This is a genomic window from Actinomadura sp. DC4, from assembly GCF_030406325.1.
GTDB lineage: Bacteria > Actinomycetota > Actinomycetes > Streptosporangiales > Streptosporangiaceae > Actinoallomurus.
The window spans coordinates 113,275-165,359 of record NZ_JAUEQY010000026.1; the positions used below are offsets into that span (position 1 = coordinate 113,275).

The 52,085-nt window shown below is 68.8% G+C and carries 51 protein-coding genes and 2 pseudogenes (1 of these 53 running past the window's edge); 24 read left to right on the top strand and 29 right to left on the bottom strand.

Going from position 1 to position 52,085, the window contains the following annotated elements:
* From QWU11_RS34620 to QWU11_RS34655, 8 genes are all read right to left on the bottom strand, one after another.
* Positions 1-423, bottom strand: partial view of an ABC transporter permease gene (locus QWU11_RS34620; RefSeq protein WP_290118718.1) — the 5' portion only. Its footprint begins 327 nt before the window's first position; 423 of the gene's 750 nt are visible here — the first part of the coding sequence; the start codon lies at positions 421-423; the stop codon falls past the left edge of the window.
* Positions 420-1,364 (bottom strand): ATP-binding cassette domain-containing protein, encoded by a 945-nt coding sequence (locus QWU11_RS34625; protein ID WP_290118719.1) that lies wholly within the window; start codon positions 1,362-1,364, stop codon positions 420-422. The genes QWU11_RS34620 and QWU11_RS34625 overlap by 4 nt, the downstream gene beginning before the upstream one ends.
* Before the next feature lie 86 nt (positions 1,365-1,450).
* On the bottom strand, positions 1,451-1,987 hold the full coding sequence (locus tag QWU11_RS34630) for a hypothetical protein (protein WP_290118720.1): 537 nt from the start codon (positions 1,985-1,987) through the stop codon (positions 1,451-1,453).
* A 90-nt stretch (positions 1,988-2,077) separates the two neighbouring features.
* Positions 2,078-2,719 (bottom strand): response regulator transcription factor, encoded by a 642-nt coding sequence (locus QWU11_RS34635; RefSeq protein WP_290118721.1) that lies wholly within the window; start codon positions 2,717-2,719, stop codon positions 2,078-2,080.
* Complete coding sequence (locus tag QWU11_RS34640) at positions 2,716-3,876, bottom strand: histidine kinase (RefSeq protein ID WP_290118722.1); 1,161 nt, start codon at positions 3,874-3,876, stop codon at positions 2,716-2,718. The genes QWU11_RS34635 and QWU11_RS34640 overlap by 4 nt, the downstream gene beginning before the upstream one ends.
* Positions 3,877-4,075: 199 nt before the next feature.
* Positions 4,076-4,492 carry a YeeE/YedE thiosulfate transporter family protein gene (locus QWU11_RS34645; RefSeq protein ID WP_290118723.1) on the bottom strand — a complete coding sequence of 139 codons (417 nt, stop codon included), beginning with the start codon at positions 4,490-4,492 and terminating at the stop codon, positions 4,076-4,078.
* The gene (locus tag QWU11_RS34650; RefSeq protein ID WP_290118724.1) at positions 4,492-5,220 is read right to left on the bottom strand and encodes a YeeE/YedE thiosulfate transporter family protein; all 729 of its coding nucleotides are present in this window, start codon (positions 5,218-5,220) and stop codon (positions 4,492-4,494) included. Before QWU11_RS34650 ends, QWU11_RS34645 begins: the two co-directional genes overlap by 1 nt.
* 797 nt (positions 5,221-6,017) lie before the next feature.
* The gene (locus QWU11_RS34655; protein WP_290118725.1) at positions 6,018-6,632 is read right to left on the bottom strand and encodes a TetR/AcrR family transcriptional regulator; all 615 of its coding nucleotides are present in this window, start codon (positions 6,630-6,632) and stop codon (positions 6,018-6,020) included.
* A gap of 116 nt (positions 6,633-6,748) precedes the next feature.
* Here QWU11_RS34655 and QWU11_RS34660 point away from each other — a divergent pair, with 116 nt between their 5' ends.
* Positions 6,749-7,498 (top strand): glucose 1-dehydrogenase, encoded by a 750-nt coding sequence (locus tag QWU11_RS34660; RefSeq protein WP_290118726.1) that lies wholly within the window; start codon positions 6,749-6,751, stop codon positions 7,496-7,498.
* A 23-nt stretch (positions 7,499-7,521) separates the two neighbouring features.
* Here the strand turns inward: QWU11_RS34660 and QWU11_RS34665 are convergent, their stop codons facing one another.
* The gene (locus QWU11_RS34665; RefSeq protein ID WP_290118727.1) at positions 7,522-8,274 is read right to left on the bottom strand and encodes an SDR family oxidoreductase; all 753 of its coding nucleotides are present in this window, start codon (positions 8,272-8,274) and stop codon (positions 7,522-7,524) included.
* Positions 8,275-8,415: 141 nt separating this feature from the next.
* On the opposite strand from QWU11_RS34665, the gene QWU11_RS34670 reads away from it, so the two are divergent.
* Positions 8,416-8,892: a MarR family winged helix-turn-helix transcriptional regulator gene (locus QWU11_RS34670; RefSeq protein WP_290118728.1), complete on the top strand. Its 477-nt coding sequence runs from the start codon at positions 8,416-8,418 to the stop codon at positions 8,890-8,892.
* A gap of 170 nt (positions 8,893-9,062) precedes the next feature.
* Here QWU11_RS34670 and QWU11_RS34675 read toward each other — a convergent pair.
* The 3 genes and pseudogenes from QWU11_RS34675 to QWU11_RS34685 all read right to left on the bottom strand — a co-directional run.
* Positions 9,063-9,257 (bottom strand): annotated as a pseudogene (locus QWU11_RS34675) (flavoprotein); the annotation flags it as partial.
* Positions 9,258-9,520: 263 nt separating this feature from the next.
* A complete protein-coding gene (locus QWU11_RS34680; RefSeq protein ID WP_290118729.1) occupies positions 9,521-10,489 on the bottom strand; it encodes a zinc-binding alcohol dehydrogenase family protein in 969 nt (322 codons plus the stop codon).
* Between the two features lie 12 nt (positions 10,490-10,501).
* Positions 10,502-11,434, bottom strand: a complete 933-nt coding sequence (locus QWU11_RS34685) for an alcohol dehydrogenase catalytic domain-containing protein (protein WP_290118730.1) — start codon at positions 11,432-11,434, stop codon at positions 10,502-10,504.
* Positions 11,435-11,520: 86 nt separating this feature from the next.
* Here QWU11_RS34685 and QWU11_RS34690 point away from each other — a divergent pair, with 86 nt between their 5' ends.
* Together QWU11_RS34690 and QWU11_RS34695 are read left to right on the top strand one after the other, a co-directional pair.
* Positions 11,521-12,234 (top strand): TetR/AcrR family transcriptional regulator, encoded by a 714-nt coding sequence (locus QWU11_RS34690; protein WP_290118731.1) that lies wholly within the window; start codon positions 11,521-11,523, stop codon positions 12,232-12,234.
* 152 nt (positions 12,235-12,386) lie between these two features.
* A complete protein-coding gene (locus tag QWU11_RS34695) occupies positions 12,387-12,764 on the top strand; it encodes a hypothetical protein (RefSeq protein WP_290118732.1) in 378 nt (125 codons plus the stop codon).
* A 60-nt stretch (positions 12,765-12,824) separates the two neighbouring features.
* Here QWU11_RS34695 and QWU11_RS34700 read toward each other — a convergent pair whose 3' ends face one another.
* Positions 12,825-16,442, bottom strand: coding sequence for an NACHT domain-containing protein (locus QWU11_RS34700; protein WP_290118733.1), 3,618 nt, complete (start codon positions 16,440-16,442; stop codon positions 12,825-12,827).
* A gap of 172 nt (positions 16,443-16,614) precedes the next feature.
* Here QWU11_RS34700 and QWU11_RS34705 point away from each other — a divergent pair, with 172 nt between their 5' ends.
* Positions 16,615-17,433: an AfsR/SARP family transcriptional regulator gene (locus QWU11_RS34705; RefSeq protein ID WP_290118734.1), complete on the top strand. Its 819-nt coding sequence runs from the start codon at positions 16,615-16,617 to the stop codon at positions 17,431-17,433.
* 209 nt (positions 17,434-17,642) lie between these two features.
* Here QWU11_RS34705 and QWU11_RS34710 read toward each other — a convergent pair whose 3' ends face one another.
* Positions 17,643-17,789: a hypothetical protein gene (locus QWU11_RS34710; protein WP_290118735.1), complete on the bottom strand. Its 147-nt coding sequence runs from the start codon at positions 17,787-17,789 to the stop codon at positions 17,643-17,645.
* Positions 17,790-18,358: 569 nt separating this feature from the next.
* Between QWU11_RS34710 and QWU11_RS34715 the strand changes: the two genes are divergently transcribed.
* Positions 18,359-19,357 carry a serine hydrolase domain-containing protein gene (locus QWU11_RS34715; RefSeq protein WP_290118736.1) on the top strand — a complete coding sequence of 333 codons (999 nt, stop codon included), beginning with the start codon at positions 18,359-18,361 and terminating at the stop codon, positions 19,355-19,357.
* A gap of 12 nt (positions 19,358-19,369) precedes the next feature.
* On the opposite strand, the gene QWU11_RS34720 is transcribed toward QWU11_RS34715, so the two are convergent.
* Positions 19,370-20,464, bottom strand: coding sequence for a hypothetical protein (locus QWU11_RS34720; RefSeq protein ID WP_290118737.1), 1,095 nt, complete (start codon positions 20,462-20,464; stop codon positions 19,370-19,372).
* Between the two features lie 361 nt (positions 20,465-20,825).
* On the opposite strand from QWU11_RS34720, the gene QWU11_RS34725 reads away from it, so the two are divergent.
* Entirely contained in the window at positions 20,826-21,020 is a 195-nt protein-coding gene (locus QWU11_RS34725; RefSeq protein WP_290118738.1) for a mersacidin/lichenicidin family type 2 lantibiotic, read from the top strand.
* Between the two features lie 26 nt (positions 21,021-21,046).
* Positions 21,047-24,262: a type 2 lanthipeptide synthetase LanM family protein gene (locus tag QWU11_RS34730; RefSeq protein ID WP_290118739.1), complete on the top strand. Its 3,216-nt coding sequence runs from the start codon at positions 21,047-21,049 to the stop codon at positions 24,260-24,262.
* A 129-nt stretch (positions 24,263-24,391) separates the two neighbouring features.
* On the opposite strand, the gene QWU11_RS34735 is transcribed toward QWU11_RS34730, so the two are convergent.
* The 3 genes from QWU11_RS34735 to QWU11_RS34745 are packed head-to-tail and all read right to left on the bottom strand — an operon-like array spanning position 24,392 to position 26,610.
* Complete coding sequence (locus QWU11_RS34735; RefSeq protein WP_290118740.1) at positions 24,392-24,685, bottom strand: DUF1330 domain-containing protein; 294 nt, start codon at positions 24,683-24,685, stop codon at positions 24,392-24,394.
* Between the two features lie 33 nt (positions 24,686-24,718).
* Positions 24,719-26,125 (bottom strand): MFS transporter, encoded by a 1,407-nt coding sequence (locus tag QWU11_RS34740; RefSeq protein WP_290118741.1) that lies wholly within the window; start codon positions 26,123-26,125, stop codon positions 24,719-24,721.
* 26 nt (positions 26,126-26,151) lie between these two features.
* Positions 26,152-26,610 (bottom strand): MarR family transcriptional regulator, encoded by a 459-nt coding sequence (locus QWU11_RS34745; RefSeq protein ID WP_290118742.1) that lies wholly within the window; start codon positions 26,608-26,610, stop codon positions 26,152-26,154.
* 33 nt (positions 26,611-26,643) lie between these two features.
* Here QWU11_RS34745 and QWU11_RS34750 point away from each other — a divergent pair, with 33 nt between their 5' ends.
* Positions 26,644-26,916 carry a hypothetical protein gene (locus QWU11_RS34750; RefSeq protein WP_290118743.1) on the top strand — a complete coding sequence of 91 codons (273 nt, stop codon included), beginning with the start codon at positions 26,644-26,646 and terminating at the stop codon, positions 26,914-26,916.
* A 106-nt stretch (positions 26,917-27,022) separates the two neighbouring features.
* Here QWU11_RS34750 and QWU11_RS34755 read toward each other — a convergent pair whose 3' ends face one another.
* Positions 27,023-27,706, bottom strand: coding sequence for a TetR family transcriptional regulator (locus QWU11_RS34755; protein WP_290118744.1), 684 nt, complete (start codon positions 27,704-27,706; stop codon positions 27,023-27,025).
* A gap of 133 nt (positions 27,707-27,839) precedes the next feature.
* Here QWU11_RS34755 and QWU11_RS34760 point away from each other — a divergent pair, with 133 nt between their 5' ends.
* Positions 27,840-28,676 carry an oxidoreductase gene (locus QWU11_RS34760; RefSeq protein WP_290118745.1) on the top strand — a complete coding sequence of 279 codons (837 nt, stop codon included), beginning with the start codon at positions 27,840-27,842 and terminating at the stop codon, positions 28,674-28,676.
* Between the two features lie 302 nt (positions 28,677-28,978).
* On the opposite strand, the gene QWU11_RS34765 is transcribed toward QWU11_RS34760, so the two are convergent.
* The 5 genes from QWU11_RS34765 to QWU11_RS34785 all read right to left on the bottom strand — a co-directional run bounded on the left by QWU11_RS34765 (position 28,979) and on the right by QWU11_RS34785 (position 35,203).
* Positions 28,979-29,914, bottom strand: coding sequence for an NADP-dependent oxidoreductase (locus tag QWU11_RS34765; protein WP_290118746.1), 936 nt, complete (start codon positions 29,912-29,914; stop codon positions 28,979-28,981).
* A 99-nt stretch (positions 29,915-30,013) separates the two neighbouring features.
* Complete coding sequence (locus tag QWU11_RS34770; protein ID WP_290118747.1) at positions 30,014-30,613, bottom strand: TetR family transcriptional regulator; 600 nt, start codon at positions 30,611-30,613, stop codon at positions 30,014-30,016.
* Positions 30,613-31,623: an aldo/keto reductase gene (locus QWU11_RS34775; protein ID WP_290118748.1), complete on the bottom strand. Its 1,011-nt coding sequence runs from the start codon at positions 31,621-31,623 to the stop codon at positions 30,613-30,615. Before QWU11_RS34775 ends, QWU11_RS34770 begins: the two co-directional genes overlap by 1 nt.
* A 980-nt stretch (positions 31,624-32,603) precedes the next feature.
* Positions 32,604-34,481, bottom strand: coding sequence for a hypothetical protein (locus QWU11_RS34780; protein WP_290118749.1), 1,878 nt, complete (start codon positions 34,479-34,481; stop codon positions 32,604-32,606).
* Positions 34,466-35,203, bottom strand: a complete 738-nt coding sequence (locus tag QWU11_RS34785) for an ABC transporter ATP-binding protein (RefSeq protein WP_290118769.1) — start codon at positions 35,201-35,203, stop codon at positions 34,466-34,468. The genes QWU11_RS34780 and QWU11_RS34785 overlap by 16 nt, the downstream gene beginning before the upstream one ends.
* Before the next feature lie 818 nt (positions 35,204-36,021).
* On the opposite strand from QWU11_RS34785, the gene QWU11_RS34790 reads away from it, so the two are divergent.
* From QWU11_RS34790 to QWU11_RS34800, 3 genes are all read left to right on the top strand, one after another.
* Positions 36,022-36,771 (top strand): hypothetical protein, encoded by a 750-nt coding sequence (locus QWU11_RS34790; protein ID WP_290118750.1) that lies wholly within the window; start codon positions 36,022-36,024, stop codon positions 36,769-36,771.
* A gap of 823 nt (positions 36,772-37,594) precedes the next feature.
* Positions 37,595-38,647 (top strand): hypothetical protein, encoded by a 1,053-nt coding sequence (locus QWU11_RS34795; protein ID WP_290118751.1) that lies wholly within the window; start codon positions 37,595-37,597, stop codon positions 38,645-38,647.
* Positions 38,648-38,898: 251 nt separating this feature from the next.
* Positions 38,899-39,801, top strand: coding sequence for a hypothetical protein (locus QWU11_RS34800; RefSeq protein ID WP_290118752.1), 903 nt, complete (start codon positions 38,899-38,901; stop codon positions 39,799-39,801).
* A 408-nt stretch (positions 39,802-40,209) separates the two neighbouring features.
* On the opposite strand, the gene QWU11_RS34805 is transcribed toward QWU11_RS34800, so the two are convergent.
* The 3 genes from QWU11_RS34805 to QWU11_RS34815 are packed head-to-tail and all read right to left on the bottom strand — an operon-like array spanning position 40,210 to position 40,909.
* Entirely contained in the window at positions 40,210-40,428 is a 219-nt protein-coding gene (locus QWU11_RS34805; RefSeq protein WP_290118753.1) for a hypothetical protein, read from the bottom strand.
* On the bottom strand, positions 40,425-40,580 hold the full coding sequence (locus QWU11_RS34810; RefSeq protein ID WP_290118754.1) for a hypothetical protein: 156 nt from the start codon (positions 40,578-40,580) through the stop codon (positions 40,425-40,427). The genes QWU11_RS34805 and QWU11_RS34810 overlap by 4 nt, the downstream gene beginning before the upstream one ends.
* A complete protein-coding gene (locus QWU11_RS34815) occupies positions 40,577-40,909 on the bottom strand; it encodes a hypothetical protein (RefSeq protein WP_290118755.1) in 333 nt (110 codons plus the stop codon). The genes QWU11_RS34810 and QWU11_RS34815 overlap by 4 nt, the downstream gene beginning before the upstream one ends.
* Before the next feature lie 139 nt (positions 40,910-41,048).
* Here QWU11_RS34815 and QWU11_RS34820 point away from each other — a divergent pair, with 139 nt between their 5' ends.
* On the top strand, positions 41,049-41,786 hold the full coding sequence (locus QWU11_RS34820; RefSeq protein WP_290118756.1) for an XRE family transcriptional regulator: 738 nt from the start codon (positions 41,049-41,051) through the stop codon (positions 41,784-41,786).
* A complete protein-coding gene (locus tag QWU11_RS34825; RefSeq protein ID WP_290118757.1) occupies positions 41,783-42,277 on the top strand; it encodes an NUDIX domain-containing protein in 495 nt (164 codons plus the stop codon). Before QWU11_RS34820 ends, QWU11_RS34825 begins: the two co-directional genes overlap by 4 nt.
* A gap of 15 nt (positions 42,278-42,292) precedes the next feature.
* Here QWU11_RS34825 and QWU11_RS34830 read toward each other — a convergent pair whose 3' ends face one another.
* Positions 42,293-42,814 (bottom strand): guanylate kinase, encoded by a 522-nt coding sequence (locus QWU11_RS34830; protein WP_290118758.1) that lies wholly within the window; start codon positions 42,812-42,814, stop codon positions 42,293-42,295.
* On the bottom strand, positions 42,811-43,662 hold the full coding sequence (locus QWU11_RS34835) for a GntR family transcriptional regulator (RefSeq protein WP_290118759.1): 852 nt from the start codon (positions 43,660-43,662) through the stop codon (positions 42,811-42,813). The genes QWU11_RS34830 and QWU11_RS34835 overlap by 4 nt, the downstream gene beginning before the upstream one ends.
* A gap of 228 nt (positions 43,663-43,890) precedes the next feature.
* On the opposite strand from QWU11_RS34835, the gene QWU11_RS34840 reads away from it, so the two are divergent.
* The 9 genes and pseudogenes from QWU11_RS34840 to QWU11_RS34880 all read left to right on the top strand — a co-directional run.
* Entirely contained in the window at positions 43,891-44,043 is a 153-nt protein-coding gene (locus QWU11_RS34840; protein ID WP_290118760.1) for a hypothetical protein, read from the top strand.
* A gap of 93 nt (positions 44,044-44,136) precedes the next feature.
* The gene (locus QWU11_RS34845) at positions 44,137-44,430 is read left to right on the top strand and encodes a WhiB family transcriptional regulator (RefSeq protein WP_290118761.1); all 294 of its coding nucleotides are present in this window, start codon (positions 44,137-44,139) and stop codon (positions 44,428-44,430) included.
* 39 nt (positions 44,431-44,469) lie between these two features.
* Entirely contained in the window at positions 44,470-44,667 is a 198-nt protein-coding gene (locus QWU11_RS34850) for a hypothetical protein (protein ID WP_290118762.1), read from the top strand.
* Complete coding sequence (locus QWU11_RS34855) at positions 44,664-46,007, top strand: DUF2637 domain-containing protein (protein WP_290118763.1); 1,344 nt, start codon at positions 44,664-44,666, stop codon at positions 46,005-46,007. The genes QWU11_RS34850 and QWU11_RS34855 overlap by 4 nt, the downstream gene beginning before the upstream one ends.
* On the top strand, positions 46,004-46,150 hold the full coding sequence (locus tag QWU11_RS34860) for a hypothetical protein (protein ID WP_290118764.1): 147 nt from the start codon (positions 46,004-46,006) through the stop codon (positions 46,148-46,150). The genes QWU11_RS34855 and QWU11_RS34860 overlap by 4 nt, the downstream gene beginning before the upstream one ends.
* Before the next feature lie 68 nt (positions 46,151-46,218).
* Positions 46,219-48,429 carry a cell division protein FtsK gene (locus QWU11_RS34865; RefSeq protein ID WP_290118765.1) on the top strand — a complete coding sequence of 737 codons (2,211 nt, stop codon included), beginning with the start codon at positions 46,219-46,221 and terminating at the stop codon, positions 48,427-48,429.
* A gap of 210 nt (positions 48,430-48,639) precedes the next feature.
* A complete protein-coding gene (locus QWU11_RS34870; RefSeq protein ID WP_290118766.1) occupies positions 48,640-50,622 on the top strand; it encodes a DUF3987 domain-containing protein in 1,983 nt (660 codons plus the stop codon).
* Between the two features lie 231 nt (positions 50,623-50,853).
* Positions 50,854-51,051 (top strand): helix-turn-helix domain-containing protein, encoded by a 198-nt coding sequence (locus QWU11_RS34875; RefSeq protein ID WP_290118767.1) that lies wholly within the window; start codon positions 50,854-50,856, stop codon positions 51,049-51,051.
* Positions 51,051-52,085, top strand: a pseudogene (locus tag QWU11_RS34880) (hypothetical protein); the annotation flags it as partial. The gene QWU11_RS34875 and the pseudogene QWU11_RS34880, both read left to right, overlap by 1 nt.

A 52,085-nucleotide genomic window follows, 5' to 3' on the forward strand; every position in this document is an offset into this window, starting at 1 on the left:
GCCGATCACGCCGAGCCAGTCGAGAAGACCCGCCGAGGGGCTGAATCCCAGCAGGAATGCCACGCCGATGAGCGCCGCGATGGCGATCAGATTGGTCAGCAGACTGGCGATGACGTGAGCGGTCAGCACCGCACCGCGGGAGACGTCCATGGCCTTGAAGCGGTTGATGATGCCCTTCGTCATGTCGGAGTTCACCGACGTCGCGGTGCCCCCCAGCCCGTAGCAGACGGCCAGCAGCATCAGCCCCGGCGTCGCGTAGTCGATGTAGTCGACACCGACGCTGAAAGCGTCGCCGAGCATGTAGACGAACATCAACATGATCACGATCGGCATCAGGACCGCGTTGAACACCGAGGTCGGATTCCGCGTGACGTGTTTGAAATTGCGGCGCAGCATGACCAGTGAATGGGGCTTGGCGCTCATTTCGCGGCCTCCGTCTCCGTGGAGCGGCCCGTCAGGGCGAGGAAGACATCGTCGAGATCCGGCGTGTGCACGGAGAACTCTTCGGCGTCGATCGAGTGCTCGTCGAGTTTGTTCAGCAGGACCCGCAACGACTTCACCTCACCGTCGCCGGGAATCCGCAGTGTCAGGTCCTGGTCGTCGCGCGTGGAGCCGGTCAGGAGCCGCGCCGCCGCGTCGAGCCCGGAGACGTCGGCGAACCGGAGCCGGACGTGACCGCCGGGAACCTGGCGTTTGAGCTCGCCCGGAGTGCCCTGAGCGACCAGGCGGCCCTGGTGGAGCACCGCGACCCGGTCGGCGAGGTGGTCGGCCTCGTCGAGATACTGGGTGGTGAGGAAAATGGTGACACCGTCCGCCACCAGTTCCCGGATGATCTCCCACATCGTCCGGCGGCTGCGCGGGTCCAGTCCGGTCGTGGGCTCGTCCAGGAATATGACCTGCGGGTCGCCGATGAGCGTCATCGCCAGATCCAGCTTCCGGCGCATTCCTCCGGAATAGGTGGACACCATTTTCTGCGCCGACTCCACCAGGTCGAACCGCTCCAGCAGCCGGGTGGTCCTCTTCCTGCTCTCTTCGGACCTCATGCGTTTGAGATCGGCCATCAACCGCAGGTTCTCCTGGCCGGTCAGCAGCTCGTCCACCGCGGCGAACTGACCGGTGACCCCGATCACTTCGCGCACCTTCTTGGTCTCGGTGGCGACGTCGTACCCGGCGACCTTCGCCGTCCCGCCGTCGGCCTTCATCAGCGTGGTCAGCACGTTGACGGTCGTCGTCTTACCCGCCCCGTTGGGGCCGAGCAGGGAGAAGATCGAGCCCGCTTTCACCTCGAGGTCGATGCCGTCGAGCACGACCTTGTCCCCGAATGCCTTCCGCAGCCCTGAGACCGCGATCGCTGAACTTGTCATGCGACCACCATCGGCGCCGCCTCTGACACGCCTCCGCCACGCACCTGTCACGGCCCATGGCACGCCGTCTTGTCAGGGCAGGTCGCTCATTCGACCGGCAGAGAGGCGTGGGCCGGCCGGGGGCCGGTCAGTACCGCCCGGGCCCTGACGTGGAGCAGGGCGGTACGGGTGAGCATCATGATCACCGCCATGAAGATGAGGGCGTCGGTGAGGGCGTCCGAGGAGACCGAATGGGTGGCCATCCATTCGCCCAGCTGCCGGCTGAAGACGTGCTCGCTGCCGTACGAGAAGCCGATGCGTGCGCCGACCACGGCGAGCCATGTCACCGCGTAGCCGATTCCGGCACGGGACTTGGCACAGCGGCGGCCCTTGGCCACGCCTTCGTGTACGGGCATGAAGAAGCTGACCAGCAGTCCCAGCAGAAGCCCGGCGGCCGTGCCGGCGACTTCCAGCGCCAGGCCGTACCCGCCGGTGGCGAGATGGCCGAGAAAGAACGGCACGATGGCGGCGGTGGTGACGACCGGGCGGAACACCCGGAATCGAGAGACCCTCCGCGTGCCCAGATCCGATTCCAGCACGACGAAGAGGACCGCCAGATTCAAAATCCATACGCTCATGTCCATGGCGGCAAGGTAGGAATTCGAACCCGTTCCCCACATCGGTCGGTCGACCCAGATCGGGTGGATCGAAACCCCACCCGATCTCCACCCGCCCTAAGGCCGTCTCCCGGCGAGGGTGAGGGCCAGCCGTACGGCATCGGCGCGCGAGTGCAGGTCGGCCTTGGCGAACAGATTGTTGATGTGGGTCTTCACAGTGGCCTCGGTGATGTAGAGACGCCGCGCGATCTCGTTGTTGCGCAGACCCTGGCCGATGAGGTCGAGGATCTCTCGTTCCCGTACGGTCAGCGGAACGGCCGTCTCCAGAGCGGGCGTGCGGGTGGCGAGGGTGAGGAGCCGCGCCTGCACATCGGGGTCGAGGACCGCCTGCCCGGCGTGCGCGCCGCGTACGGCTTGGACGATCTTCGCGCGGTCCGCGTCCTTGGTGAGGTAGCCGCGGGCGCCGGCGTGCAGCGCCGCGAGGATCGACTCGTCGTCCTCGAAGGTGGTCAGCACCACGACCGGCAGACCGGGCCGGGCGGCTCGAATCCGGCTCGTGGCCTCGACTCCGCCCATGACCGGCATGTGCAGATCCATCAGCACGACCTGCGGGTCGTGCTCTTCGACCGCGGTGACCGCCTCCTCGCCGTTGGCGGCGGTACCGACCACGGTGATGTCCGGGTCGAGGTCGAGCATGACCGCGAGCGCGTCCCGGATCGCGGCCTGGTCGTCGACGACCAGCAACCGGATCGGCGTCATCGCGGCAGCTCCAGTCGGACGATCCACCCCGAGGCCGGCGGTTCGGCGGGGCCGGCGTACAGAGCGCCCCCCAGCAGGCCGGCGCGCTCACGCATCCCGACCAGGCCCATCCCACCGCCCGAATGGTCCGGGGCGCCGGGCTCGGCCGTTCCGGTATCGGTGACGGTGAGCCGGACCTGCCGGTCGGTGTAGGCGAGCAGGAGGTTCACCTCGGCGCCGGGCGCGTGCCGGTGCGCGTTGGTGATCGCCTCCTGTGCCGTACGGATGACCGCCTGGGCCACCTCGACCCGTACCTCGTCCGGCTCACCCGCGACCTCGAACCCGGCCGCGCTCCCGTACGCGATCCCGGCGATGGTCTCGGAGAGCGGCAACGTGTCCTCGCGCAGCGCGTGGATCGCGCGGCGGGTCTCCCCGATCCCCGACACCGCCAGGGCCCGCGCTCGCCGTACGGCCTCGTTGGCGTCCTGGTCGCGGCCCTCGCCGTGCAGGGCGTCCGCCATGTCCAGTTGCACGGCGACGCTCGACAGGGCGTGGCCGAGTACGTCGTGGATCTCCCGGGCGATACGTCCCCGTTCCTCCAGCGTGGCCTCCCGAGCCTCGGACGCGGCCGCGCGCCGGCTCTGACGGGCGGCGAGGTCGGAGGCGGCCAGTGCGTCGGCCCTCTCCCGGCGGGCGAGGCCGATGTAGACGGGCAGGCCGACGACGACCGGAGTCCACCAGGACGAGTCGTACGGCACGTGCAGCACAGCGGTGGCGCCCCAGGTCGCGGCGGCCGTGACGGCCATCCCGGCGCCGACGATGGCGAACGCGGCCCGCCGGGAGGCCAGCTTCTCCCCGGCGGTGACGGAGGCGAGGAACACCAGTGCCATGGCCGCCGTGTCGTGCGCGAAGGGGAACAACATCGCGCCGCCGGCCATGAACACCGACACGAGCGTTATCTGCACGACGTCCGGCAGATGACGCCAGGGCACGTACGAACACGCGGCCCCCGCGGCGATGGTGACCACCGCCAGGCCCCAGGCGAACAGGTCCGGCGGGCGCTCGACGAACTGGATCAGGCTCACCACCAAGACGGCCCCGATGACGAGCGGCCGGATCAGCTCGTCGGCGAACCGCGCGTCGCCGGCGGGACGTGTGTCGTCAGGCTCGGCGTTCATCGCGAGACATCGTCCGCTGATCGCATGGATCGGAGCCGCCTCCTCTGCCGGTACTGGACCCCGCCGACCCTAGGAAACCAGAGCTTCGTCGTCGTGGGTCGGCCGCCCTATCCCGGGTGGACGTCCGGCTCCACCCGTTGCGCGCGAAAAGACCCCGGGGCCCGATGGCTCCGAGGTCTTTCTCCGGGTCGAGATCGCGTTACAGCCCGCAGGAGCCGCGGTCGAGGTGGAAGTACTTCGCGTTGGCCCAGCGACAGAGCCACATGCCGACGGCGACGCCGGCGATCGTGACCAATGCGGGGAGGTAGCCGGTGGCGACCTGGACGATCGGGATCGCCGGACATCCACCCGAGATCGCCCAGCCCGTACCGAACAGCACGGCGCCCGGGATGACGCCGGCGTGGATCCGGCCGCGCGTACGGCGGACACCGACGACCGCGAAGACCACCACGATGATCGCCACGGCGCCGGCGAAGGCGAAGAACATGCGCAGGTCCTGGAAGGTGAACATGCGGTTGAGCTGGGCGTAGTCGCCGAAGCCGATGTTGGCGACGACGAAGCCGAGGACCAGGCCGGCGATGACGTTGGCCATCAGGAACGCGCCACGGGTACGCATCAGATCACCTTCCACAGCAGGAACGACACGAGGACCGCCGTACCGAAGAACACAGCGGTCGCGACGATGCTGACCGGCTGCAGCCGCCCGCAGCCGCTGAGGCCGTGACCGGAGCTGCACCCTCCGGCGAGGCGGGTACCGAAGCCGACGAGGATGCCGCCGACGAACAGCACCGCGAACATGGTGGGCCGGTCGGCGGTGACGATCTGGCGGAAACCCTCGCCCATGTCCCCGCGGAGCTTGAACCGCCCGCTGGTGACGGCCGCCACCCAGCCACCGACGAAGACCGAGATCAGCAAGGCCGCCTGGGCGGCCACCGGTACCGAACGCCGATTCGCGATCGGGGCGCTTTCCGCCGCCGGTGGCGCGACGTCGTGTGCGGGGTCGTGTGCGGGCGCTTCGGGAAGGGTTCCGAAGTGTTCGGCGGTGGCGGCGGAAAGCGCGTCGACGAGGGCGCGCTCATCGGTGAACTCGGCTTCCATCTGCTCGATACGGCGTTCGGCGCGCCAGTGCAGGACGCGGTCCCATGCCGAGGACACCCCGAATGACTTGTCCGTGGTCAGGGTGTAGTTGACGGTGACGAGCGCGAGACCGATTGCCCCCGCCCACCAGGGCCAGTAGCTCATGCGGGACCTCTCATCCAATTGGCGAGCCGTGTCCACCAACGGCGCGTGGGTTCTTTCCGCCGGGACCGCGCGAACGGGTCGTCTCGGCGCTGCGCGGCCCATGAGCGGGGTTCGGGCGGCCGGGGCGGTGGTGCTTGTCGCGGAGGCGGCGGTGCCTGTCGCGGAGGTGGGGGTGCCTGCCCGAGCTGGCTCGAGCCGAACCGGTCGAGGTGGTGTGCCTGCTTCCCGTTGGGCAGGAGCGAGATCGGCACAGGCTTGCCCTCGAGTGCCATCTTGTACCGGGCGCAGTCAAGCCAATGGTCCTGGCTGTCGCAGTAATGGTTCCGCCAGCCACGCAAACTCGTATTCAGCAGCGGAAAGAGGGGACAACCGGCGATGTGTGAACAGGGCACGCCGCTCCGATCCGACAGACGTACGCCACCTGGTCGAGATAGATGGCCTGGGCACACTCTGGTCGTTGACCAATTCGGATAGTGATCTTAACTGACACGATCCGGCATGGTCATGGATTCGGAGACGGCCAAGCACTCTGCGTGTCTTCGGGCAACTCTTTTCGCATGTCAGTGGCCAGTTACATCATTTTGAGGACTGTCCACGGACCCGTACGATGCATTGCCGGTCGGTAATGTGGGTCGTCGGCGACGACGGTCTCGGCAGCCCGCCAGAGCCAGGCGGCGCGACCGGGCGCGATGTACGCGTGCAGATCGCCGATGACCGTGTCGGTGTGGAGGCTTCCGGCCGAGCGGTACGAGGCGAGGACGTCATCGACGGAGGCGCCGAGATAAAGGCAGATAGTCGCCTTTCATCGTCGACCGCGGTAACGACGAAGGCGTCAACATCAATGGACGAGAGCAGTTCGGCCCGGCCTTGATGAACCCGCCCAGGTGAAGCGCCGAAGATTAGGTCTCGACACCGGGGAAGGCGCGCAGTGCCAGGTCGACGACGCGAGCCAGATCTTCGCGCGTGGCTCCGGCGGCGGCATGTACGGCCAATCCTTCGGAGACGGTCGTGATGTAGCGGGCGAGGTTGTCCGGGTCGTTTCCAGGTGCCAGATCGCCTTCTTGGAGCGCTCGGCGGAAACGGTCACGCATCGCCTCTTCTCCCGCTTTGCGGGCGCGTGCCAGCGTCACGGAGACGTCGGCGTTGGCCGGGCCACAGGACAGGCCGCTCTGGATGGAGAAGCATCCGGCCGGCCGGCCGGGCGCGGTCACGGCCTTGATGTTCTCCCGCAGAAAGATCTCGGCGACCTGCCGCGCCGTCGGGGCGGCCAGCGCCTCACGTGCGTAGGCCATGTCGATCTCGGCGTACCGGGACAGCGCCCGGTCGAACAGGTCCCGCTTGTTGCCGAAGGCCTTGTACATGCTGGTCTTGTTGATGCCCATGGCCTCCGTGAGGTCACTGAGCGAGGCGCCCTCGTAGCCCTGGCGCCAGAACACCTCGACCGCGCGGTCCAGCGCCTGGTCGAGGTCGAAACCGCGCGGCCGGCCGATGACGGGCCGCTGAGTGGCGCTCATGCCCTCATGATAGCCACTCCGCAACCGCTCGGTACACAAGTCCTGCGCGGTGTGCTAGCTTCCATTGCGTACCGAACGGTACCTAAATTGTGCCAGGTAAATGGGGAGATAGACCAATGGATTCGCTCGAGAACAAGACCGCGATCGTGACCGGCGGCACCACCGGAATCGGACTGGCCGCCGCCCGGCGGCTGGCGGCGGAGGGCGCGTACGTCTTCGTCACCGGCCGACGCGAGGCGGAGCTGGACGCGGCGGTGGAGAAGATCGGCCCCAGCGCCGTCGGCGTGCGGAGCGACGTGTCGGACCTGGCGGACCTCGATCGCCTGTACGCGACGGTGGAGCGGCAGGGCCGCCGGGTGGACGTGCTGTTCGCCAACGCCGGCGGTGGCTCCTTCGCGTCGCTGGAGCAGGTGACCGAGGAGCATTACGACCAGACCTTCGACATCAACGTCAAGGGCACGCTGTTCACCGTGCAGAAGGCGCTGCCGCTGCTCAACGAGGGTGCGTCGGTCATCCTGACCTCCTCCACCGCCGCCAACAGCGGCGCCGAGGCGTTCGGCGTCTATGCCGCCACGAAGGCCGCCATCCGCTCTTTCGCCCGTACGTGGGCCAACGAGCTCAAGGGGCGCGGCATCCGGGTCAACGCGATCAGCCCCGGACCCATCGACACACCCGGCATCACCGGCCTGGCCCCCGACGAGGAACAGGCCGGACAGCTGAGGGACTTCCTCACCGGCCAGGTACCGCTCGGCCGGATGGGCCGGCCCGAGGAGGTCGCCGACGCCATCGCGTTCCTGGCCTCCGACCGGAGCAGCTTCATCACCGGCATCGACCTGTACGTCGACGGTGGCCTCAACCAGATCTGAGCGATCCGCCGGACGGGCGGGCCTCAGCCGGGCAGCGTGCTGACCTCGCCGCCGTCGGCGAAGAGGATCGCGCCGTTGACGTAGCTGCTCGTGGGGCCGGCGAGGAAGGCGACGATCTCGGCGATCTCGCGGGGCTCCCCCGCCCGGCCCCGGGCATTGACCCGGTCCAGTACGGCGAGCTTGTCGCCGAACATGGCGGAGGTGCCCTCGGTCCTCACCGGGCCGGGTGAGACGGTGTTGACCCGTACCCCGCTGCCGCCGAACTCGGTCGCCCAGTAGCGGGTGAGGATCTCGACGCCGGCCTTGGACGCTCCGTGGGCGGCACCGATCGGCGCGGGTGTCCTGGCGGCGCTGGACCCGATCGTGATGACCACACCGTGCCCTCGCTCGGCCATGGCCGGAACGAGCGCGCCGACCAGGAGGAACGGCGCTCGGGTGTTGACCGCGATGTGCCGATCGAACCCGGCGGCGTCGGTCTGCGCGGTCGGCGTGAAGTGGTAGACACCCGCGCCGTTCACCAAGATGTCCACCTCACCCGCCTCCGCGGCCAGCCGCAGTGTGTCCTCGGCGTCGGCCAGGTCCGCGGCGACGAACCGGGCGGATCCGCCGCCCTCCGCGATCTCCTTGACGACGGCGTCACCGCGGGCCTGGTCCCTGCCGTGCAGGACGACGCTCGCGCCCTGTTCGGCCAGGCGCTCCGCCACGGCACGGCCGATGCCCGAGGTCGCTCCGGTCACCAGGGCGATGCTGCCCCGCAAGGGCGTGCTGGCACTCATAGGGATCCCTCTTTCCTGTTCACGTGGGTGCGTACGCGGCCGGGTCGCCGGAGGACGCACACCTTCCGCCAGAACTATGCACGACAGATGTTCTGCTCGCAAGAACATCTGTCGTGCCGCATGGTGCGGTAGGTTGGCGGCGTGAGCGCTTCGACTTCAGCCGCCGGCCCCGGACTCGAAGGGGATCTGGGGTGGGCCATCCGCATGGTCTCCTCGGCCTTCCACCGAGTGGCCACCAGTTCCGTCGAGGACCTGCCGGGTGGGCCGAGGGGCTATCTGGTCCTGGTCGCCCTGGCGTCCGGCGAACCGCCGTCCCAGCTCGCCCTCGCCCAGCAGGTGAACCTCGATCGCACCGTCACGACGTACCTGCTCGACGATCTCGAGGCGCTTCAGCTGATCACCCGCCGGCCCGACCCCCGCGACCGGCGGGCACGCCAGGTCCTGATCACCGAAGAGGGCCGCGCCGAGCTCGAACGCACTCAGCGGCGCCTCACCCTCGCCGAGGAGCGCCTGCTGGCCGACCTCGACGAAGACGACACCCGCCGGCTACGCCTCCTGCTGACCCGCGTGGCCCAGACCGCCCAACGCGAGGCGCTGACCCCCGAGACCGACTGCTGAGTCTTCCGGCGACGGTGAGGTCCGCATCCGACTCGCGCTGATCCGGTCTTCGCGTCGAGCGCGGCCTGCCAGGGGATCGGCGTCGTGTTGCCGCCGGTGACCGGATCGAACGCCGGATAGCCGCCGGTCTCCCAGATGACCGTGACGCCCCAGGAGCGGAGGCGGGTGATGTTCTGCACGAACGCGGGGTGGGAGGTGTGCGCCCGGTTCGACGCCGGGATCGCCGCGATGGGCAAGCCGAGGCCGATGCCCTCCACGAGGATCCCGAGGGCGAGGGTGTCGCAGATCCCCGCGGCCCACTTGTTGATCGTGTTCACCGTCGCGGGCGCGACGATCACCGCCTCGGCCGGCGGCAGAACGTCCGGCTCATCCGGATGCTTGTACTCGCCGACGGATCTACGGAGGGCCGGCGATCCCCCGCCCCCGGCCCCGGATACCGACCGCCGCCGGTCGTCAGCCCGGCAGGCGGCGTGGTCGTGGTTCCACGAACTCCCAGCCCATCGCCCTGCCACCGGCCAGTAGTTCCTCGACCGGCGGGTTGCGGGTCTCGTGCGTCGGCATGCTCGGTACCGTCGCCGGTTCTCCCAGGTCCTCGAAGAACTTCTCGAACCCGGCCGTAAGACACGGCTCAGACCTCCTCGGTGACCAGCACGGTGCGTACGCCGGGCACCTCGGGGGCGGTCCACACGGACTCCACGTCGGCCAGCGGAAGCGCACGGGCGGTGACCGCGATCCCGCCGCGGTCGATCTCGTCCACCAGCGCGGGCAGCTCCTCCAGGTAGGCCCGGGCGGACACGGCGCCCTGGCCGTTGCCCTGCAGCCGGAAGTTCGCCGAGCGCAGGGCGACGGAGGGCAGCTCGACGGTGGGACCGGCCATCGCGCCGATCTGGATCCAGTTCAGCTCACGACCGCGGTCCGTACGGCCGAGCAGCAGCGCCATGATCGCGGAGCCGGCCGGCCTGCCCCACAGGTAGTCGATCACCAGGTCCACCTCGGAGGCCGCCTCGGCCAGGGAGGCGTAGGTGTCGTCGGTGAGCGCGACCGTGGCGTCCGCGCCGATCTCCGGCAGCAGGGCGAGGCGGCCCTGGTCGCGTCCGGCGCCGACCACTCGTCCGGCGCCGAGTCGCTTGGCGACCTGGATCGCCATCTGACCGGCATTGCCGGTGGCGCCCAGGATCAGCACCGAATGGCCGGTACGGATCGGCACCCGCCGGCGCAGCGCGACCCAGGACGACATGGCCGGATTCATCGCGGCGGCGATCTTGACCACGTCGACACCGTCCGGCAGCGGGACGCACCGGCGCGCGTCGACGACGGTGCGGGTGGCCATCGGGCCGGTCAGCTCGTCGTCGGCCACGAAGTAGACCAGGTGGCCGTCCGGGAGCCGGCCGACGCCGTCCACGCCGGGGACCATCGGCAGCTCGCCGGTGCTGGTGTAGTGCCGGCCGGAGGCTCCGGTACGGACCCGGGGGTGCAGTCCGGCGGCGAGTAGGTCGAGGACCACCTCGTCCTCGCCGGCGGGTGCGGGCAGATCGTAGGACTCGTAGCGGGGCGGGTGGTCGAACGAGCGGACAACGGCGGCGTTGATCTCCATCATCGCTTCCTCTGGTCAGGGGTGCAGGACGACCTTGATCGCGCCGGCGGACCGGTCGGCGGCCACGCGGAACGCCTCGGCCGCGTCCGCCAGCGGGAAGCGGTGCGTGATGACGGTCTCCGCGATCACGGGCTGGTCCGCCAGCATCGCGGCCACGTCGGCGAACTCTCGGCGGCCGTCGCAGTGGTCGTACGCGACGGCGTTGATGTAGCTGAGTTCCTTCACCAGGCTCGCCGGGCCGGGGAACGTGGCGGTCTCGAAGTACACGGCGACCACGACGACACGGCCGCCCGGCCGGGCCAGTTCGGCACATCGGGCCAGCGCGGCCGGGCCGCCGGCCGCGTCGATGACCACGTCGTACCGCCCGTGCGGGAGCCCGGCGCCCAGCTTCTCGGCGGCGCGCTTCTGGTGCTCGTGGCGTGCCTCGACGTCGGCCTCGAATCCCATCCGGCGGGCGGCCGCGACGGCCAGCAGGCCGACGGATCCGCCGCCCACGACGGCGACGCGTTCCCCGGCGACCAGCCGGGCCCGGCGTACCCCGTGCCAGGCCACCGAGCCCGGCTCGACCAGGCACGCGTCCTCCACCGGCAGCATGCCGGGGAGCGGGAGCAGGGTGAACTCCGGTACGACGATCTCCGTGGCCATCCCGCCGTCCCGGAAGATCCCCAGCACGCCGTGCCCCTCGGTGTCACAGCGCTGGACGTTGCCGCTCGCGCACTCCGCGCAGCTGCCGCAGTAGAGCGAGGGCTCGATCGCCCAGGCCCGGCCGTCCGGAGTGGTTCCGGCCGACTCGTGCCCGTACGTGAAGTCGCGCATCCCCAGGGCGGCTAACGACACGTCGGTGCCGCAGATCCCGGCAGAGGCGATGCGCAACCGCACGCCCGGCCCGGATGGCTCGTCGACCGTGACGGCGCGCATCCCGTATTCGGTGTTCCTGACCGCGAGCATTGCTGTCTCCTCGATGACGTACACTAAGCGATCGATGTTCACTTAGGCTAAGTGAACGCAGTTTGCTCCGCAAGAGAAGGGTTCGTATGGATGACGCCGCGCCGATCCGGGCCGGCTCAGCGGCCTGGTGGATCGCCCGGACCGAGAACGCCGACGACCGCCCGCGGCGCCGGCGGATGCTGTCACTCGTTCTGATCGCCGACACCGCGTTGTCCCTGCTGGACACCGAGGGCGCGGAGGCGCTGACCATGCGTCGTCTCGCCCAGCGGCTCCAGTGCAGTCAGGCCGCGCTGTACCGGCACGTCACCAGCCGGGACGAACTCCTGGTCGTCGCCATGGACCGGGCCGTGGTGCTGGGCCTGCCGTCACCGCCCGAGGGCCTGGACTGGCGGCGGACCGCGGAATGGCAGGCGCACGCGTTCCGCGATTTCCTGCTCGCGCATCCGGCACTGGTCGCGTTCATGCGCGGTACCGAACGACTGAGCCCGAGCTCGCTGGCCGGCCTGGAGTTCGCACTCGGCCAGTTCACGGGCATCGGCCTGAGCCTTCGCGAGGCGTACGCGACGGCGTCGGCGTTCGCCACGTTCGTGGTGGGCTCGGTGCAGTTCAACCTGGGCGTGGACACCGCGGACCCACAGGAGCAACGGATGCGCCAGAGGCTGTACGAGGGCCTGGACCCGCACCGGCACCCGATCATGGTCGCTCACGCCGAAGAACTGTCCCGCATGGGCAGCCGGGAGGAGTTCGAGTTCGGCCTGGCCGCACTGCTGGACGGCGTCGAGGCCCGGATAGCGCGCTGAGCCCGCCGGGATGAAGCGCGGCCGAAGCGGACGTGAAGCCGACGGGACCTTGACTTAGGGCGTCACCGGGAGTGCGTACACACTCCCCCCTTCGTCAGAAAGGAATCGCCGACATGCTCGGAACACGGACGGCCCCGGCGGGTAGAAAGTCATTGGCGCTGGCCATCGCCGCCGGCGCCGCCACGACGGTGGCGGCACTCACGGCGGTCGCCCCCGCGGCGCACGCCGCCACGCGGACGACCGCGAAGACCGTCGCCGCCGACAACTGCTGGAGCGCCAGCGGGCACTGGTGGTGCCACAACAGGGCCGGGGCGCCGGTCTGGTCGCGGGGAGACAACCCCGTCGTGGTCGGGTACATGAACACCACCACGAGCTGGTTCAACTGCCGCAAGGAAGGCGCGAAGAACAACAACGGTCCGCATCCGAACCGATGGGAGTGGACCGAGGCCGACAACGGCGCCTGGGGCTGGATGAAGGACTCGGACATCATCAGCGAGACCAACCCCCTGCCCGGCCTGCCCTGCCCCTGATGGCCCGGTCGACCTGATCGGATCGATGTCCCATGAGGCTCCGCCTCCGTCAGCGGGGCGTCATGGGCATATCCGCCGGAACTTCTCGCCCGGCATGTAGCGCTCCCACTCGGCACGCGAGAGGGAGCGGCCCACCTCGGCGCACACGGTGGCGACGGGATCCGCGGGGAGGCCGACGTTCCACAGCCGCGTGGTCCGGTCGTTGCCGACGGTGGCGATCGTGCGTCCGTCCGGGCTGTACGCCACTCCCTCGATCGAGCGGGTGTGGCCGGTCAGAGCGGGCCCGATCTGATGGTGGGTCCGCAGATCCCACAGGCGCAGGGTGCCGTCCGCGGAGCCGGTGGCGAGAGTCGTACCGGCCGGGCCGAACGCGATCGCGAAGACCCTGTCGGTGTGGCCGGTCAGGGCCCCTCCGATCTGCCGGTGACGCGCGACGTCCCACAGCCGTACGGTGCCGTTCCCGGCCGTGGTGGCCAGGGTGCGGCCATCCGGGCTGAACGCCAGATCGTCGAAACCGAAGCCGTCGGTGGCGGCGGGCAGCGGGGCTCCGATCCGGCGGCGGGACGCCACGTCGAAGAGCCGCACGGCGCGATCGTCGCCCGCCACGGCCACCGTGGAGCCGTCGGGGCTGAACGCCACCGCCGAGATGGAGTCACCGGGCACCGTGATGCGAGGCCCCGTCTCGCGGCGGCCCGCGACGTCCCAGAACCCGGTGGACGGACCATGCTGGAACGCGAGGAGCCCGCCGTCGGGGCTGAAGACCACTTTCCAGTCGTCCTTGTTCGAATAGACGGGAACACCGATCTGGCGCTGGGTGGCGGTGCTCCACAGCCGTACGGTGCCGTCGGTGCTCGCCGTGGTGAGCGTCCTCTCGTCGGGACTGAACCGCATCGCGTAGACATGGGACGCGGGACCGTCCGCGGATCGCAGATAACGGCCGACCTGACGCTGGGTCGCCGCGTCCCAGAGCCGCACGGCGAGATCCGCGTCGCTCGCGGCGGCGTCCACCCGGGGACCGGCGGCGGCCAGCGTTCTTCCCCCCGGGCCGAAGGCGACGTCCGAGAGGGCGGGCATCGTGGCGCCGACCTGCCGGTAGACCGCCGGGTCCCACAGCCACACCACGCCGTCCTCGCCGGCGCCCGCGAGAAGTCTCCCGTCAGGACTGTACGTCACCTGCTCGATCGGTTGCCGTTTGTCGGCGAGCGCGGAACCCACCGGCCGGCGATCGGCGGTGTCCCACAGCCGGGTGAAGCCGGTGGCTCCGGCGGTGACGATTCTCTTCCCGTCGGGGCTGAAGGCCACGTCGTGGAAACCGCGGAAGGCGCCCGTGCCGTCCGGATCCCGCAGGGCGCCGCCGACCTGGTCGTGGGTGGCGAGATTCCACAGCCGCGCGGTCCCGTCCGCACTCGTGGTGGCGAGAGTGGTCCCGTCCGGGCTGACGGAGAGGGCGCGGACATCGCCGGTGTGCCCGGTGAACGCGTCCCCGACCTGGCGGTGCGTCGCGGTGTCCCAGAGCCGCGCGGTGTCATCGGCGCCGGCGGTGACCAGGCGTTTCCCATCCGAGCTGAACGCCACCGCGTTGACCGCCCGGGTGCCATCAGACCGGGCGGGACGGCCGATGGTGTCCCCGCTCTGCCGGCGTGCGGCCACGTCCCATACCTGCGTGGTGCCCTCGTAGCCCGAGGTCGCGAGAGCCCGTCCGTCCGGGCTGAACGCCATCGCCTGCACCGACTCCGTGGTGGCGAGTGAGGGGCCCAGCGACCGGTGCGTGGACACGTCCCAGAACTCGACGGTCCGGAAGCAGGCCGTCGCCAGGACCTTCCCCGAGGGGCTTAAGGCCATGGCGAAGCCCGCGGCGCAGCCGAACTTCGCGGCGACGATCGGCGGGGCGAGTGGCCGGCGCGACGCGACGTCCCACAGCGACACGAGCCCGTCATCGCTCCCAGCCGCGATGACCGAGCCATCAGGGCTGAAGGCCAGCTGGGTGATGGGTCCGCCCGGTCCGGACAGAGTCCCCCGGCCCGGGCGGACGGCCACGTCGAGCAGGCGGAAACGGGCCTCCGGGGTGGGCGCGGTACGCCACGCCGCCACGGCCAGCAGCGCGGAGGTCTCCGGATCGCCGGCCGCCTCGCTCTGCGCCGCCAGCTGACGGGACACCGCCAGGCGCCGCTGGTGATCGGCATTACGCGCGGTGACGATCGCGGCGCCGGCCGCGACGAGGGCGAGAGCCGACAGCACCGCCAGGCCGGCCATGACCAGGCCCCGGCGGCGGCCTGCCCGCCGCGCCGCCTGCGCCGACGCGGCGACGAAGCCCTCCGCGGTGGGACCGGGCGGCGGAAAGCTGTCGGTGTCGCGGCTCCAGCGGGACCGGGAGTCCTGTACGCACAACAGCCGGGCTCCGCGGTAGAGGTAGGCCGGGTCGCGATGGTTCTCGGCCCACTGCGCGGCGTCCTCGACGAGCCGGTCGTACACCACCTGCGCGGTCAGGTCGGGTTCGAGCCACTGCCGGAGGGCCGGCCAGGTGGTCAGGAGCACGTCATGGGCGATCTCGGCGGTGTCCTCGTACAGGGTCAGCAGGCGCTGGGCGGCGAACGCGGAGAGCAGTGCCTCGACCCGGTCCCGCCGTTCCGGCGTGTGCGCGGACGCGGCGGCATGGATCTCGGCCAGCGTCGCCCTGCGCCGCGCCACCCGGCCGCCGACGGTGATCAGCGTCATCCGCCGGAAGATCCTCAGCGCGGTCTTGCGGTCCTCGGCCGGCATCCTGGCGAGGATCGCGTCGGCCGTACGGCGCACGGAGTCGCGGACCCGGCCCGACTCCTCGTATCCCCGGATGGTCAGCAGGCGTTTCTCGCGTCGCTGATAGGTGTTGAGCAGAGCCTGCGAGAGCAGGGGCAGGGTCCCGGCCGCGTAACGGTCCCCGCCGGACGGCTCGACGCGCAGTTCGCCCAGGATGGTCTCCACCAGACCGCACTCGATCTCCAGTCCCGCGGCGGCCGCAGGGCCGGTGATGGCCAGCCGGAGGTCCTCCTCCGCCATCGGCTCGACGATGACCTGCCCGTCCTGGATGGCCTCGGCGAACTGCGGGTAGGCCGCGCATCGGTCCCAGTAGTCCGCGCGCACACCGACGACGACTCCGGCTCCGTGCGGCCCGTCCGCCAGAGCGTGCAGGTTTCTCACGAACGCCTGGCGCTCTCCCTCGTCGGTGACCAGGGTGAACAGTTCCTCGAACTGATCCACGACCAGCAGGAGGCGCTCGGGGTGCGGCTCCTCGCGTAACCGCTCCAGGACCGTCTCGGCGCGCCCGCCGTACACCTCCGCCAGGACGTCGGCGAGCGTCGTCGACGGTGTCGACGTCGGCGTGAGGAGCCGGCGCGGCCAGTGCTCCGATCCGGCGACCGGCAACAGGCCCTTCGCCGTCGCCGGCATCAGCCCCGCCCGTAGCAACGACGACTTGCCCACGCCCGAGGCACCCGAGACCAGCAGGATGGATCCGTGCTCCTCGATCCGTGGCCCTAAGCGTCCGAGGAGGTCGCGGGTCGCCCGCGCGCGGCCGAAGAAGAACTCGGTGCTGTCGGCCTCGAACGGCGCCAGGCCCTGGTACGGGCACGTGCCGTCGTCGCCGGACGGCGGCGGCGCGGCACCCCTGTTCGCCGCCGGCCGGTCGTCCCCGTCGCCCATGACCCTCATTCTGGCCATTCGTTGCTACTTCGACCAATCGTCCGATCCCGTTCTGATTCGTCCGAACCGTTGCTGAACAGCCGGAACGTCCCTTCGATAGGCGTACGGATCTCGCCGGCGGAGGGGGTCCGGTGAAGACAGGGGACCGCCATCGACACCAGGCACGGGGTACATGAACAACGGAGAAATCACAGGGGCCGGCGGCAGCGAGCCGCGAACGCTGTCCGTCGGGCTACTCGGACCCTTCACCGTGGCGGTGAACGAACGCCCGGTCTCCCTCACGGCGGGCAGGTTGCGCGCCCTGCTGGCAGCGCTGGCGCTGTCGGCCGGCCGGGTCGTGTCGGTCGATCACCTGGCGGCAGGGGTGTGGGCGGATGAGGACTCACCCGCCAACGTCCGTAGAAGCGTGCAGACCTACATGGCCCGGCTGCGAAGCGCGCTCGGGGCCGGGGCGATCGGTTCGACGCCCGCCGGCTACGTCCTGCGTACCGATCCCGAACGCGTCGACGCCCTGCGGTTCGTCCGGCTGCTGAACGCCGCGTCCGCCGCGCCCGACGGCGTGGCGGGACGGCCGCGGCTGGTGGAGGCGCTGAAGCTGTGGCGCGGCACGCCGTTCGAGGGCGTGCCGTCCGGCCTGCTGGAGAAGTCGGAGGCCCCGTGGTTGCTCGAGCGGTACCTGACCGCGCTGGAGTGGCGGCTCGACCTGGACATCTCCGCGGGACGTCACGGCGACCTGGTGGTGGAACTGTGTGAGCTGACCGCTCGGTATCCGCTGCGCGAGTCACTCTGGGCGCGGCTGCTCGTCGTCCTCGACCGCTCCGGCCGCCGGGCCGACGCACTCGCGCGGTACGAGACCATGCGAACCCGGATCGCCACTGAGCTCGGTGTGGATCCCGATCCGACACTGCAGCGGATCCATATCGACCTGCTGACACGAAGGACACCGCTCGTTTCTCGACGCTGCCCGGTCTGCCCGGTCCAGGGAAGCTGATTACGGAGCGGTTCCCGAAGTCCGTGAGCAGTCGAAAGGCGTTCCGCGCCGCAGTTTGCCGAACTATTTGCATCCGCTAGAAAGGTCATCGATAACGCATGGGAATTCATATCGGAAGGCCCTGGTAAGTTTTCCCCGACACGCCAGAAGGCCGCCGGCAGGCGGAATCATCCAGGCGAAAGATCCGGATAAATGCGAGCTGATCTCGTTCATGCCTTCCGCAGATCGACCACGTACTCCTTCTTGGCGGTCGTCCTGGTGGCCGGCCTCCTGCCGTTCACGGCCACGGCGGTGCTCGCCTCCGAGGCGCCGCGCACCTCAAGGCTCAGGCGCGGGCGGTGGTGGCTCTGGCGCACAACGGGTCGGTCACTCTCGACACCGAGACCATCACCACGGCCATCTGCCAGCCCGTTCCCATGATGGGACCGCCGGGCCCTGTCGCCGGTCTCACGTTGATCGGCCTGGCCGCACCACGCCGCCGCCGGCGGCGAAACCGCCGACCCCCTGCACGCCAAAGCCGAATTCCACATAACCGTCACCTGTCATCACATCGGCCGACGCGGATCCAATCTTCTGCCTCGTTTTTCGGCAAGGTGGTTGTTCAATGATACTTCCCAAGAGCATGGCGATCGCTGTCGCCGGAGGTGTCACTTTCGCCTCATGCGCGGCTATTCCTGTTGGTTCCGCAGCGGGTACAGCCGAAAAAGTCACCTCAAATGGTGACTGCTGCCGGCACCGCAATGGTCGATCGAGCAGCCGCAACGTCAATCACGACCGTCACCGGAAACGAGTCGCGGCCAGAGTCCGCAACGGCAACTCCAACGCGGCCGACGCGCGGCAGCGCTGTGAAGACCCCGACCTCGGCGCCGTCACCGCCCCACTGCCCACCTCACCGGCACCGCCGGGTGATCCGACCGCTGCGGCGATGCAGGCGTACCTGGAGGGTCTGGCCGCGAACGGGTTCACCGGATCGGTGCTGGTGCTGCGGCGTGGACAGGTGCTGGCGCGCTTCGCCGCAGGTGAGGCCGACGAGGAGAACCACATTCCCGTCCGTACGGACACCGTCTTCCGGCTCGCCTCGGTCACCAAAGAGTTCACCGCGATGCTCCTGCTGAAGCTGCAAAGCTGTGGCGTGCACCTGGACGACCCGGTCTGCCCGTATCTCATCCCGAGATTCATCGACGCCTGCCCGGAGGCGTGGCTGCCCATCACGCTCCGCCAGACCGTCACCCACACCTCGGGCATCCCCGACATCCAGGGGCTGCCCGACTTCTACCGCCTGCTCTCGCAGCCGACGACGACCCGGGCGCTCATCCGGCGGTTCATCAACCTGCCGTTGGACTTCCCGCCCGGCACCAGCTGGAAGTACACCAACTCCGGTTTCATCCTGGCCGGCGCGATCATCGAGACGGTGACGCACAAGCCGTACGGTGCGGCACTGCGCGACGAGATCGCCGGCCCGCTGAACCTCCGGCACACCGGCTACAGCCGCGGAAACCCGCCCCCCGGGTACGCGAAGGGCTACTTCACACTCGGTTCACCCGCTCCGCCCACCAACGGCTCCCAGGCGTTCTCCGCGACCGGCATCTACTCCACCACCGACGACATCGCCCGCTGGGACCGATCGTTCGGCGCGTACCTGGTCGCACCGCCCGCCATCGTCAGGCAGGCGTTCACGCCACAGGCACCGTGCCCGCCCGCCGGCTGCCTCAACCTGCCGTCGAGCGCGTACGCCTTCGGCTGGATCCTCGACCGGCTCGACGGGCACCGGCTGATCTACCACCCCGGCCTTCTCCAGGGCTACGCCGCGAGCAACATGTACCTGCCCGACGAGGACATCGAGGCGGTCGTCCTCAGCAACGTGGAGGCCACCAACAGCAACGGCATCGCCCGCCACCTCGCCACGCTGGCCCTGGAGTCCTAGACAGGTACTCGGTCAGGGCCGGCCGTCGGCGTAGACGGTGAGGTCCGAGATGACGTACGTCGCGGGGTCCAGTTCGTCGAGGTCGTCGGCGACCCACGGATCCCGCGTGGTGATCGCGCGAAGGCCCGTGCCGTACGCGGCCGGGCCCACGGACTCGCGGCGCGGCCGGGCCGGAGCGGTGGGCCGGTAGAAGGCCTCCGGTGCCTCGCTCAGCCGTTCGGGCCGTGCGCCGCCGCCCGCGCCGAAGACCGCGAAGCGCCGGTCGCCGTCGGCCGCGTAGTGCGGGAGGGCGTGGTAGCCGCGGACGAGGAACCCGAGCCGGTCGGCGAGACTCTGCGCGAGCGCGGCGCACCCCCTCGGATCCTGGCCGTACGGGGCGAGGACGGCGCTCTCGCGGATCTCCGCCGGAAACGCCTCGTAGAGCGCCGCCAGCTCGGCCACCCCGGGGACGTCCTCCCCTGGAGCACCGACCAGCACGATCGGCCGGTGCGGCTCGGCCGGTACGCCGAACCCCAGATCCACCAGCGGCAGTGCCGCGGCACCCGCGACCCGTACCCAGAGTCCCGCCGGTATCGAGGTGACCGTCGTCCCGCGCGAGGGAGCGACGCCGGAGAGCGCCGCCTGCCAGACGGGCGCCGGATACCGGGGCCCGCTCCACTCAGGGTCGTGCCCCGGCCGGAAGCCGACCCATCCCGCACCCGGACCGGCCGAGAACAGCTCGCCGCCGCGCAGAGTGACCAGCTCTCCATCGGGCGCGATCACCTCCAGGCCGAGCCGGTCGGCGAGCCGCCCGGCGAGCGGGTCGGCCCTGGAGGCGTCCGGCCGTGCCATGCGAGGGGCGACCAGGCGAATCCCCCATCCCGCCGGCCCGCCACGGGCGTACGCGTCCGCGTGCACCAGGTCCTGAAGGTCGGCGACCAGCTCGTCGCTCAGCTCGTCCAGCTCGGCCGCGGCGGATCCCTCGACCACGACGATCGTCCGGTACGGCTCGGCGGCCAACGCCGCCGCGTGCCCGGGCTCTGCCGCCGCGGCGTCGGCCGCCCGGACCACGAGCACCGAGCCGGCTTGCACGGCCACGACCTCGCTGCGACGCGTACTCACCAGCATGCCGTCTCCTTCGGTCAGACCACCCTCATCTAGGTGAACGGCCTCCGTACGATCGAGGGTTCAACCCGGGCCGTCGCTGCAGGCGGCAGACATGCGGCACGGCCGGACGGTCAGCACGGCCGGGCTTAAGAAGGCGGCCGAATCCCGGGCCCGGTCGGCCTCATCCGGCCCCGTACACGATCGACGGCGGCACCCTCGCAGGGCATCGTCGCTGGTCAGAGCGGATAAGCGGTCAAACCACACAGATTCGGGCGGAAGGCGCCCCGTACGGCTTCGCCGTTGACCCCTCGTCAGGCCCATCGCAGAATGCGCAGGTCTGCGAGGTCACACGCTTCGGGACCCCGACCTCAGGAGGTTCGCAATGGAAACGGTACGAGCTTGGAAAGACCCGTACTACCGGCGCGGGATGGGCGGTACCGCGCTGATGGAGCATCCGGCGGGCACGGTTTCGATCGTCGAGCCCCTGCAGGCCGAGACCGAGGGCATCGAGGCGCGGTTCTCGACCACGATCCTGACGTGCACCTGCGGGCCCACGCTGGTGTGGTACTGCCCCTGATCGATCGCCGGCGGGGATGGGGGCGCGTGGACGACTGGTTTCCCTGGCAGCGGGCGACGACGCTGGCCGAGCGGCGTACGGATCGGCCGGTCGTGACCGACGAGGAGTTCGGCGGTCTCCGGTACGGCTTCTGGGCCGAACACCTCTGGGTACGCGACGCGGCGATCGCGGAGCGGCTGGGCGCGGCCGGCACGGACCTGGACGGCTTCCGGCGGCTTCTGGGCGAGCGTCCGGACTCCCTGAGCGAACGCCTGGCCGAGACCCCGCTCTGGGCGGAACGCCTCGTCGCCGATCTCGCGGCGAGCGCCCCGGCCGGCGACGAGGCCGGTGGCTTCGGCACCCTCGTCCGTCCGCTGGTGACCGCGGCCCGGACTCGGCTGGCCGGCCGGATCGACGCGATGACCGGCGTCCCGGCTCCGCTGCGGACCCTGCGCGACGTGCTCACCGCCGACGAGCCGCGACGGCGGCTGTCGGAGGCGACCGTACGCACGCTGGTCCTGGAGCTGAACGTCGCACGCGTCGAAGGCCGGCTCACCGGCGGGAGCCGTGAGGAACGGTTCGCCGACTTCTGCCGCGGGCTGGCCGATCCCGCCGTCGCCCGCGGGATCTGGCGTGAGTATCCGGTCCTGGCCCGCTACGTGACCACGGTCCTCGACCGGTGGGTCGATCGGAGCACCGAGCTGGCCGGGCGGCTCGCATGCGACTTCGAGGCGCTGTGCGCGGCCGGGCTGCTTCCCGCGCGGCCCGGGACGCTGACCGGGATCACGGCCGGCGCCGGCGACGTCCACCGGGGAGGGCGGAGCGTCGCGATCGTCTCCTTCGAACGCGCCAGGCTCGTGTACAAACCGCGCTCGCTCCGTGCGGACACCGCCTTCAGCGGCCTCCTGGACTGGTGGAACCGGCGCTCGCCGCGGCACCGGCTGCGGACCCTCGCGATTCTCGATCGCGGGACGTACGGCTGGGCGGAGTTCGCCGACGGGGCGGCCGGGCGCGACCCCGAGGCATTCTACTGGCGGACCGGCGCCCTGCTCGCCTTCCTCTACCTGCTCAGCGCCGTCGACCTGCACTTCGAGAACATCATCGCCAGCGGTGACCACCCCGTCCTGGTCGACCTGGAGGGGCTCTTCCAGAGCGACGTCCTGGAGGTCACGGCCGAGCCGCGCTGGGACGACCACGACCCGGCGGCGCGGCTCATCCGGCGCTCGGTCCTCGCGACCGGGCTGTTGCCGCTCGCGACGCTCGTTCGCGACGAACGGAGCCGTCGCCACCGCGTCGACGTCAGCGGCATCGGTGCGGAGCGGCACCAGATCTCCTGGGCGGAGGTGCTCACGCTCGACGAGCGGGGTACCGACGAGATGCGCATGGTCAAGGACCGGCCGATGATGACCCTGCGGCTGACCAACCAGCCGACCGTGGCCGGTACGCCGGTCGACCCGGCCGACCACCGGGACGCGGTCCTGTCCGGGTTCGCGGCGGCGTACCGGCTGATCGCGTGCCACCGGGACGACCGGGAGTTGCTCCGGGCATGCGAGGGGTTCCGGCACGCGCCACTGCGGGCCATCCTGCGGCCGACACAGCTGTACGCGGGGCTGCTCACCGACGCCCTGCACCCCGACTTCCTGCGCGACGGCCTGGACCGGCTCATCTGCCTCGACCGGCTGTGGAACGGCCTGCCCGACGCCCCAGGGCGGGCCCGGTTGATCGAGAGCGAGATCGCCCAGCTCACCGGCGGCGACATCCCGCTGTTCGAGTTCACCCCCGACGGCCGCGACCTGGTCGGCGGAGACGGCGACCGCGTCACCGGCGTGCTGACCGCCGCCCCGTACGACACCATGCGCGACCGGCTCGCGTCGCTGTCAGAGGAGGACCTGGGGCGGCAGATCCAGATCATCCATGGTGCCTACACCACGCTGCGGATGGACGGCGCGGCCTGGCCGTCCGTCGACGTACGGCTCGGCTCGGCGTCCGCGACGGCGTCCGAGCTGGTCCGGGCCGCGGAAACGATCGCCGGCACCGTGCTGGGCCAGGCGACGCGGGAGGGCGACGCGATCGGGTGGGTCGGCGCCGCACCGCAGGACGACCGGTTCTGGACGCTGCAGAGCGCGGGCGTCGACCTGTACGGCGGACGCCCCGGCATCGGCCTGTTCCTCGCGTACGCCGGCCTGCTGACCGGCGACGAGGAAGCGTGGTCGGCCGCGCGGCTGGTGGCCGACGGCGTGGCACGGGACCTGCGGGCGGTGCTGGAGGAGACGGCGGCGTCGGCACGCCGTACGCCGCTGCGCGCCGGCGCGACCGGCAACCTGATCGGCGGTTTCGGGATCATCGGCGGCTCGCTGTACTTCCTCGCCGCGCTCACGCGGCTGACCGGCGACCGCCGCTGGACCGGAGTCGTGGAGCGCGCGGCCGAGGCGATCGCCGAGTACGCCACGGTCGACCGGCACCTCGACCTGGTCGGCGGCGCGTCCGGCGGCATTCTGGCGCTGCTGGCGGCCGGCGACGTCATCGGCGAACGCCACGCCGCCGGGCTCGCGGCGCGTACGGCGTCGAGCCTGCTGAGCCGGGCGCGGCGGTCGGGCGACGGCACGGTCACCTGGCCGTCGCCGCTGGGCCGCGACGAGATGATGCTCACCGGCCTGTCACACGGCGCGTCCGGCCTGGCCTACGCCTTCGCCGAACTCTTCGCGCGGGTGCCGGACCCTCGTTACGCCGAGGCCGCCGGCCACGCCCTGGCCTACGAACGAAGCCGGTTCGACGCCGGGAACTGGGCGGACCTGCGTGAGGGTGTCGCCGATCCCGCGTACGGGCTCTTCTGGTGCAACGGCGCACCCGGCATCGGCCTGGTCAGGTCCGCCCTGTTGCGACGGCACGGCCGCCTGGACCTTCCCGGCGGCACGGCGGCGCTCGAACGCGAGGCGGAGATCGCCATGGCCACCACGGTGCGTTCGTGCTTCGCCGACACGATGACCGGCCGGCGCACCCACAGCCTGTGCCACGGCGACGTGGGCAACCTCCTCATCGTCCAGGACCACGCGCGGCGCGTCGGCGACGACGACCTGCTCGGCCGATGCTCCCGCGTCGCGCGGACCCTGCTCGACACGGCCGCCGCGAGCGGCTGGAGCTGCGGCGTGCCACTCGGCGTCCCCACGCCGGGACTCATGTGCGGGCTGTCCGGCATCGGCCTCGGTCTCCTGCGCGCCGCCTTCCCGAGCGAGGTGCCGGACGTCCTGCTCCTCCAGACGTGACGGGCACGGGAGCGTCGCCGCCATCACCGCCGATGCCGCTGGCCTGACGGAGTGCGCGACGGTGCGGCGCTCTGACGAGCCGGGGGTGATCCCGCAGTCGGCTGTTCGTCGCCGACGCAGCCTCGATCGTCAGTCGAGGCCTTCGATGATGCGGAAGTCGCGCTCGACGCCGTCGGCGAGTACGGCCAGCGCCTCCTGGTAGGCCGCACTCGCATGTGCGGCGACCGCCTGTTCGAAGCTGTCGAACTCGATCAGGACGGTGCGCTCGGCGATTCCGGCGTCGTGTGCGACGATCCGGCCGCCGCGGGCGAGCGGCCGCCCGCCTGCGGCCTTGACGGCTGGACCAGCCAGCTTGTTGTAAGCAGCCAGCTTCTCGGGGTCCGCAATGGTGCGGTAGGCGCTGACCCAATAACCCTTGGCCACGGAACCTCCAGTGTTGGGATGAGTGCATTTGACTTACGGGTTGGTCTCGGGTGAACGTCGGCGGGCGAGGGCGAGGGCGAGGCTGGCCATCGTAGTGATCGCCATCGCGGCGACGCCGACGAGCGCCGCGGTCGTGTAGGCGTCGTCGTTCGGGAAGAGGCGGCCCGTAACGGTGCCGGCGGCCAGGACCAGACCGCCTATGGCGCTGCCCAGGGAGTACCCGACGCTGCGGACGACGTAGTTGAAGCTCATGGCGCTCGACGTCTCGCTCTTGGGGGTGACGGCCAGGATGACGCCGGGCATGGCGGCCGAGAAGCTGCCGACGCCGAAGCCCAGCACGCCCATGGCCGCGAGCAGTTCGGCCAGGTTGGACCGGGCGGTGGCGAACAGGACGAACCCGCCGCCGACGATGACGGCGCTGCCGGCCAGGAGCAGGGGGCCGTCGATCCGCGTCCGGACCCGCGGCGTGAGCTTGCCGGCGACGAACCCCAGCACAGAGAACGGGATGAGGACCAGCCCCGCCACGAAGGTGGTCAGTCCGAAGCCGTAGCCGGCGCTGTGCGGCGTCTGCGCGTAGCGGGTGATGAGCGTGAGCAGGAGGTACATGCCGCTCCCGCCGACGAACATGGCGATGTTCGCCCCGGCGACCGCCGGGTGCCGTACCGCCCGGACGTCGACCAGGGGCGTCTTGGTTCGCAGTTCGGAAACGGTCCAGGCGCAGAGCAGGAGTACGGCGGCGACGGCAACGGTCACCGCCACGGCGAGGTGTCGGCTCCACAGGCTCCTCTCGCCGGCCAGGAACAGGACGAGGAGCAGTCCACCCGCCAGGACGAGCGCACCGGCCACGTTCACGTGAGCGGAGCGGCCTTCGGGAGCTGCGGGCATGGAGCGCCACGCGGTCACGAAGGCGATGGCGGTGACGAGCAGGCCGAGGCCGTAGGCGGCCCGCAGTCCGCCGAACTCGGCGAGCAGCGCGGCCAGCGGGTAGCCGACGCCGACTCCGATGATGGAGACCACCGAGATCAGGGCGATCGTGGCCGCGCTGCGCTCCTCGGGAAGATGGTCGCGGGCCACACCCATCATCAGCGCCGTGAGACCGAGTCCGACGCCTTGGGCCGCTCTGCCCACGAGCAGCCAGGCGAACGGCAGCGGCAGCACGGTGAGCGCGCTGCCGGCGACGACGATCGCCAGCGTGGCGAGAATCGTGGCCCGCCGGTGCGGACCGGCTCCGAGCCGGCCGAGGACGGGTGTGGCGACGGCGCCGCTGAGCAGGGCGATGGTCAGCGTCCACTGCGCGCTGTCGAGGGAGACGTGGAACGTGGTCGCCACGCTGGTGATGAGCGGCGTCCCGAGGCTGGCGACCGCCGCCACGACCAGGGCGATGAACATCAGGGCGGGGACCAGAAGACGTGCCTCGGAACGTGTCAGGGCAGTGCTCATGGGCTGGTCATGAGCCTGAGCCGCGGTCACCGGTCCGACTCCTGTCGGGCGTGACTTTCGAGCTCCGCCAGATGCAGCAGCGCCGGGAGGGCTGCCGCCAAGGCCTCGACCTCGTCACCGGCGAGTTCGTCGATCAACCGCGCGTACGCGTCGACGCCCGCCTGGCGTCGCGTCCGGACGTACGACGCGCCGGCCTCGGTCAGGCACACCAGCGTGACCCGCTTGTCGGAGGGATCACCCTTCCGCTCGACCAGCCCGGATTCCTCCATCACCCGGACCAGGACGGTCATCGCGGGCTGGGTGACGCCCTCGGCCGCCGCCAGATCGGTGATCCGTCGCGGGCCGGTCTTGTCGAGGGTGGCCAAGGCGGCGGCGGAGGTCAGGCTCATGTCGCGGGGAAGGCGTCTCACGGCCCTGGTGGCCAGACCGTAGAGGGCTGACCCGATGGCATCGGAAGCGCCGTGCGCGGCGTCTCGGCGACTCACGCCTGAAGCATAGCAGCTTTATATAAACTCTTTATGCATCGTCCCGGGCGCGTCACCGGCGGCGGGTCCTTCGGCAGCGCAGCCGCGGTCGTGAACGCGGTGTTCACCACCGGCCACGGCATCTCGAACTCGCGCGCGGCCTGCCACCACCGTCCGTCCGCAGTCGGCGACCGCTTCCCCGGCCGGGTACGCAACCGCGACCGCGATGGGATCGACGGCAGCGCCTCGGTGAACGTCCTGCGCCGGCACTGCTCGTTGACGCACTGCCATCGGCGCCAGGTCCAGGTCAGGCGGAGGCCGGCGTAACACTGAGTTTCTCCACCGCTTCACTCGAAGTCGGTGCCGTGAACAACGCCGCCATGACCCGCGGTGGGTGGCGACCGCCGGGCATGCCACAGGAGCGGAATGCCGGTCAGCTCGCGTCGGCGGCCTCCGCGATGAGACCCCTGAGAAAAGTGGCGGCCGCGGCCTCGAATGCCTCACCAAAGGCCGGGTGCATGAACGCCAGGCTCGAATCGGCCTGGAACGCGGCGAGCTGTGCGGGGGCGGGACGGCTGCGGGTCCACAGGGCGCCGACGAGGATGATGACCATGTGCGAGGCGCGGAGCGCCTGCTCATCGTCGAGTTCGGGGAGTAGGCCGCGGAGCCGCTCGGCGAGCCAGCGCATGCCGTCGCGTGAGGACCTTTTGTACCTGGTCGCGACGTCGACTGAGATGTTGTGCTCAAGAATCGCGTGTTGCACGCTCAGCAGTTCGCACAGCGTCGGGTGGGCGGCGAACGTTTTCGCTAGCCGCGCCGCGACCTGGCGCGCCCTGACCGGAGCCGACGCGGACGGGTCGACCCACCCGGGGAGCGTCGCGGCGATCTCGGCCCGGTAGCGGGCGGCCGCCTCGGAGAGCAGGTCGAGCAGCACCGCCTCGCGCGACTCGAAGTAGCGCGTCATGGCGGACTTGGCCAGCCCGACCCGTCGGCTGAGCTCGTTGAGGCTCAAGGCCGCCACCGGCATCTCGTCCAGCATGTCGGCCGCGGTCCGGAGGATGCTCTGCCGCCGCATCGCCCGCTGTTCGTCGCTCCGCGCACGCTGGAAGGTCGCCACCCCCTGAAGATAACCGACCGGCGGTCCATTGACTATGGACCGCCGGTACATTAACTTCAATGTACCGGCGGTCCACTATCCGCCGCGAAACAGCAGGGTGGGCCGTCTGCCCGGCTGAGGGAAGGGACACGTCATGAGTCAGAAGGTCGCCCTCGTCACCGGGGCCTCCTCAGGCATCGGGGAGAGCACCGCCCGCCGCCTCCACGACGCCGGCTTCGTCGTCTACGGCGCCGCTCGCCGCGTCGATCGGATGGCGGCACTGGCCGCCGCCGGCCTGCATACCGTCTCCCTCGACGTCACCGACGAGTCTTCGGCCGAAAAGGCCGTCGCGGAGATCCTCGCGGCGCACGGCCGGATCGACGTCCTGGTGAACAACGCCGGGTACGGCTCGTACGGAGCGCTTGAGGACGTCCCCATGGCCGAGGCCCGCTCCCAGATCGAGGTCAACCTCTTCGGTCTCGCACAGCTCACCCGGGCCGTGCTGCCGACCATGCGGGCCCAGCGCAGCGGCACCATCATCAACATCAGCTCCATGGGCGGCCGGCTCGCCACGCCACTGGGCGCCTGGTACCACGCCAGCAAGTTCGCGGTCGAGGGGCTCAGCGACGCCCTGCGCTTGGAGCTACGGCGCTTCGGCATCGACGTCGTCGTGATCGAGCCCGGCTTGATCCGCACCGAGTGGGGCGGCATCGCGGCCCGCAAGCTGCGTGCCACTTCAGGCGGGGGGTATTACGGCGACCAGGCCGAGGCCATCGCCGTGTCACTGGAGAACGGCTCCCGGCCGGACGCGCCCAGAACCTCATCCCCCGACGTTGTGGCCGGCGCCGTGACCCGCGCCGCGACGGCCCGCCGCCCCCGCACCCGGTACACCGTCGGCTTCGGCGCCCGGCCGCTCCTCCTCGTACGCAGGGTGCTCCCGGACAGGGCCTTCGACGCATTCATCAGGCGCAGTTCGGGCCTGCCCTCCTGAAAACACGTCACAAGGCCGTCCACGCCGCCACACCGGCGTGGGCACGGAGGAGACACTCGCCCTTCCGCCCCGGGCGAGCCTCACCCTGGCCGACGTCGATGACGCGGACCAATCACGGTACGGCTCGCTTCCCACTGAAGGTCCCGGCGTAGCGGACGGCCGCGTACATGAGCGACTGAGACCAACCTGAGGAGGCTGGACCATAGGGGCGCCCCTCCTGCTCCAGCCTCCCCCGCCTACCGAGGGGACATCGCACGCCCAATATCCCGGTAGGTATGTACACCCATCTCCTCGATGATCGGTCAGTCGAACTGCAGGACGAACCGCCCGCGAGTGCCGCGCTGTTCGAGCGAGCGGTGCGCGTCGGTGGCTCGGGAGGCGGGCAGTTCGCCGGCCACGCGTACGGTGAGCCGTCCTTCGCCGGCGAGTTCGGCGAGCCGGTCAAGCTCGGCCGCGGCCTCGACGTAGTCGCGGACGAAGATCGGGGCGACGCGGACCCGGTCGGTCCCGTCGTCCTGGTAGCCGCGGACGGTGACGACGGTGCCGCCGTCCCTGACGGCAGGGAGCGTGGCGGCCTCCAGCGCGGCGGCATCGAAGAGCCCGTCGACGCCGCCGGGGTGGTGGCGGCGGACCATCGCGACGAAGTCGTCACCCCGCGGCACGACCTCGTCGGCTCCGCAGTCGCGGACGAAGGTCTCGTCCTGCCAGGCGGCGTCGGCGACGACGACCAGCCTGGCCTGCTTGGCGAGCTGGACGAAGTACCCGCCGACGGTGCCGGCGGCGCCGGTGACGGCGACCGTCGCGCCGACCGGGAGCGCCAGCGTGTCGAGCGCGAGCTGGGCGGTGAGCCCGTTCATCGGGATGGTGGCGGCCTGGACGTCCGAGAGCCCGGCCGGGATCTTCGCGACCGAGCGTGCCGGCACGACGAGGTCGGCCCGGTAGCCGCCGTGCTCGCCCGAGGGCACCACGATGGCCATGACGGCGTCCCCGATCGCGAACGGGCGGTCGACGGCGGGGCCGACGTCGGTGATCACGCCGGCGACCTCCATGCCCGGCACCCGTACCCCGTCCGCCTCATGCTGTCGCGGACGAGAGCGGATCATTGCGTCGGTCGGATTCACCGTGGCGCTGCTGACCCGGATCCTGACCTGACCGGGACCGATCGGTTCAGCCGCCAGGTCGAGCTCGTCGAGAGCGTCCGGTCCGCCTGGCTGTGTCACCCCGATTGCTTGAACCATGGTTGTTCGTCACTCCTTATTCGTTGTCGCCTGGATGGTGATGGGCAGGGCCGACCGCGCCGCTGACATCAGTCGCGGCGTGTGCTCAACCCAGTTCGGCTACGGCGATGTGGGGGCGTGAAGACCCTCGAGCAGCAAGCTGCACACCTCGTCGAGCTCGGTGCCGATGCCGGGGTTCTGCCATTCGGCTGCGTGGGCGAGGTGGTGGAACTTGGCGGTGGCGTGGAAGACCACGCGGGCGGTGGCCTCCGCGTCGCCGGTGCGGAAGCTGCCATCGGCGGCGCCGTCGGCGAGGATGGCTGTCAGCTGGCCCAAGAGGTCGGCGACGTGGTCAGTGGCGACACCGCTGTGCGCGGCCGCGAGGATTCCGTAAGCGGCGAACAGCTCCGGGTCCTCGCGAACCTTGGCCTGCTTCACGGCCAGGACGGCGTGCAGCCAGGTACGCAGTCGCTGCACTGGCGGGACCGCGCTGTCGGCGGCGATGACGGCGAGAGTGTCGCGGTTACGGTCGAGCCAGCGTCGGGTCACGGCCTCGCGTAGCGCCTCCTTGGAGGCGAAGTGCTTGTAGACGGCGGCGTGGCTGACCCCGAGTGCCCGGGCGACGTCGACGACGGTTGCCTTGGCCGCTCCGTGGCGGCGCAGGACTTCCTCGGTGGCCGCCAGGATGGCGTTCGCGTCCAGCGGGGTTCGGGCAGGCATCAGCGCTTGCCGCCCGTTCGCTCGCTGTCCAGTAGCGCGAGCAGGGCGGGGGCATAGCGCTCTCCGGTGACCGCCCCTCGCGGGACGGCCTGCTCGATCGCGTCCAGGTCGTCCTCGGTCAGCTGCAGGCCGGCGGCGTCCACCGCCTCGGTGATGCGGTGCGGTCGGCCGGCCCCGACCAGCGCGACGATGTCCCGGTGCACGCGACCCTGCGCGAGCACCCACGCGATCGCAAGCTGTGCGACCGTGGCGCCGCGGGCGGTGGCGATCTCCCGCAGCCGCTTGACCAACGCGAGGTTGGTTTCGACGTTGTCGGCGGCGAAGCGGGGCAGATGCCCGCGATGCCGTGCGTCGTCGGCGGACGGTTGCCACGCCCCGGTCAGCATTCCCTGGGCGAGCACCCCGTAGGCGGTGACGCCGATGCCCAGCTCGCGACAGGTGGGCAGGATCTCCTCTTCGACGCCGCGACTGAACAGCGAGTACTCGATCTGGACGTCGGTGATCGGGTGCACGGCGTGGGCGCGGCGGATCGTCTCGGCGCCGACCTCGGACAGCCCGATGCCGCGCACGTAGCCCTTCTGCACCATCTCGGCGACGGCGCCGACGGTCTCCTCGATCGGGACAGCGGGGTCCAGCCGGGCCGGGCGGTAGATGTCCACGTAGTCGGTGCCCAGCCGCTGCAGTGAGTAGCCCAGGAAGTTCGGGATCGCGTCAGGCCGGCCGTTGATACCGCGCACGCTGCCGTCCACACCGAACAGCGCGCCGAACTTCACACTCACCACGGCGCGGTCGCGATCAACGGGTCGCAGCACCTGCCCGATGAGCGTCTCGTTGTGTCCCATCCCGTAGTGGTCGGCGGTGTCGACGAACGTGATCCCGGCGTCGAGCGCGCTGCGAAGCGTCGCGACGCTCAGCTGGTCGACGCTGTGTCCGTACGCGCCGGACATGCCCGCACAGCCGAGCCCGACCGCCCCAACGCAGACGTCGGCGCCGAGTGTTCTCTGCTCCATGCGATTACACTAGACAGGTCGGTAACAGGTGTCAAAATTTGTAACTTGCCACCTAAGACGCGACGCGGCGCGGAGGGCGCGGGCGGCCGGGTACAGCCCGGCGATCGCGTCCGGCGAGTACGTCGCGAGCCCTTGATGAGGTCGCCCAGACCCCGGCCGATCTCAGCGGCTGTCTCGCCCCGGCCGTGCTCGCCGTCACGACCGGCGGCAAGGTCTGGTCCAAGCCCCGCTGAGTACGCCTCACCACTCGCCCGGCGTGTCTACGGCCTCCGCCACGCCTGCGTCTCCACATGGTTCAACGGCGGCGTCCCACCCACGTCGCCGGATCTCGGTGCTGCTGAAGGTCTACGCCACACGAGGGCCAGCGCGAGACCGCCGAACGCCGCATCGAGGCAGCTCTCCGGGGGCCTGCGTCTTCGGCACTTATCCGCCACAACCACCCGCCACCGCCCGGTGACGGCCGCACACAGCCGGACATAACGCAACCAGCGCCCGACCTCATTCACGCGGGTCGGGCGCTATTTTCGCTAAGTTTGGGCAGTGGACAGGGGCGGGGTCGAACCGCCGACCTTCCGCTTTTCAGAAGTGACATCAGCGCTGTTAACGACGCCCAGGCCAAGGTCAGATGGTGCTCGATGGCGGCCGGAGGCGCCGACCGATCCGCTGAAGCACGAGCGGTCTGGCTCCGAGCTGGCGGACTTGCCCGATGCCCGGAACTCGTCGGGCGAGGCGGCGCTGGGCAGACGGCACACCGGTCCGACAACGGCGATCGGCTCGTTGTCGGTGCGGTTCTCAGACATCGGCGCCTCGGTCGGCGTACGGCAACCGTCACGGCGAAGGGCGGGATACCCCGAACACTATGAATGTCCTGACCACGGGCCGAATCCTAGGCAGTGTGGCAGCCCCTCACCGCCTCGCGCTGGGCAGCGAAAGAGCGGCCGGCATCGTCGTGATGACGGCGGCGCCCCTGCGCTGTCGCCTCAAACGGACTCGAGTTCGTGATCGTTGGCCGGTTCCTCCGGTGTCTCGGCGTCGCGGGCCCGGCCAGCCCGATTGTTGACCTTGATCATGATGGCCTGGGCGTAGAGGTAAATGCCGCCGATGATGCCGAGAACGGCGATCGGCACGCCCCAGACAGGTGGCACGTACATGGCCAGGAACCAGGACTTGACCTTGACGTCGGTCAGGATGAAGACCAGCGGGATCAGCCCCTGCGGGATGAACAAGATGGAGCCGAGACCCCAGCTGAGGCCCTCTATCGTGCTGCCCTTCTTGGTGTCCTCGCCGCCGGCCGTACGGGCCACGGTGGCTCGGCCGGTGCGCATGGTGTGCAGCAGGTCGGATCCGTGCGAGATGAGCCGCTTGATGGCCAGCGTGCCCAGCATGCGGGCGACGACGACGCCGGTCACCACGCTGACCGGCAGCCCCGCCCAGGTCAGCCACGGCATGTCGAAATGCGCGCCGAGGAACACCACGCCGAGCGCGGGGGCCGCGGGCAGCATGCCGACCCAGAACAGCACCTGGGACTGACCGGTGGTGTCGGCGCGCTCCAGCGGGTTGCTGGGCCGCTTGTGCGCGTCCGGACCGGGAACCATGCCGAACACCGACGAGTAGACGATCAGGCCGGCGCCGCCGCCCAACAGGGCCGGCACAGTCGCGGCGACCCAGGGCCACGTCCAGGTGTAGCCGCTCCACCAGGGGAAGGCGATGCTCAGGGCGATCGCGAGGGGTCCAAAGACGATCAGGTATGCCCACTGCCGGCCGCGGACGTCGGCGCGCTGGGTGCCGATGGTCAGCGTCTGCCAGAGCGCGGTGCCGTCCTGGCTGTACAGGTTGCAGGCGGAGGTGATCGCGAACAGGGCGAGCGCCGGGCCGGCCCAGGGCAGCAGGAGCTTGGCGTCGAATATCAGCGGCAGCAGCACAGTGCCCACCGCCCAGACGATCGGCACCGTGGCGGTGGTGGTCCGCAGCGGATCACGCCACCAGGTGCGCAGCTCCTTGCGGACGACCGCGCCGGTGGTGCCGGCGAGCAGCCTCCCGCTGCCCGGCGCGCGGCCGGCGCTGCCACGGATGGTGACCCGGGTCCGGCGCGGCGTGCCGAGCTCGACCGACCAGGCGAGCAGCAGCAGCCCGCACAGCAGGGCCAGGCCGATCGGCGCGGCGACCGCCGGCAGCCAGTTCCCACCGGCGGCGGCGTCCACGGCCACCACGCCCCAGCTCGACGGGATCGCCCGCAGCGTGGTGGTCGTCGCATGCGAGAACCCGGTGGTGAGGATGTCGGAATACATGATCGCCACGACGACCATCCAGCCGGACTGGGTCAGCACGAGCATCGCCGCGAACAGCACGCCGGTGATCGCCGCGCCGGCCCGCGACGCGGTGACCACTCCGAAGAGCGCGTACGCCACCCGGGACAACAGCACCACGAACACCAGTTGCAGCGCCGCCACCGGCACCGCCACCAGCGCCGGAACGAGGCCCTGCCGGGCCCCGTAGGTGATCAGGGCGAGGAAGCCCAGCGCGGTGACCGCGGTGGTGATGCCCACGAACGCCGCGCCCAGCAGGCCCACCGCGAGCTTGCGTCGGGGCACCGGCAGCAGCATGAAGTGGTCGGCCCGCAGCACCGCCGAGCCGCCCCACAGCGGGCCGATCAGCCAGCCGAGCGTCCACATCAGGAACACGCCCGCCAGCAGGTCGCCCAGGACGTCCTCGTCGGGGATATCGATCAGGGTGAGCCAGATGGTGGCCGCCGCGAACAACAACCCGAGGATGGCGCCGACCAGCATCCACGCGGCCCGGCCTCCGGTCATCGAACTCTTGATGATCGTCAGCTTCATCCGGATCAGGACGCCAGCCACGACAGCCCCTTCCGGGTGTGATCATCGCCGCCGACCAGACGCACGAAGGTCTGCTCCAACGTGGTGTCGCCGCGCACCTCGTCGAGCGGGCCGGCCGCGACGACCTGCCCGCGGGCCATGATGGCCACGGTGTCGCACAGCTGCTCGACCAGCGGCATCACGTGGCTGGACAGCACCACCGAGCCGCCGCCGGCCACGAACCCCTTCAGGATCGCCTTGAGTGCCGCTGCGGACACCGGGTCGACCGCCTCGAACGGCTCGTCCAGCACCAGCAGCCGCGGCCCGTGCAGCAGCGCCGTCGCCAGTCCGATCTTCTTACGCATGCCGGTCGAGTAGTCCACCACCAGCGTCCGCTCGGCCGAGCCGAGCTCCATCACATCGAGCAGTTCCTGGACGCGGCCAGCCAGCACGCCGGGGTCGATGCCGCGCAACTGTCCGATGTACGTCAACAGCTCCCGCCCGGTCAGCCGCTCAGGCATCGACAGCCCGTCGGGCAGCACACCCATCAGCGTCTTCGCCTCGACCGGATCGGACCAGACGTCCACCCCGAACACCCGCGACTCACCGGCGTCCGGGCGCAGCAGGCCGACCGCCATGGACAAGGAGGTCGTCTTGCCCGCTCCGTTCGGGCCGACCAGCCCGAAGAAGGAACCTTGCGGCACCACGAGATCGACATGGTTGACCGCCACGTTGGTGCCGAATTCCTTGTGGAGTCCGACAATTCGCAGCGCCGCCGTGCCGCTCTCTGGGCTTTCCGTTCCGTTAGTGGTCGCTGGCAACCGATTCCTCTCGAAGTAACTAGGTGTCACTAGGTGGCGACGGGCCCAGTTTGCCCGACTTGCCCCACGCACGGAAGCGCGTAAATTCAGGCGTAGATCGACTGCTCTCACTTCGCGGCGAGCGGGAAGTGCAGCAGCCCAAAGATTATGAAGGAGTCGCGACGCCAGCGCTTCATCTGGCGGCTGCCGCCGGCTGAGGCCCGGCTAGTAATTAGTCCAGCCAGCCAGGCGCCCCGGTCGGACCGGTGACGTTATCTCCGTGGTTCGGCGGCTGGGGCGCCGGCGGATGAGGCGAGACAAGGTCAACCGCGGCGCCGTCACCGTTGCCGTCAAAAACGCCCCGGGCCTGATGGCTCCGGGGCGTCTTGGCTGTTCAGAGGCGGTGGGCAGGGGCGGGGCCGAACCGCCGACCTACCGCTTTTCAGAAGTGACATCACCCCTGCTGACGGTGCCCGGGCCCAGGTCAGACGGTGGTCGACGTGCGTCCACGGTCGTCGGTGGTGGCTACCGTTGCTGTCATCGTTGCTATCAGCCGGGCCGCCGTTGCGGAAGCTGTCGACGTGCGCTGATCCAGCGTGCCGGACTTGGCAACGTGGCATATGTCTTCCGTATGGACCCGGCTTTGCCTCGGCTCGCTGCGGGCCAGAGCCGCGGTGGTTGCATACCGCCGCACTCCCCCGGTTCACCCCGACAGGGCCCATGAACCCTCTGAACGACGGCCCGGCGCTGGCCGCTTGACACCGGTCCGACATGCTATGGACGTGAACGCACCTACGGGAGCTCGGTGGAGTAACGAGCTGACGGCGTCGCTCATTCAGGCTGATCGGCCCGGCGAAGTGTTCCAGACCGCGGCGCTGTGCATGGCTGAAGAGTTCGCATCCGACGGGTTCCGATGGATCAAGTCCCGCAAAAGCCTGGAGCGGCGGGATGACGCGGGGCGATGGGAGCGAATGAGCCTGGAGCCCAGCTATCGCAATAGGGCCGGACAACTCATCGAGTTCGCCATCGGTCAGCTGCGCGTCGATGACGCCCTGCTGGAAGAGTGGCGCTTCACCAACCATCCCCGGACCGTCGTCCGCGCGGACAGTGCGCTCGGCATCGTCTGCTACACCAGCTGTTACGACCTCGCGCGGGTCGGCTTCAACAACAAAGTGATCTTGACCAGGCCAGAGCGTCGCCTCGCTTGTCTGGGCGCTCTGTGTGACCAGATCAGAGAGATCGTCTTGCCCTGGTTCGCCAGCACCAGAAATCCGAAGCAGTTGACACACGCCGTCCCTGAGGCGCTGCTGGGGCCGTTCGCGTACGCGACCGACCTGATTGAGTTCCTGGTCGTCCACAACGAACCTGAGCAGGCCCGACTGCTCATCGACCGAGTCGTGGCCCTCGAGCCGAAACAACGAGCAGCCTTCGACGAGGGACGCCGACTCGCCCAGGACGGGATCCGCAGCCGGCCCAACTGGCACACACCGGAGGCTCTCGGCTGGACCAGCGCCACACTCGGCCTCGCCTAAGCGCTCAGCCATCAAACCAACCCGGGCAGCCGGAAATTAAGCCCAGGTCAGCCAACAGGATCGCTACCCGTCCTCGCACAGCTGCCTCGTGTTGATCCGGATCGCAGCGAGACCGCAACACAAAGAATTTCGCCCCCTGAGCCATAAGGCGGTCACGAACGTCCACAAGCGAGCAGGCCGCCCGCCTGGCCCTTTGCGTCGCGCTGATCGTGGACGCGAAGGCGGACGGTCGTTCGCTGCGGCGTTTGCTGTCATAAAGCAGCCCCGAGACGCGACGTCTCGGGGCTGTTCTTGCAGGTCAGAGAGGTGGGCAGGGGCGGGGTCGAACCGCCGACCTTCCGCTTTTCAGTGAGAGTATCCATTGCCACGGCTTGCCGTGCCTGACCTGGCCTTATATGTCAGGGTTCGTCACAGAGCAAAGCGACTTTGGCACGTATTTGGCACATGGACAGTCAAACCCAGCACAACGGCCCCCGGCGTGATCGAACCCCGCAACCCACATGCTGGAGCTAGTTCCTTGGATTTCCGTGACCAGCGCAACAGCTTGGTCGCTTACTTCCTGCCCCATATTGCCCCGTTCGGTATCTTACTCTGTACAACCGCTTCGTCCATCGCTACTTGACACTGCAAAGACTGGCAAAACATGACATTTTGGACGGCTCATGACTCTTTGCGAAATCCCCGGGCTGCATGAACAACAGGCAACCGTCGCGGCTAGCAGTGCGTCCAACAAGGCAGAATCAAAGCGGACCGATCGTCAGCAGAAGAACGAGGGAGTGATCAGCGAGGGCGAGGATTCTCGAACGGCGTTTATCAATGATTGATGTGCCATCGAATCAAGAATAAGGCAGGAAATGCACTAGTGGACATAATTGAGGTCAAAGTCGGTCTTCTGGGAGATCCGTTTCCCGAGCTCTTCGAAATATGCAGCGGACCCGAGACTGATGTGTCTGGGACTCCCACGGTCACCGTCGAGGCGCGCTCATCTGAAACGCTCGCCGAGATCATCGACCGCGCACTTCCTTCTCTTGGATTAACGCTTAATGAGCAAGCTCGCGATTTCTTTATGAAGCGAGACGGAGCGCTACCCTCTATGGCCGGCCTCTGCGAATTCATCGCGATAGGGCAATATGGCGACGCGCCACCTTTGCGGCTTGGGAGAATGCTAGTTACAGACCAAAACGGCTTAATCGAGTCACATGCATATTTCTCCGATGTGACGTTCGAGCAGCTGGTCGATGCGGTAGATTTGGGGCTTATTCGAGGAGACCCGAAGAGTCTGTACCTACTCCCCGGGCCTCCCGGTGGTGGCGGACTTGAGGCTTGGGAGACATTCCTCAGTACCCTGAACACGATTTGCACCGCTTATTCACTGCCTGGCGCTATCCAGGCAACCAATGTTCTGGTCGCAAAAGCGTATCAACGAGTTACCCGAGGCCGTCAGATCGCAGAGGCAGAGGCCGTTGGGCTAAGTGCACGACAAGTCACTCCCGACGATATTCGCGTCCTGCTGGGATGCAATCAATGGACCACTGCGCAAGTGATGAGGTTTCTCGGAGTCACCGAAAATCATGCTGTTGGCTTTCTCGAATTGTTCGGATACCGGCAAGAAGCAAATGGGCGTTGGCAACGAGGCGGCACTCCCGAAGCGGATATGGCGGTAGCTGACACTAGGCTTGCCCTTTGCAATCAAGCGGAGTTTCTTGATCCGGATCTACTACCGAATACAGAAGATGAGCTGCAAGACGCCATCAAATCTTATATCGATAAAGTTATTCGAGAACGCATCGACTATCTTATAGAGCACAATGAGGCGCCAGCGGCGCCTGCAATCGACGAAGTGCTGTCCGCTAACCCGTGGGAGCCTCCTCAATAGCGCAGCGCCAGGGTTAGAGGTCAATGTCCGCTTGACGGCACCTTCCGCGCGAGTGCGGTTCAAGACTTGCGCGTGAGTGAGGCCTAGCCGCCTGGTGTGCGACGGGCTGGCACCTGCTCGCCTCGGAGCAGAGCGTGGGCGAGCGCAAAGTTGGCACTGTCACGCAGGATTTTGGCCGATTAGCGCTAACACGTCGGTGGCTAGCGTGGATAGGCTGAACCTCAACGTCATTGTGCTGCAGGGAGGTCAATGTGATCATCGGACTTGGTGGCCACACAGAGGGCGCGAGCCAAGATCCTTTCTTTCTACTTACAGCAGGACCGCTGGATGTACCGATCATCTCCGGTTCCCTCAGCAAGGATCGGCGTGAGGACATACAGATTTGGGGGGCTCTTTATGCTCTTGGACTCAATGGGATCGTTCGGCATCCACTTAATGTGGATTATGGGGACGACCCGCCAGATCGATGGTTGAGCAGCGGGGACCGCAAGTGGGGTACGGAGCTTACTGAATTAACGGTTCAAAATTTGCGGAGTCAACTCGCATCGATACGTGCTTTTGGAAGAAAGCTACACGATCGCATTCTAGCCAAATCTGACGAGTTTCCGCATCTACGGGGCCGGCTTGTGTTGCTTTTCGCGGACCCTCGCGCTTCGCTTCCGAAGACGACAACCTCCATGCTGGATGATCTGGAGAGAACACTCTCGATAGACAAGGGATACGTAGGCCAGGGACTTGAGTCCAGTTCGGAGCTTCCCAAGGAACTTGGCGAATCTGGATTCTATGGCAACTATGGACCATTCCATATTGTTGCCAATAATAATTCCGGCAGCGATCAAATCCTGATTTCTGCTTCTACACAGGGCAAGGTCTTCTTGTCCGAGGCCATCGAAGCTCTCGGTGTTCGTATTGCGGCTAAGGATAAGGCAGGAAATGAGATCTTAGTAATCACATGCGGCCTGCCCGACGGTCGCGGTTATACATGTCCTGCCGATAGCGGAATATTCCAACTGCTTCAGGAGGCAGCACAGCAAGGTATCGATATTCTACCAAAGAAGCCGATGCACATACGAGGTATCCTGATTCACCAATGGGGGACTCCCGGTTTCATTGTCTGGGGCGATGAAGAGTTGCCGTGGGTGGCTCCGAAATGAGCTGACTTGAGGAGTGGGGGCGCGACTTAACCCTCCTCGGTCGGCGGTGAGGAAGGGTCGTTTAGAAGCGCACCACTTTCGCTGCCCCATATCGTGCCAGCGGCTAGTGCTCGATCCTGACTTCAACGCAGTTGCCGTCGTTCTCACTGCGGCTGCTTTACGCCAGTACTTTGTCCTGGCGCCTCCTTATTACTTGTTGTTTCTTGGCGGCAGAGCCCGCCGGCGGTGGTGGTGCCCCGGGGAGAAAGTGGTTGGGGCCAACTCGGGGGGACGGCCTAATGCCGCCGGCGGGCTCCGCTCCGTCCCCGGACAACGGATCTGAAACGCGTTATCCGGGGCGGTCTGGCCCCGCACGATCGTGAGCAGCGTCATGGAGGGACGAGCTGCGTCTGACCGTGCGGAGGGCTCTCACTGTCGCCGTGGTGGCGTGTAGCCATTCGCCATCGCGTACCGGCAGATCTCCGCGAGGTCATCCGCGATCAGCATGGCTCGCTGGTTGCGTCTCAGTTCGAGTTCTCGCTGATTCTTGCCGTACAAGACGACGCCGCTTTTCGACGCGCGCCACTGTCGTCTCCCGGGATCCCAGTCGACGTCATAGCCGACGAGTACGGGCTTGGAGGGGCTCACAACTCCTCCGAGGCGTTGCCGTCTTCTGCGTCCGGCTCCAGGTCGGCGTCCGCCGGAGGAGTGGCCGGCTTCGCCAGGGACTTCATGGGCTTGCCAAGCGGGTCGTCGTGCCAGCCGCCGCCGAACGCACCGTTGCCGCTGTTCTCGCTCATCGGGTGACCCGCCCCATCGCGTCGGCGATGATCTCGACAGCTTCGGGGATCGCGTCTTCCGAGCAGATCAGCTCAAGCTGCGGGAGTTCATCAGCGGCCACGGGAAAGACGAAGTACCAGTTGAGCGCCCCAGCCGGGTCGGGGCCGAGTTGGACCCGTTGTGACCGCACCGGCACGAGTTTCTCTGCGGCGGCGCACACGAGGATCTGCCAGAACTTGGCCTCGACCTCAACGGTGAAGCCGTGGGCGATCAGAACCGTCTCTAAGTCGTGCAGGCGGGCGACTGCTCGCGCTTGGTCTTCCTTGGTCAGTTCGGTCGTCGCATGCACGGGGTGCTCCGTTCGCTTGCCTGTGCGTAACAAGCTTTGGCGGCCCAGCAGGTCAGGGCGATGACATCGCCGGACATCTACCGACACCTAGCGGACATGCCTATGTCGAGGGGTGTCCGGAGGTGGGACGCTGCCGAACATGACGAACGAACGGCTTCGCCGTGCTGTGCTTCGGGCCGGCTTCGACGTCGGGACTCTGGCCGAAGCCACGGAAGTCAGCAGCAAGAGCGTCGAGCGCTGGATCCGCGGTGACGTCGTCCCGTACTCACGGACGCGCTTCCGGGTCGCTGCGATCCTCCATGAGGACGAGTCATACCTGTGGCCGCAAGCTGTCGATCACGCATCTCTCGCGGGCGCTGAGCTGGTCACGACGTGGCCGCGCCGTAGCGACGTACCCCGGCATCTGTGGACGGAGCTACTGCGCCAGGCCGACCGGAACGTGGACTACCTCGCCTTCGCCGGCCTGTTCCTCACCGAGGAGCATCCCGACTGGATCCCGACGTTGCGGGCACGCGCCGAGTCGGGTGCGCGGGTGCGGATCCTGATCGGTGACCCAGCCGGTAAGCAACTCGCCTACCGCGACGCCGAGAAGGAGATCGGCGGTGGCGTCGCCGGCCGCGTGTCCGCCGTCCTGTCCTATTACCGGCCGCTCGCCGGCGTCGCTGCAATCCGCCTGCACGACACGCCCCTGTACAACTCGGTGTACCGGTTCGACGACGACATGATCGTCAACACCCACGTGTACGGCCTGCTCGCCGCGCACACACCGACGATGCATATCCGCCGGGTTGATGGTGCCTACTTCCAGACCTATTTGGAGAGCTTCGAGCGGGTATGGGCCTCAGCCCGGCCCCTCGACGGCGAGGACGAGACGTGAGCCCCAAGAAGACACGACGCGTCGACCACTGGCAGGACCCGGACGCCCCTAAGCCGACGAGCCGTAAGCCCTCAGCGAGCGTCCTGGTGCGCGACGAGAGCGGCCGTGTGCTGCTGCTACGGCGACCGGATAACGACCTGTGGACGATTCCCACCGGTGGTCTGAAGAAGGGCGAAACGATCACCGAGTGCGGCATCCGGGAATGCCGCGAAGAAACCGGTGTCAACATCGAAGTGACGGGTCTGGTGGGCGTGTTCACGACCCCGGACCACGTCATCGAGTACCGCAAGGGCGAGAAGGTCAAAGAGGTTCGGCAGCCCGTGAACGTTTGCCTCCATGCCCGCCCGGTCGGTGGCGAGTTGACTACGACGGATGAGGCTTCCGCAGTCCGTTGGATTGACCCTGGAGACCTAGACAAGTACGAAATACATCCTGCGTTGCGCCGACGCATAGACCACGGGCTTAACACCGATACACCACACGTCGATTAACCGATGCGCGCCCGGTTAGAACAATCCGTGTATCCCTTCAGCGGCATTGTCGGGAGCAGTCTCGGCGGTATCGATCGTCAGGTCAGCGCCCTCGATAGGCACGGTCTGGTCCCACGCTTTTAGCCGGTCCTCGACGTCTACGGGGTTGCGCGCCGTGAGGCGCTTTTCAGCGATGTCTCGTGGACACCAGACGTAGACAACCATCCAGTTCGCGTCTGGCATTGCCTTGATCACGGCGTCGATCGCCTCGACCTGGCCGAGGTGCAGCACCGGGTACCCGGCGGCCAGGTGGTCCAACAAGGCCGGCCGATCTACAGCGTAGACGGCGTCATAGCGGCTGTTCTCCCAGATGAGAGCACCACTCTCGCGAAGCTCACCGAGTGCGGCGCGTGAAGTCATCCGGTAGCCCGCGGTCTTCCCGGCGCCCGCCTTGAGGCGACGGAACAGGCCGTACCGGGGGTCCAGCCTGTGCAGCGCCTCGGTGATCGTGTCCTTGCCGGCGGCAGGAGGGCCGTAGAGGATCACTCCTCGCGTCATTCGTCCTCTCCTCCGAGGGCCTTCCGGAGCATCTCCTTTGCCTGCGACTGGAGAGGTTCACTCGACGCGCGGTTGTCGATGAGCGCGTACGGCGCGGCCGGCCGGAAGTCCACGTCGATGCCTGCCACGTAGCCGGCCCAGTCGGCGAGCTTTGACGCATCTCGGGCGGCCCCACGGCGGCGAATGTAGGTCTGCATCGTCTCTACGTCGCAATAGACCCAGACGAGGTGCACGTCCGCGCGCAGCGCTGTGAAACCCGCCTGCGTTCGTTTGATCCAGGCGGGATCGTTGAGTTCGCGGATGAATGGGGCGGTCAGGATGACGCTGTTCCCGCATTCGAGGTTCTCGTTCGCCGCGGCGATGAGCGATTCGTATTCGCGCGGGCGGATGCCTTGGACGTAGGTGTCCGACTCGCGATCGTGAGGGGACTTGCCCAGCAGTTCGAGCGCGACTTCGACCACGGGGCGGGTCAGTGTGTCCTTGTCGAGCATCGGCCATCCGGTTTCGCGGGCGAGGATGCGGCCAAGCTCGGTCTTCCCGCTGCCCGCGTAACCGCCGATGAGGATGACGTGCGGACTCGGCGGCCGGATCCTCTTCTCGCGCGAGAGGTCGGACTGTACGACCCGCTTTGATCGCGACTTGCTGACGACGAGCCCCTCGTCTGCGAGCACCTTCATGGCCTCGGTGATCGTGAAGACGCTGACCCCCCACTGCTCGGCGAGGTCGCGCGTGGACGGGAGGACGTCTCCGTCCCGGAGTACACCCGCCTCGATGTCGTTGCGGATGTTGCGGGCCACTTGCAGGTGGAGCGACTCCGAGCGGACCAGGCGCGATCGGGGGGTCGTCATGAGGCTTCCTCGCACTCGACGGCAGGGGCTCTGGACATGGAGCCTACCAGTTACCTAACAGGCAGCTCCGGAGATATTCCCAGATCAGCGACCTTTTTAGCTCCAAGATCCTTCTAACAGTTGACCCTTAGAGCTAACAACTGTTAGCTTCCTCGCATTGCACCACCTCAGCGGCCTAACCGGACGAGTCCGGCGGTCCGAGGCACCCCCGATGCAGGAGGTTCAGTCGTGCTCACGCAGCCGAAGAAGTGGCCCAACTACGTCATGGCCGTCGTCGTCGCGATCGTCGTCTTCAAGAACCCCGCCGGCGCGGCCCACCTGGTCAACCACGTCGTCTCCGGGATCAATCAGTTCGCGTCCTCGCTGAACGTCGGCCTGTAGCCCCTCTCGCCTCGTGGTCCTGGCGCACAGTCACCCACTCCTGCGGCGTCAGGACCACGCCCCCACCGAACGCCCCTCACGGAGGTACCTGCAATGAGCATCCACCCGAGCACTCTCGCTCTGTCGGACCTGGTCAACGAGCGTCTCTCGGGCGCTGAGTGCGTGTTCGATCCCGAGTTGCACGACGGGCCTGACCCCTGGACGACGATCGAGCCGGCGGAGGCTCGCGCGGCCCGCGAAGACGTGGCCAAAGAGGTCTGCGCGTCCTGCCCGGTCCGGGCGATGTGCGACGAGTACGCGGCCCGTGTCCGCCCCGAGCGCGGCGTCTGGGCCGGCCGTACGGCGCAGGAAATCGCGGTGCTGACCGTGGCCGCGCGAGTCGCCTGACGCGCCGAACCACTCGACTTTCAGAGAGGGAGACCCCTGATGAGTACGACCCAGTTGATTCAGCGGGCCGGAGTCGCCTCCGTGCTGTGCGTCCTGGTGCTCGCCCTGACCGTCGCCCTGTTGCGCCTGGTGGCGCTCCCGCTCGCGCTCTCCGCGCTCGCCCTGGACAAGGCAGCCGTACTGGCCGCTCGTCCGCTCACCCCCTCCACCGCGACCGCTCGGGAGGCGCGCCGATGACCTGGGATGCCAAGGCGGAGCGCATCGAGGCGCAGGGCAAGGCCGATCTCGCTGCGGCGCAGGCCGAAGCCCTCCGCGTACAGAACGAACTCGCACGGAAGACCGCCGAGAACCGGCGCGACGACGAGCGCGCGACGCGGCGGCAGGAGGAGAGGGCCGAACGTCACCGGCAGGCGACCGAACGCGCGAACCGACGTCGGCAGCGCCGTACGGACGCATGGCGGGCCGGCACGGCGGCAGGACGACGGTGGGGACTGCCCGTCCTGGCGATCGGCGCTCCGGCGGTCATCGCCTGGAACGGACAGTACGAGTTCGGCCGTCAGGTCATGCACCTGGGCGTGCTGGCCCCGCTGCTCCCCGTCGCCCTGGAGGGCTCGGTTCTGTACTCGGCGCGTCTGGCGCACGAGGCGATCGAGGCCGACCAGCCCGCCGGCCGGTACCGGGCGATGACCTGGATTCAGGCGGGTATCGCCTCCTGCCTGAACGTCTGGCACGGGCTCACCTCCGCCGGACACAGCCTTCACCACCTCGCAGTGACCGACTATCAGGTCGGTGTCGCACTCGGCCTGACATCTCTGCTGGGCATCGCGTTGCTTGAGCTGACGGTCGCGCTCAAGCAGCGGAAGCAGCGCGCTCGTACCGCCGCGCAGACGCGTCAGGCTCTCATCCGGCGTGTGCGCTTCCCCCGGCTTAGCGCGCAGGCGGCGGCGATCTCCGCCGCGCGGGGCGTCGCCGCTGACGAGGCGTGGCGCGCTGCGTGGATCGACCGGTACGGCGTCGGGCCGGAGGCCACCCGCCGCGCTCGCCGTACGGCCCGCAAGATCCTCTCCCGCCAACAGCGCGCCGACCGCGACGCGGCCGGCGCGGGCAACCTGGCGATCAAGGACGGTGTGATCGTCCGTACCGACGTCGAACCGACCGACGCCGAGCGGGACGCGGCCATCTTGGAAACGGCGCTGGCCGACGAGGTCGAGGCGTGGCTTGCCGATCGTGAACCGCCAGACGCGGGGTCCACATCGCCCCTCCACGATCCGGACATGGACGGCTCGGACGGGGCCGCCAAGCCTGCCGGCGGCTCGCGCGACTTCCCGTCGCCGGAGGCGGACCAGATCCGGGCCAAGCAGCGAAATGACCGCCTCGACCATACGGGCCACACCGCGCGGTCACGGTCAGGGGCCGAGGCACGCCGCGCCAAGGGTGCCCAGACCCGCCAGCGCATCGCCGATCACCTCGCCGCCCACCCCGACCACAAGCCGAAGCAGATCGCCGAGGCGCTCGACCTGGGCGTGACCACCATCAAGCGGCACCTACGGGCCATCGCGGACGGGGGCGCGGCATGACACACAGCCATCGGGCGCGCTGCGAACACCAGCGCCTCATGTCCGCGGCCTCGCCCTGCCGCCAGTACGGCACCGAGGACCGCGACGGGATACCGGTCTGCCTCGACCACGCCGACCTGTTCGACCAGCTTCACACCGACTGACCCGGCCCCTCGAAGCTCAGCGCGGGCGGCGGCCCATCCGCCAAGACACGCCGCCGCCCGCTCCCCAGATGCGACACCTGGAGATCTCCAGCATGAGCCAGACCCCGAAGTACCGCGAGGACTCCGAACCCGTCGACGCGCAGATCGTGCCGTTCCCCGGCCCCGGTGGACCGGTCTTGGACGGCGAGGTCATCGACGCCGAGGTGATCGGCGAGGACTCGGCAGACGTCCTGGTCGACGAGCCGGTTTCCCGTACGCCGGGCGACGGGTGGCTGTCGGCCCGCCGCACCTACCTGGAGTCCGCTCCGGCGGTCATCCCCTCGTACCTGCTCGACCGCCGCGAGTTCTCCGAGAACGCGCGCTTCGTCGCCCGCTACTTCCGCCACGTGGCCGGCTTCCACGCGGCCCGTACGCCCGTGTACCTGCTCCGGCTGATGTCCCGATCGCCGCGCGGCACGGCGCGGCTGACGCGCCGGTGGTGGTTGTGGGTGACCGACGCCGAAGCCCGCCCGGTCGTGGCCAAAGCCGCCGCGAACGCCGACCCCGCCGCCTGGATGCACCTGTCCGCGATCCAGACCAAGCGCACCGGCCCGCGCAAGCGCGTCTCCATCGTGGTGGCCGTCCCGGTCGGGTTCCTCATCATGGCGGCGGCCGTGCTCCTGCCCGGCTGGGCGTTCGCCGCCGTCGCGGCCGGCGTGGCCTCGCTGCTCGGTGTGGCAGGCAGGGACCCGGACAAGCCGATCGTTCAGCGGTACGTCTCGGTGCACGTCATGCGCCCGCTCGCCTCACCCGAAGTCGAGGCCGCCCTTGTGGCGATCGGGGTCAAGGGCGATGTCGACTGGCCCGAGCCGATCCAGACCGACGGCCCCGGCTGGCGAGCCGAGATCGACCTACCGCCCGGCGCGCTCGCCACCACGGTCCTGGAGAAGCGCGCCGAGCTGGCCGGCGCGATGCGCCGCCCGCTGGGCACCGTGTGGCCCGGCACCGACACCGACGCCCACCCCGGACGGCTGGTGTTGTGGGTGGCCAAGCAGGACCCCGCCAAGACTCCCCGGCGCCTGTGGCCGCTGCTGCGAACCGGTACGGCTGACCTGTTCGAACCGGTCCCGTTCGGGTTCGACCCGCGCGGGCGGCTCGTCACGGTCCCGCTGATGTACAGCAACCTCATCATGGGCGGCGTCCCCGGCTCGGGAAAGACCAGCGCGGTCCTCGCCATCGCCGCCGCCGGCGCGCTCGATGTGACGTGCGAGGAGTGGATCTATGAGCTGAAAGGCTCCGGTGACCTGGAGGGCCTCAAACCGATCTGCCACCGCTACGTCAGCGGGGACGACGACGAGCACTGCAAGGCCGCCCTCGACGGCCTCAAGGCCCTTGAGCGTGAGCTGAAGCGCCGCAAGAAGGTCGTCGCCGACCTGCCCGTCTCCGAAGTACCGAACGGCCGGAAGGTGTACCCGCACCTTGCCGCCCGCAAGAACCTGGGCCTGCACCCGCTGCTCGCCATCTTCGATGAGGCGCACACCCTGTTCGAGCACGAGAAGTACGGCAAGCTCGCGGGCGAGATCGCCGGACGCCTCATCCGCAAGGCCCGCGCGTACGGCATCATCCTGGTCTTCACCACCCAGCGCCCGGACGCCAAGTCGATCCCCAAGGGCGTCTCCGACAACGCCATGCTGCGGTTCTGCCTCGCCGTGGCCAGCCACACCGCGAACGACCTGATCCTTGGCACCTCGATGTACCAGCGCGGCATCCGGGCGACGATGTTCGACCCGCGCAAGGACGCCGGTACCGGCTGGCTCGCACGCTCGGCGCTGGACACCGAGATCGTACGAGCGGCGTTCATCACCCAAGACGAAGCCTTCGCGATCGGACGACGCGCGCTCGCCCTGCGCACCGCCGCCGGCACCCTGTCCGGCGAAGCCGCAGGCGAGACCATCGCCGAAGTGGACGCGAGTGACCTGGTTGACCACCTGCGCGCCGTCTGGCCGAGCGGGGAGGACACCATGCACTCACACCGGCTCGTCGAGGCCCTCGCCGCCTACCGGCCCGACCTGTACGACGCGTGGGTCAAGACCGACAAGCCCACCACGGCGATGACCGAAGACGACCTTCGAGACGTACGCGCCACTCGCTCCACCGCCCTGTCGAACGCCCTCAAGCCCTACGGCGTCCGGACGCGCCAGATCAACAAGCGCGGCGACGGAGGCGGCGGCAAGGGCCTGCGCTACGACGACCTTCCCCAGCGCTCAGAAGAGGTCTTCGAGGACCCGGACGAGGACTGAGCGGTTCCACCGCCCCCGAAACCGGTTTCGGGCCTGGTATCGCCAAAACCCGGCGCTGAACAGCCCGATTACGGGTTTCGCCCCGCCCTCGGATGCGGCGGGCGGCCCGGCGCACAGCCACCACGCACGACGCCGGGCCGCAACCCCCAACCGAACCGGAGGCCCTCCCATCATGACCCGCCACGCCCTCCCCGATCAGAGGTTCACCGCATGACCAAGCCCACCGCGCTCCACCTGGTCGACGGCGACGAGGACTCCGGCGACGCCGAGCCGGGCCGCGTGCTGCCGCACAACATCGAGGCCGAACAGGTCGTGCTCGGTGCCGTGATGCTCGCCCCGCCCGTACTCACCGAAGTCCGGGAGCTGCTCGACGGCAGTGAGTTCTTCCGGCCCGCGCACGTACGGATCTGGGAGACCATCACGGGCCTCGCCGACCATGGCGACCCGTTCCACGCCATTCCGGTCGCCGCCGCCCTCGGCAAGGACCTGATCAAGTCCGGCGGCGCTCCATACCTGCACACCCTCGTGAGCGTCGTCCCGACCGCCGCGAACGCCGGCTACTACGCCCAACTCGTACGAGACCTGGCCTACGCACGTCGCGTCATCGAGACCGGCACTCGCCTTAGCCAACTCGGCTACGACGCCCCCGCCCAGGGCAACACCGCCGACCTGCGCGCCGCCGTGGCCGCCGAACTCGCCTCCGTCGCGGTGACCGATGCGCGAGGCTGGGCCGAGCCGACGCCCCTCACCTCCACCCCGACCGGCCTGCCGTCCTTCCCGCTGTGGACGCTGCCGGACTGGATCGGGGAGTACGCCGCGAGCCTCGCCGAAGTCACCCAAACCCCCGCCGATCTCGCCGGATGCCTCGCCCTGGCCGTGCTCGCCGTCGCGGCCGGCGGCAAGGTCTGGGTCCAGGCGCCCGCGTGGCAGGAACCGGCGAACCTGTTCACGGTCGTCGTCCTGCCACCCGGCAACCGCAAGTCCGAGGTCTACCGGGCCATGTGCGCCCCGATCAAAGCCGCCGAGAAGGCCCTGATCGCCGACGCCGAACCGGTCATCGCCGAAGCGGTCATCCGCCGCCGCATGGCCGACGCCGAAGCCGACAAGACCGCCAAGGCGGCAGAGAACGCCCTCCACCCCGCCGAGAAAGACGCCGCCCTCGCCGAAGCAACCCGCGCCAAACTCGACCTCGACGCCACCATCGTCCCCGCAACCCCGCGCCTGTTCTCCGACGACGCGACCGTCGAAGTCCTCACCTCGCTTCTGCACGAGCAGGGCGGGCGCATGGCGGTGCTCTCCCCCGAAGGGGAAGTCTTCTCCATCGCCGCGGGCCGCTACTCCGGAGCGCCGAACTTCGCCGTCCTGAAGAAGGGCCACGCGGGTGAAGAGATGCGCGTTGACCGGATGGGTCGGGAGTCCGAGCAGATCGACGCCGCAACCGTCACGCTCGGAATCTGCACCCAACCGGGCGTCCTGGCCGAACTCGGCGCTACGCCACAGTTCCGCGACCAGGGGCTCTTGGGACGCCTGCTGTTCTCCGTCCCCGAATCCTTGCTGGGCTACCGGAACAACCAGCCCGCCCCGATGCCGGAAGACCAAGAAGCGACCTACCGGTTCAACGCGAAGACGCTCATTCTCTCGCTGGCGCGTCTGTCCGAACCGGCCACGCTCACCTTCACCCACGAAGCCCAAGCGGCCATCGTGCGACTCCTCGCCGACATCGAACCGCGCTTCCGCCCAGACGGCGACCTCGCCCACATGACCGACTGGGGCGGCAAACTCACCGGCGCGACCGTACGCATCGCCGGCCTCCTCCACCTCGCGAAGAACCTCCGCGACGGCTGGGACACCCCCATCACGACCGACACGTTCGCCGACGCCCGCGACATCGCGGACTACTTCACCGAGCACGCCAAAGCCGCCTACGACGCCATGGGCGCGGACCCCGCCACCGCCGACGCCAAAGCGGTCCTCGACTGGGCGCGTAACACCACCACGACCCGCTTCACCACCCGCGACATCCTCCCCGCCCTCCGCCGTTTCAAGAAGGTCACCGACCTGGACCCCGGCCTGCGCCTCCTTGAAAGCCACGGCTGGATCCGACGCCTCCCACCACCACCACGCACCGGACGCGGACGCCCAGCCGCACCCACCTACGAACTCCACCCCAGCGCCCTGGAGACCTCACGGTGACCGTCCCCGCGCACCTCACCGACCGTCACCGCCGCGAACAGCTCATCACGTCCAGACGCCCCGCAGCACGTCAGCACAAATCAGCAAAAACAATTCTGCTGAATTTCGCTGACATGCTGCACGCGCCTCGCGCTCCACCAGTCCTCCGAGCCGGACACGCGCCGTCACCGACCCACGACGACCGAACGCCTCCACCTCTGATCGCACCAGCACCACCCGGAGGGCTTGCCAATGAGGACCGCCGAGCGCATTCACGACAAACTCACCCTCGCCGAAGTGTGCGCCGAACTCGGCATCTCCCGATCGACCTTCTACGACTGGCGAGCCAAACAGAAAGCACCCCGCTGCATCACCCTGCCCAACGGCAGCCTGCGCATCCGCCGAGCCGAACTCGACCGCTGGCTTAACGCCCGAGAGGACGCCGCCTGATGCAGAACATCACTTACGATGTCCGGATCTACAAGACCGAGGTCTACAAGGGCAGCAGGGTCACGACCTACCGCGCCCGCTGGAAGACCGGCCCGAAGGTATGGGGAGAACAGTTCCGGAATAAGGCTCAGGCGACGAGCTTCGAAGCCGAACTTCGAAGCGCTGCCCGGAAAGGCGAAGCGTTCGACGTCACTACTGGACGCCCGGTCTCCTGGGGTCGAACGCAAAGCGACATGACGTGGTACGACTTCTGCCTTTCCTACGTGGACATGAAATGGAAGGGCTCATCGGGCAAGCACCGCGCCAACACGGCTTGGGCGTTGGTGACCATCATGCCGGCGATGCTGGCCAGCGGACGCGGGAAGCCTGCCGACAAGGCGATCCGGTCGGCGCTCCGGCAGTGGGCGTTCAACACAAAGAACCGTGAGCGGTGCCCGGATGAGGCGGCTAGGACGCTCAAGTGGGTCGCTCGCAACACCAAGCCCGTCTCCGACCTGACGAACGCCAAGACGACCCGCGCCGTCCTCAACGCCGCCGCAACCCTCCTCGACGGTAAACCGGCCGCACCCTCCACCGTCCGACGGAACCGAGCGATCCTGCACAACGCGTGCGAGTACGCGATCGAACTCGGCCTGCTCACCGAGAATCCCATCAAGGCCGTCAAGTGGAAGGCTCCCAAAACGTCTTCCGAGGTAGATCGGCGCTCAGTCGTCAACCATGCCCAGGCTCGACGACTCTTCGACGCCGTACGCGTGCAGGAACCCAGCGGCCCACGGCTGGTCACGTTCTTCGCCGTCCTGTACTACGCCGGCCTCCGCCCAGAAGAAGCCGTCAACCTCCGCCGAGAGAACATCGACCTGCCTCCGCTGACATTGAGCCAGGACAATCGGACATGGGAGGAACCCACTGACCCGTCCCGGGTTTGTTGGAGGCTCGATCAGAAGGGAAGATCGAGCACATGGCAGCGAAGTCCCCCTACTCTCCGGAGCTGCGCCGGCGTGCGGTGCGCATGGTCGGTGAGGTCCGCCCCCAGT

What these genes read in the sequence shown, in the direction of transcription:
- QWU11_RS34625 (WP_290118719.1), bottom strand. Translation starts at nt 1,364, where the DNA reads ATGACAAGTTCAGCGATCGCGGTCTCAGGGCTGCGGAAGGCATTCGGG.
- QWU11_RS34630 (WP_290118720.1), bottom strand. Translation starts at nt 1,987, where the DNA reads ATGGACATGAGCGTATGGATTTTGAATCTGGCGGTCCTCTTCGTCGTG.
- QWU11_RS34635 (WP_290118721.1), bottom strand. Translation starts at nt 2,719, where the DNA reads ATGACGCCGATCCGGTTGCTGGTCGTCGACGACCAGGCCGCGATCCGG.
- QWU11_RS34640 (WP_290118722.1), bottom strand. Translation starts at nt 3,876, where the DNA reads ATGAACGCCGAGCCTGACGACACACGTCCCGCCGGCGACGCGCGGTTC.
- QWU11_RS34645 (WP_290118723.1), bottom strand. Translation starts at nt 4,492, where the DNA reads ATGCGTACCCGTGGCGCGTTCCTGATGGCCAACGTCATCGCCGGCCTG.
- QWU11_RS34650 (WP_290118724.1), bottom strand. Translation starts at nt 5,220, where the DNA reads ATGGGCCGCGCAGCGCCGAGACGACCCGTTCGCGCGGTCCCGGCGGAA.
- QWU11_RS34655 (WP_290118725.1), bottom strand. Translation starts at nt 6,632, where the DNA reads ATGAGCGCCACTCAGCGGCCCGTCATCGGCCGGCCGCGCGGTTTCGAC.
- QWU11_RS34660 (WP_290118726.1), top strand. Translation starts at nt 6,749, where the DNA reads ATGGATTCGCTCGAGAACAAGACCGCGATCGTGACCGGCGGCACCACC.
- QWU11_RS34665 (WP_290118727.1), bottom strand. Translation starts at nt 8,274, where the DNA reads ATGAGTGCCAGCACGCCCTTGCGGGGCAGCATCGCCCTGGTGACCGGA.
- QWU11_RS34680 (WP_290118729.1), bottom strand. Translation starts at nt 10,489, where the DNA reads ATGATGGAGATCAACGCCGCCGTTGTCCGCTCGTTCGACCACCCGCCC.
- QWU11_RS34685 (WP_290118730.1), bottom strand. Translation starts at nt 11,434, where the DNA reads ATGCTCGCGGTCAGGAACACCGAATACGGGATGCGCGCCGTCACGGTC.
- QWU11_RS34690 (WP_290118731.1), top strand. Translation starts at nt 11,521, where the DNA reads ATGGATGACGCCGCGCCGATCCGGGCCGGCTCAGCGGCCTGGTGGATC.
- QWU11_RS34700 (WP_290118733.1), bottom strand. Translation starts at nt 16,442, where the DNA reads ATGGGCGACGGGGACGACCGGCCGGCGGCGAACAGGGGTGCCGCGCCG.
- QWU11_RS34705 (WP_290118734.1), top strand. Translation starts at nt 16,615, where the DNA reads ATGAACAACGGAGAAATCACAGGGGCCGGCGGCAGCGAGCCGCGAACG.
- QWU11_RS34715 (WP_290118736.1), top strand. Translation starts at nt 18,359, where the DNA reads ATGCAGGCGTACCTGGAGGGTCTGGCCGCGAACGGGTTCACCGGATCG.
- QWU11_RS34720 (WP_290118737.1), bottom strand. Translation starts at nt 20,464, where the DNA reads ATGCTGGTGAGTACGCGTCGCAGCGAGGTCGTGGCCGTGCAAGCCGGC.
- QWU11_RS34725 (WP_290118738.1), top strand. Translation starts at nt 20,826, where the DNA reads ATGGAAACGGTACGAGCTTGGAAAGACCCGTACTACCGGCGCGGGATG.
- QWU11_RS34740 (WP_290118741.1), bottom strand. Translation starts at nt 26,125, where the DNA reads ATGAGCACTGCCCTGACACGTTCCGAGGCACGTCTTCTGGTCCCCGCC.
- QWU11_RS34750 (WP_290118743.1), top strand. Translation starts at nt 26,644, where the DNA reads ATGCATCGTCCCGGGCGCGTCACCGGCGGCGGGTCCTTCGGCAGCGCA.
- QWU11_RS34760 (WP_290118745.1), top strand. Translation starts at nt 27,840, where the DNA reads ATGAGTCAGAAGGTCGCCCTCGTCACCGGGGCCTCCTCAGGCATCGGG.
- QWU11_RS34765 (WP_290118746.1), bottom strand. Translation starts at nt 29,914, where the DNA reads ATGGTTCAAGCAATCGGGGTGACACAGCCAGGCGGACCGGACGCTCTC.
- QWU11_RS34770 (WP_290118747.1), bottom strand. Translation starts at nt 30,613, where the DNA reads ATGCCTGCCCGAACCCCGCTGGACGCGAACGCCATCCTGGCGGCCACC.
- QWU11_RS34775 (WP_290118748.1), bottom strand. Translation starts at nt 31,623, where the DNA reads ATGGAGCAGAGAACACTCGGCGCCGACGTCTGCGTTGGGGCGGTCGGG.
- QWU11_RS34795 (WP_290118751.1), top strand. Translation starts at nt 37,595, where the DNA reads ATGTGCCATCGAATCAAGAATAAGGCAGGAAATGCACTAGTGGACATA.
- QWU11_RS34810 (WP_290118754.1), bottom strand. Translation starts at nt 40,580, where the DNA reads ATGAGCGAGAACAGCGGCAACGGTGCGTTCGGCGGCGGCTGGCACGAC.
- QWU11_RS34820 (WP_290118756.1), top strand. Translation starts at nt 41,049, where the DNA reads ATGACGAACGAACGGCTTCGCCGTGCTGTGCTTCGGGCCGGCTTCGAC.
- QWU11_RS34830 (WP_290118758.1), bottom strand. Translation starts at nt 42,814, where the DNA reads ATGACGCGAGGAGTGATCCTCTACGGCCCTCCTGCCGCCGGCAAGGAC.
- QWU11_RS34835 (WP_290118759.1), bottom strand. Translation starts at nt 43,662, where the DNA reads ATGACGACCCCCCGATCGCGCCTGGTCCGCTCGGAGTCGCTCCACCTG.
- QWU11_RS34845 (WP_290118761.1), top strand. Translation starts at nt 44,137, where the DNA reads ATGAGCATCCACCCGAGCACTCTCGCTCTGTCGGACCTGGTCAACGAG.
- QWU11_RS34850 (WP_290118762.1), top strand. Translation starts at nt 44,470, where the DNA reads ATGAGTACGACCCAGTTGATTCAGCGGGCCGGAGTCGCCTCCGTGCTG.
- QWU11_RS34855 (WP_290118763.1), top strand. Translation starts at nt 44,664, where the DNA reads ATGACCTGGGATGCCAAGGCGGAGCGCATCGAGGCGCAGGGCAAGGCC.
- QWU11_RS34860 (WP_290118764.1), top strand. Translation starts at nt 46,004, where the DNA reads ATGACACACAGCCATCGGGCGCGCTGCGAACACCAGCGCCTCATGTCC.
- QWU11_RS34865 (WP_290118765.1), top strand. Translation starts at nt 46,219, where the DNA reads ATGCGACACCTGGAGATCTCCAGCATGAGCCAGACCCCGAAGTACCGC.
- QWU11_RS34870 (WP_290118766.1), top strand. Translation starts at nt 48,640, where the DNA reads ATGACCAAGCCCACCGCGCTCCACCTGGTCGACGGCGACGAGGACTCC.
- QWU11_RS34875 (WP_290118767.1), top strand. Translation starts at nt 50,854, where the DNA reads ATGAGGACCGCCGAGCGCATTCACGACAAACTCACCCTCGCCGAAGTG.